The organism is Arsenicibacter sp. R0_47 (assembly GCF_057652235.1).
The window spans coordinates 1-57,671 of sequence record NZ_JBYFCJ010000012.1; the positions used below are offsets into that span (position 1 = coordinate 1).

Annotated in this window: 41 protein-coding genes and 1 pseudogene (1 of these 42 running past the window's edge); 20 read left to right on the forward strand and 22 right to left on the reverse strand. The window is 51.7% G+C overall.

Annotated features, from left to right (window positions below; all coding sequences use genetic code 11):
- From AC23NW_RS19345 to AC23NW_RS19360, 4 genes and pseudogenes are all read left to right on the forward strand, one after another.
- On the forward strand, window positions 1-687 hold a 687-nt coding region (locus AC23NW_RS19345), incomplete at its 5' end, for an ISAs1 family transposase (RefSeq protein ID WP_487451376.1).
- A 24-nt stretch (window positions 688-711) separates the two neighbouring features.
- Window positions 712-816: pseudogene (locus tag AC23NW_RS19350) on the forward strand (hypothetical protein); the annotation flags it as partial.
- 42 nt (window positions 817-858) lie between these two features.
- The gene (locus AC23NW_RS19355) at window positions 859-1,095 is read left to right on the forward strand and encodes a hypothetical protein (RefSeq protein WP_487451378.1); all 237 of its coding nucleotides are present in this window, start codon (window positions 859-861) and stop codon (window positions 1,093-1,095) included.
- The gene (locus tag AC23NW_RS19360) at window positions 1,088-1,882 is read left to right on the forward strand and encodes a DUF2290 domain-containing protein (RefSeq protein WP_487451380.1); all 795 of its coding nucleotides are present in this window, start codon (window positions 1,088-1,090) and stop codon (window positions 1,880-1,882) included. Before AC23NW_RS19355 ends, AC23NW_RS19360 begins: the two co-directional genes overlap by 8 nt.
- 220 nt (window positions 1,883-2,102) lie before the next feature.
- On the opposite strand, the gene AC23NW_RS19365 is transcribed toward AC23NW_RS19360, so the two are convergent.
- Window positions 2,103-2,288 (reverse strand): hypothetical protein, encoded by a 186-nt coding sequence (locus tag AC23NW_RS19365; RefSeq protein WP_487451381.1) that lies wholly within the window; start codon window positions 2,286-2,288, stop codon window positions 2,103-2,105.
- Window positions 2,289-2,329: 41 nt separating this feature from the next.
- Entirely contained in the window at window positions 2,330-2,830 is a 501-nt protein-coding gene (locus AC23NW_RS19370; protein WP_487451550.1) for an ATP-grasp domain-containing protein, read from the reverse strand.
- 459 nt (window positions 2,831-3,289) lie between these two features.
- Here AC23NW_RS19370 and AC23NW_RS19375 point away from each other — a divergent pair, with 459 nt between their 5' ends.
- Complete coding sequence (locus AC23NW_RS19375; RefSeq protein ID WP_487451383.1) at window positions 3,290-3,886, forward strand: hypothetical protein; 597 nt, start codon at window positions 3,290-3,292, stop codon at window positions 3,884-3,886.
- 170 nt (window positions 3,887-4,056) lie between these two features.
- Here the strand turns inward: AC23NW_RS19375 and AC23NW_RS19380 are convergent, their stop codons facing one another.
- A complete protein-coding gene (locus AC23NW_RS19380; RefSeq protein ID WP_487451384.1) occupies window positions 4,057-4,647 on the reverse strand; it encodes an HD domain-containing protein in 591 nt (196 codons plus the stop codon).
- Window positions 4,648-4,722: 75 nt separating this feature from the next.
- Window positions 4,723-5,292, reverse strand: a complete 570-nt coding sequence (locus AC23NW_RS19385; RefSeq protein ID WP_487451385.1) for a Crp/Fnr family transcriptional regulator — start codon at window positions 5,290-5,292, stop codon at window positions 4,723-4,725.
- 155 nt (window positions 5,293-5,447) lie between these two features.
- Here AC23NW_RS19385 and AC23NW_RS19390 point away from each other — a divergent pair, with 155 nt between their 5' ends.
- Complete coding sequence (locus tag AC23NW_RS19390) at window positions 5,448-7,796, forward strand: right-handed parallel beta-helix repeat-containing protein (RefSeq protein WP_487451387.1); 2,349 nt, start codon at window positions 5,448-5,450, stop codon at window positions 7,794-7,796.
- A gap of 39 nt (window positions 7,797-7,835) precedes the next feature.
- On the opposite strand, the gene AC23NW_RS19395 is transcribed toward AC23NW_RS19390, so the two are convergent.
- Complete coding sequence (locus tag AC23NW_RS19395) at window positions 7,836-8,456, reverse strand: hypothetical protein (RefSeq protein WP_487451388.1); 621 nt, start codon at window positions 8,454-8,456, stop codon at window positions 7,836-7,838.
- Between the two features lie 77 nt (window positions 8,457-8,533).
- Between AC23NW_RS19395 and AC23NW_RS19400 the strand changes: the two genes are divergently transcribed.
- Together AC23NW_RS19400 and AC23NW_RS19405 are read left to right on the forward strand one after the other, a co-directional pair.
- Window positions 8,534-9,100, forward strand: a complete 567-nt coding sequence (locus AC23NW_RS19400; RefSeq protein ID WP_487451389.1) for an RNA 2'-phosphotransferase — start codon at window positions 8,534-8,536, stop codon at window positions 9,098-9,100.
- 98 nt (window positions 9,101-9,198) lie between these two features.
- The gene (locus AC23NW_RS19405) at window positions 9,199-11,298 is read left to right on the forward strand and encodes a right-handed parallel beta-helix repeat-containing protein (protein WP_487451390.1); all 2,100 of its coding nucleotides are present in this window, start codon (window positions 9,199-9,201) and stop codon (window positions 11,296-11,298) included.
- A 209-nt stretch (window positions 11,299-11,507) separates the two neighbouring features.
- Here the strand turns inward: AC23NW_RS19405 and AC23NW_RS19410 are convergent, their stop codons facing one another.
- From AC23NW_RS19410 to AC23NW_RS19420, 3 genes are all read right to left on the reverse strand, one after another.
- On the reverse strand, window positions 11,508-11,879 hold the full coding sequence (locus AC23NW_RS19410) for a hypothetical protein (RefSeq protein ID WP_487451392.1): 372 nt from the start codon (window positions 11,877-11,879) through the stop codon (window positions 11,508-11,510).
- A gap of 178 nt (window positions 11,880-12,057) precedes the next feature.
- Window positions 12,058-13,170 carry an AAA family ATPase gene (locus AC23NW_RS19415; RefSeq protein WP_487451393.1) on the reverse strand — a complete coding sequence of 371 codons (1,113 nt, stop codon included), beginning with the start codon at window positions 13,168-13,170 and terminating at the stop codon, window positions 12,058-12,060.
- Complete coding sequence (locus tag AC23NW_RS19420; protein ID WP_487451395.1) at window positions 13,167-13,865, reverse strand: RNA ligase family protein; 699 nt, start codon at window positions 13,863-13,865, stop codon at window positions 13,167-13,169. Before AC23NW_RS19420 ends, AC23NW_RS19415 begins: the two co-directional genes overlap by 4 nt.
- A gap of 306 nt (window positions 13,866-14,171) precedes the next feature.
- Between AC23NW_RS19420 and AC23NW_RS19425 the strand changes: the two genes are divergently transcribed.
- On the forward strand, window positions 14,172-17,081 hold the full coding sequence (locus tag AC23NW_RS19425; protein WP_487451397.1) for a hybrid sensor histidine kinase/response regulator transcription factor: 2,910 nt from the start codon (window positions 14,172-14,174) through the stop codon (window positions 17,079-17,081).
- A gap of 81 nt (window positions 17,082-17,162) precedes the next feature.
- Here the strand turns inward: AC23NW_RS19425 and AC23NW_RS19430 are convergent, their stop codons facing one another.
- The 5 genes from AC23NW_RS19430 to AC23NW_RS19450 all read right to left on the reverse strand — a co-directional run bounded on the left by AC23NW_RS19430 (window position 17,163) and on the right by AC23NW_RS19450 (window position 25,195).
- Complete coding sequence (locus tag AC23NW_RS19430) at window positions 17,163-17,519, reverse strand: VOC family protein (protein WP_487451398.1); 357 nt, start codon at window positions 17,517-17,519, stop codon at window positions 17,163-17,165.
- A 165-nt stretch (window positions 17,520-17,684) separates the two neighbouring features.
- Entirely contained in the window at window positions 17,685-19,586 is a 1,902-nt protein-coding gene (locus AC23NW_RS19435; protein WP_487451399.1) for a RagB/SusD family nutrient uptake outer membrane protein, read from the reverse strand.
- A 20-nt stretch (window positions 19,587-19,606) separates the two neighbouring features.
- Window positions 19,607-23,113 carry a SusC/RagA family TonB-linked outer membrane protein gene (locus AC23NW_RS19440; RefSeq protein ID WP_487451400.1) on the reverse strand — a complete coding sequence of 1,169 codons (3,507 nt, stop codon included), beginning with the start codon at window positions 23,111-23,113 and terminating at the stop codon, window positions 19,607-19,609.
- Between the two features lie 257 nt (window positions 23,114-23,370).
- Window positions 23,371-24,489, reverse strand: coding sequence for a FecR family protein (locus AC23NW_RS19445; RefSeq protein ID WP_293834000.1), 1,119 nt, complete (start codon window positions 24,487-24,489; stop codon window positions 23,371-23,373).
- Window positions 24,490-24,583: 94 nt separating this feature from the next.
- Window positions 24,584-25,195: an RNA polymerase sigma factor gene (locus AC23NW_RS19450; RefSeq protein ID WP_487451402.1), complete on the reverse strand. Its 612-nt coding sequence runs from the start codon at window positions 25,193-25,195 to the stop codon at window positions 24,584-24,586.
- A gap of 729 nt (window positions 25,196-25,924) precedes the next feature.
- On the opposite strand from AC23NW_RS19450, the gene AC23NW_RS19455 reads away from it, so the two are divergent.
- On the forward strand, window positions 25,925-28,882 hold the full coding sequence (locus AC23NW_RS19455) for a protein O-mannosyl-transferase family (protein WP_487451404.1): 2,958 nt from the start codon (window positions 25,925-25,927) through the stop codon (window positions 28,880-28,882).
- Between the two features lie 61 nt (window positions 28,883-28,943).
- On the opposite strand, the gene AC23NW_RS19460 is transcribed toward AC23NW_RS19455, so the two are convergent.
- The 8 genes from AC23NW_RS19460 to AC23NW_RS19495 all read right to left on the reverse strand — a co-directional run bounded on the left by AC23NW_RS19460 (window position 28,944) and on the right by AC23NW_RS19495 (window position 40,207).
- Window positions 28,944-30,266, reverse strand: a complete 1,323-nt coding sequence (locus AC23NW_RS19460; RefSeq protein WP_487451406.1) for a DEAD/DEAH box helicase — start codon at window positions 30,264-30,266, stop codon at window positions 28,944-28,946.
- Between the two features lie 97 nt (window positions 30,267-30,363).
- Complete coding sequence (locus AC23NW_RS19465; RefSeq protein WP_293833996.1) at window positions 30,364-31,437, reverse strand: glycoside hydrolase family 43 protein; 1,074 nt, start codon at window positions 31,435-31,437, stop codon at window positions 30,364-30,366.
- 144 nt (window positions 31,438-31,581) lie between these two features.
- Window positions 31,582-31,851: a gamma-glutamyltransferase gene (locus tag AC23NW_RS19470; protein ID WP_487451407.1), complete on the reverse strand. Its 270-nt coding sequence runs from the start codon at window positions 31,849-31,851 to the stop codon at window positions 31,582-31,584.
- Window positions 31,852-31,878: 27 nt separating this feature from the next.
- Window positions 31,879-32,385, reverse strand: coding sequence for a hypothetical protein (locus AC23NW_RS19475; RefSeq protein WP_487451408.1), 507 nt, complete (start codon window positions 32,383-32,385; stop codon window positions 31,879-31,881).
- 144 nt (window positions 32,386-32,529) lie between these two features.
- Window positions 32,530-34,578, reverse strand: coding sequence for a PAS domain-containing sensor histidine kinase (locus AC23NW_RS19480; protein WP_487451410.1), 2,049 nt, complete (start codon window positions 34,576-34,578; stop codon window positions 32,530-32,532).
- A 234-nt stretch (window positions 34,579-34,812) separates the two neighbouring features.
- Window positions 34,813-37,269 carry a TonB-dependent receptor gene (locus AC23NW_RS19485; protein WP_487451412.1) on the reverse strand — a complete coding sequence of 819 codons (2,457 nt, stop codon included), beginning with the start codon at window positions 37,267-37,269 and terminating at the stop codon, window positions 34,813-34,815.
- A gap of 160 nt (window positions 37,270-37,429) precedes the next feature.
- On the reverse strand, window positions 37,430-39,880 hold the full coding sequence (locus AC23NW_RS19490; RefSeq protein ID WP_487451414.1) for a TonB-dependent receptor domain-containing protein: 2,451 nt from the start codon (window positions 39,878-39,880) through the stop codon (window positions 37,430-37,432).
- A gap of 174 nt (window positions 39,881-40,054) precedes the next feature.
- On the reverse strand, window positions 40,055-40,207 hold the full coding sequence (locus AC23NW_RS19495) for a hypothetical protein (RefSeq protein ID WP_293833991.1): 153 nt from the start codon (window positions 40,205-40,207) through the stop codon (window positions 40,055-40,057).
- 407 nt (window positions 40,208-40,614) lie between these two features.
- On the opposite strand from AC23NW_RS19495, the gene namA reads away from it, so the two are divergent.
- The 8 genes from namA (at window position 40,615) to AC23NW_RS19535 (ending at window position 53,829) form a co-directional block, all read left to right on the forward strand.
- Window positions 40,615-41,685, forward strand: coding sequence for an NADPH dehydrogenase NamA (gene namA, locus AC23NW_RS19500; protein WP_487451415.1), 1,071 nt, complete (start codon window positions 40,615-40,617; stop codon window positions 41,683-41,685).
- A 163-nt stretch (window positions 41,686-41,848) separates the two neighbouring features.
- Complete coding sequence (locus AC23NW_RS19505) at window positions 41,849-42,532, forward strand: RNA polymerase sigma-70 factor (protein ID WP_487451417.1); 684 nt, start codon at window positions 41,849-41,851, stop codon at window positions 42,530-42,532.
- A 47-nt stretch (window positions 42,533-42,579) separates the two neighbouring features.
- Window positions 42,580-43,581, forward strand: a complete 1,002-nt coding sequence (locus tag AC23NW_RS19510) for a FecR family protein (protein WP_487451418.1) — start codon at window positions 42,580-42,582, stop codon at window positions 43,579-43,581.
- Window positions 43,582-43,872: 291 nt separating this feature from the next.
- The gene (locus AC23NW_RS19515) at window positions 43,873-47,361 is read left to right on the forward strand and encodes a SusC/RagA family TonB-linked outer membrane protein (RefSeq protein ID WP_487451420.1); all 3,489 of its coding nucleotides are present in this window, start codon (window positions 43,873-43,875) and stop codon (window positions 47,359-47,361) included.
- Between the two features lie 22 nt (window positions 47,362-47,383).
- Entirely contained in the window at window positions 47,384-48,982 is a 1,599-nt protein-coding gene (locus tag AC23NW_RS19520) for a RagB/SusD family nutrient uptake outer membrane protein (protein WP_487451421.1), read from the forward strand.
- 123 nt (window positions 48,983-49,105) lie between these two features.
- Complete coding sequence (locus AC23NW_RS19525) at window positions 49,106-50,626, forward strand: arylsulfatase (RefSeq protein WP_487451422.1); 1,521 nt, start codon at window positions 49,106-49,108, stop codon at window positions 50,624-50,626.
- A gap of 79 nt (window positions 50,627-50,705) precedes the next feature.
- Window positions 50,706-52,163 carry a sulfatase family protein gene (locus tag AC23NW_RS19530; protein WP_487451424.1) on the forward strand — a complete coding sequence of 486 codons (1,458 nt, stop codon included), beginning with the start codon at window positions 50,706-50,708 and terminating at the stop codon, window positions 52,161-52,163.
- Window positions 52,164-52,425: 262 nt separating this feature from the next.
- Window positions 52,426-53,829 carry a tetratricopeptide repeat protein gene (locus tag AC23NW_RS19535; protein WP_487451425.1) on the forward strand — a complete coding sequence of 468 codons (1,404 nt, stop codon included), beginning with the start codon at window positions 52,426-52,428 and terminating at the stop codon, window positions 53,827-53,829.
- Between the two features lie 197 nt (window positions 53,830-54,026).
- Here AC23NW_RS19535 and AC23NW_RS19540 read toward each other — a convergent pair whose 3' ends face one another.
- Window positions 54,027-55,793, reverse strand: a complete 1,767-nt coding sequence (locus tag AC23NW_RS19540) for a DUF2610 domain-containing protein (RefSeq protein ID WP_487451427.1) — start codon at window positions 55,791-55,793, stop codon at window positions 54,027-54,029.
- Window positions 55,794-56,047: 254 nt separating this feature from the next.
- Between AC23NW_RS19540 and AC23NW_RS19545 the strand changes: the two genes are divergently transcribed.
- A complete protein-coding gene (locus AC23NW_RS19545; protein ID WP_487451429.1) occupies window positions 56,048-56,419 on the forward strand; it encodes a BlaI/MecI/CopY family transcriptional regulator in 372 nt (123 codons plus the stop codon).
- 29 nt (window positions 56,420-56,448) lie between these two features.
- A protein-coding gene (locus AC23NW_RS19550; protein WP_487451431.1) for a M56 family metallopeptidase crosses the window boundary here: on the forward strand, window positions 56,449-57,671 show its 5' portion. The gene runs 127 nt beyond the window's last position; the window shows 1,223 of its 1,350 coding nt (coding positions 1-1,223); its start codon is at window positions 56,449-56,451; the stop codon falls past the right edge of the window.

The following is a 57,671-nucleotide window of genomic DNA, read 5'->3' on the forward strand; positions in this document are numbered from 1 at the left end:
TCAAAAGATAGCGAGCAGCCGGCAGTGCGGCAGTTGCTAACCCAAACCGGGCTGGCGGGGCAAAAAGTAACCCTTGATGCACTTCATTGTAGCCCGGCTGCCTTAACGACGATTCACCAACAGGGAGGTACCTTTTTAGTGGGGTTGAAATCGAATCAGCCGGTGTTGTACCGGTATGCGATTTGTCATACGCTGCTGCAAGAGCCGGTTTACAGCCGGCAAGATGCCGCTCAACGAGGCCATGGGCGGCAAGAGGAACGTACTTATGCATGTTTCAGGGTGAATAGAAGCCATTTAGCCCTTCGCTGGCAAACCTGTGGTCTTTGTATGTTGATTAGCGTTAAGCGGGTACGGCGAAAACTGGATGGCAGTCAGCCCGCCGAAGAAATCAGCTATTTTCTGAGCAACTATGGGGTACAAAGTCAGCAGCAGGCCGATGAGTTATTTGATGCCATAAGAGGGCACTGGCGGGTTGAAGCGATGCATTATCAGCGGGATGTCACCTTGCAGGAGGATAGCTTACGCAGCTCAAACAACACATTGAGCCGGATAATGAGCGGCCTTAGAAGCTTGGCATACAATCTATTAAAAAGAACAATGGCGAAGAATATGGCCGCCAAAATCGATCAGTTTGCGGATGATTTTAACTCACTAATCGAATTTATGACCATGCATAGGGTTTTATGAGAAAGCCCTGTTAGGGCAAAAGGCAATGAATCCAACATAGTGTTTGTTATAGGCACAAACAAAATAGATTCTGATTACTCATTTAGAGTAAGAAATGCCTTCTTCGTAGCAGTTACTAGGTCTAGAGGCTGGTGCTACATCACTTCCAGCTCCTATTATCCTAGTAATGTAGTGAATGAGTTAAATTCAATCTTGCAATACTATCCAAGATTTGAATTTTATTATCCAGATATACAGGAGTACAATAATTTAACAAAAATAATAATGACTTCAGATGACAAACTAAATGAGTATGAAAAGTCGTTTGAAAATATTCTAAGTGATGAGGTTCAAAAGGCAGTGCTTTTAGACCTTATTAAGAATAATCCACAGTTAGCACAAGAAGTTAAAAGAAAATTAGATGAATAATGTAGATGCAGTATTGAATCGGCTCAAAGTAATTGAATCATTATTCTCTAGGCAAATTTTAGATTCTAATCTTTGGTCTAATGAGGTCAGTATTTCTTGGCCAAAATATGAGGCTATAAACAAGAAATTTATATACGCAAGGGAATATGAACTTATCTTAAGGAAGCGTCAATATTCATTTCTGTTTTCAGATAATAGCTTAATTCAATGTTATTACCTTTTTGACAAGCCAGGTAAAACCGCAAATATTAAACAAATAAAACTATGCTATTATCCTTTCCCTGTTCATTTAAAAGAGAAAATGGAAGATTATGAATATTACTTTGAAGAAGCAGAAGATGATATAATCAAACAGTATTATTTTGACACTTATTTATGCATGTCAGAGGAGTTTGGATTTAATATAGACAGCCAAATAAGTTCTGCTAAGGCTCACTTTAAGAATAAATATGGCTATTCGTGGGAAGGTAATACATTCAGAGGTATAATGTTTGATGAAGTTTATGAGCAAACAAATTTTTCTCACTTCAGAATGGATTACGATGCTGACGTTAAAACACACCATAAATGCGAACTTCAGTTCGGAGCAATAAAAAACATAAGATTCCCTTTAGACAGGATACTAGATCCATTGCTTTTTTTTGATATAATATTCCGAAGCTTCTTTAAGGATATATATTCTAGTCTAATAACTAAAAATTATGAAAGAGAATTTAGCTTTGGCAAAAGTAAGTCCACATTAATTCCAGGGTTCATGGAGAATAATATTTATAAAACACTAAAATAAATTTCATAACCCCAGAAAAGCATAAACCAATATATCTATATTGGTTTATCACAGCTATAGTACCCAATACTAATATTTTACAATTATTTTGCTTTATTACTTATACTCTTATTTACGTAAACTTTAGTAAAAACATTTGAGAGTGGCACTTTTGCATATAGCAAAACTTTATTCACATAAACAGAAATATGCTGGGGTTCTCTAAGTCATCGCCGTTTTCTCATATCTTTTTATCGTCTTGCCGGTCTGAGTAAGGCAAACCAATTAACCATGCATAATCTTTACTCTTTTGCCGATTATAATTATAAAAGCGTTGTTCTTCTTCCGTTAGCGCTTCCTTGCGCTTTTTCTTTCCCATAAGCTTTTTCATCAAGCTCATGCCTTCTAACTCTCTTTCTGTTGACATTTCCTTTAGCTGTCTAAAATATTGGTATGATATCGGGCTGGTTATCTCCACCACTCTACGCGAGCATGAAGCCAAGCTAAACGAGCATGTTCTTGAAAGTTTAAACCAGATTGGGCTTCCTTAGCTTTTAGCCGTTTGTATTCAGCTAACCGGCCCATGTCATTACTTTCAGCGTTGGTCGTTGATTGCTTACTTTCCTCCTTGGGCTTAGATTGTGTTGATGACCGTTTACCCGTTTTCTGCTCAATGTGTTTAACCAGGTCGATAAAGTAGTTATGGCCCGTAATGTCGATAATGCCCGTTCCCGGATTACCATTTACTTCCGTCGCATACGTTTTACCCTTCTTTTCCCGGATCAGATCGACGCCGGCAAATTCCAGCTTTACTACTTTGGCCGCATCAATACACATTTGGGTTTCGTCGTTGGTCAACTCGATTTGACGGCCGCTACCACCTTTTGAGAGGTTCGCCCTGAAATCACCATTATTGGCGGTACGTTCCATGGCCACTACTACTTTCTCCCCTACCACAATGGCCCTTATATCGGTTGCCTGTCAGTTAAAGATTGCGTCCCATCACACATAATCCTGAATATAGACAGCTGCCCTGCTCCGAAGTTCAGCAGTCCGTTCGGGGTAAAACAGGACATAATAAATCACTGTTTAAGACAATGGAGGCTATACTTAATACATATATCCTAGTAGCAAACTTTTTTGTTGGTTACAATTAAAATCCGTTTTCTTAATTTTAACGAAAACCAATTCTTATCTACATTTATGATCTACAGAACTCTACTACTTTTTGCATTGTGCTTAACGGCCTGCACTACTGAAAATGCTTCAGCACAGTGCATTACAACGCTAAGCGGATCTATCAGCTCAACAGATTTATCTACGTCTGACCGGCCAACCCGAGGTGGCTCTAACCCTACATGTGCAGCTGCCAAAAGTTGTCCGGGAGCCAACGGAAGCTCGGGCACCCATTATTATGATACGCATACGTTGGCTAATAATACCTCCGCTCCCGTCTGTGTCACTATGACATTGAGTACATCTTGTGGTGACAATGCCGTTTATCTCTCTGTTTACCTGAACAGTTTTAACCCTGCTGATTTTTGTACTAATTACCTTGCCTCTCCCAGCGGAAGCGGTACTTTCCACGTGACTTCGTTTATCATACCGGCAAATACGCAGTTCGTTGTTGTTGCCTACGGTGTTGATAATGGTCAAACCTGTGGCGATTACACAATACAACTAAATGGATTATCGCCGCAGATCAGCCTAGGCACGGCTACGCTTGCCGTTCAGGGTCAGGCTAATTGCCAGAGTACGGCTACCATATCAGGTATGGGCACAGGCAGCAAATTTGAGATTACAGGCCCGGGGGGCTATGTCTTTACCAACGTTTTCCGGACTACAGGCGCTCATTCATTCATGGCCGGTAACATTACTACACCCGGACAATATAAACTGATGGTTTATGATGGAAATTGCGCCACAGGTCTGAATACCATAACTGTAGAAGGAACAAGTTGCACACAACTCAAGTCTGGCCATACGGTTATTGATTACGATACAAATAGTGGGAGGGAGTATTAAACTCCCTCTTTTAGTAACTCCATGTCAGGCATTCAATCTTGGTTTTCCGCTACTTCCGCTGGATAACGGCCAGCGTTTTTTCAATGTCCTCTGACTGCCACCCATATTTCTGCCGGTATGTGATCAGTAGTTCCCCGGGATAGCTGCTGCTTTTTAACACTTGTCCTCCCCTACCGCTCTAAAATCCCGGACTCGACGCTTTCGTTGATCAGTTGTTCGGCGTATTGCCAGATAGTGGCGGAGCCTTCCTGAATGACCTGCTTTTTGGCATAGACCTTTTCGTAAGTCACCCCGAATTCGGCCCAGGTCCCGCCGTTGTTGGAGGTGTTCTGTAGCAGCGGCTCAAGCCGGTCCATCGCGCGGGCAAACTTCGCCTCATTGGTCTGATGCGCTTCAAATTCCTCCCAGACCGCAATCAGCTCAGCCGCCTGCGCTTCGGGCAGGAGACCAAAAATCCGGTTGGCGGCCGCCCGCTCTTCGGCGGTGTTATCGTGGCTTTTCTGGGTGTCGTAAATAAAGGTGTCGCCGGCATCAATCTCGACAATATCATGGATCAGCAGCATCTTAACGACCTTGAGCACATCAACCGGCACGTTTGCATGACCGGCCAGAACAATCGCCATCAGGGCTAAATGCCAGCTGTGTTCGGCGTCGTTTTCGTTCCGGTCACTGTTGAACAGCTTTGTTTTGCGAACAATATACTTGAGTTTGTCTACTTCCTTAATAAACTCGATTTGTCTGAAAAGATCCGTTAGTTCCATCGGCTTGTGTTGGTTTATGCCACAAAATTCAGTCACCACCGGCGAACCGCAATTGCCAAATGACAAGAAATGCGGTCAGGGGATATTTTTCCGGATCCGGCTCAGCGATGAGGGAGTAATGCCCAGATAGGACGCCAGCATGTTGAGCGGTACCCGGTTGGCAAGGCCGGGGTAATGGGCCAGAAAGTTCAGGTATCGCTGCTGCGCGTCCTGCACCAGCATATTACCGGTAAATTTCAGTTTGTTTTCCAGTACGTAGGAGGTGATTTTCACGAAAATGTCATCCCAGCCGGGAATCTGCGCCGACAGCTGCATGAAATCGGCTTTCGAAAACACCAGCACGCGGCAGTCAGTAATCGCTTCGATGTACTCAGCCGACGGGGTTTCGTCGCGGAAGCTGTTCATATCGACCACAAACCGGTTCTCATAGACAAAGTAACGGGTAAAGCTATCGCCCGTTTTATCGTAGTAACAGACCCGGAATACGCCTTCGGTGACATACCCGATCTGCGTAGACACCTTACCGGCTTCGGCAAAATAGGCGCCCTTGCCAACGGTCTTCCAGCGGGCCTTTTCCTGAATCAAGGCGCGCTGCACGGTATCCAGATCACCGAACTGCAGCAAATACGTGATAAGCTCTTCCATACGGCAAAACTAGCAGTAAAGCACAAACAGCGGGCAAACCATCAGGAGTCTCAACAGCGCTGCCGATTCTTTTTTGCCCCCGACCTTATATTTTTACCTGAATCTGCTTTACCGGTAAGGCAGGTACAGGCAAATGCCGTCACTCCCCCTACGCTATGCAAAAGCTATTTCTCCTTGCGCTGATCGGTCTTGGTCTGATCCCCCGAAGTTACGGCCAAACAGTGCTCTATGTGGCTCCCGATGGAAACGACGCGGCTGCCGGAACCGTCGCCCGCCCGCTCAAAACGCTGGAAGCGGCGCTCCGGAAGGTGGCATCGGCTAAAACGCCGGCCGTCACCATCCGGCTGCGGGCGGGGCGGTATGCGCTTCTGCAACCCGTCAGCATCACACCCGACCTCCTGAATGGCCACCGGCTGGAGATTGCCGCCGCCGCCGGTGAACCGGTGGTACTGAGTGGTGCAGTCCCCCTTCGGCCCGACTGGCAACCCTACAAAGGGAATATCCTGCAAACGTCCCTCGACAAGGGCTTGTCTATCGATCAGCTCTATGCCAACGGGTTGCCGCTGTCGATGGCCCGCTACCCGAATGCCACGCCTGAGGCGCGGGTGTTCAACGGGACGGCGGCCGACGCCATCAGCCCCCAACGGGTGCGGACGTGGGCGAATCCGTTGGGGGGTTATGTACATGCTTTGCATCAGGGCGAATGGGGTGATTTTCATTACCGGATTACCGGCAAAACCGGTGACAGCCTGCATCTGGAAGGGGGATGGCAGAACAACCGGCCTGCACCCATGCACCGGGAACACCGGTTTGTGGAAAACATTTTCGAAGAACTCGACGCGCCGGGAGAGTGGTTTTACAATCCGGTCACCGGCACGCTTTACCTGTATCCGCCAGCGGGTATGGACCTAAAAAAAGCCAGCTTCGAACGCTCAGTCAGTGACGGGCTTATCCGTATCACCGGTACACAAAACGCACCGGCCGAACACGTTACGCTGACGGGCCTGACGTTTACCGGTACCAACCGCACGTTTATGCTCACCCGCGAACCGCTTCTCCGCAGCGACTGGACCATTTACCGGGGTGGCGCCGTGCTGACAGAAGGAGCGCAGCACTGTGTTATCCGCAACTGTACATTCCGGTATCTGGGTGGTCATGCGGTATTTGTCAGCCGGTTCAATCGGGGCATTACGGTCGAACACAACCACATTCACCACAATGGCGGCAATGCCATCGCGTTTGTCGGTGACCCCGATGCGGTGCGGTCGCCGGCGTTCCGGTATGAAGACAAGGTGCCGGTTGCCGGCATGGACAAAACACCAGGCCCGAAGAGCGACAATTATCCGGCCCAATGCACAGCGCATGACAACCTGATTCATCACATCGGCACCATTGAAAAACAGGTGGCGGGGGTTGAAATCAGTATGGCAATGGCCATTACAGTGAGCCACAATACGATTTATCAGGTGCCGCGCGCGGGCATCAACATCGGCGACGGCTGCTGGGGTGGCCACGACATTGCGTTCAACGATGTGTTCGATACGGTTCTCGAAACCGGTGATCACGGGGCCTTTAACTCGTGGGGACGGGACCGGTTCTGGCTTCCGGGCATCAGTGATGTGAACGCGCTCGTGGCGCAGTACCCGACCCTGCCCCTGGCCGATGTCATCAAACCGATTACGCTCCGCAACAACCGCTTTCACTGTGAACACGGCTGGGACATCGACCTCGACGACGGCAGCAGCAATTACCAGATCAGCAACAACCTGTGCCTGAACGGCGGGCTGAAACTACGCGAGGGGTTCAACCGGACGGTGACGAATAATATTTTGGTCAACAATACCTTTCATCCGCATGTCTGGTATGCGAAAAGTAACGATATCTTCGAGCACAACATTGTCACGACCGACTATGCGCCAATCCGTGTGCCGGTCTGGGGGCAGCGGGTCGACCATAATTTTTTCATTGCGCCGGGCGCTCTTGAACAGGCACAGGCCCGCCTTACCGACCGCAACAGCCTGCATGGTAATCCGCAGTTTATGCATGATGCGGCAGGCGATTTCAGGGTAAAAACCGGGTCAAAAGCGTTGGCGGTGGGTTTCAGAAATTTTCCGATGGATGCGTTCGGCGTGGTCAGTCCGACCCTCCGGAAGCTGGCGGCCCGTCCGGCCATTACCGGCATCCGGCTGCTGGCGACCGGTAAAGCCGGTGCCACGACGGCGTGGCTCGGAGCCACCATCAAAAATCTGGAAACCCTGGGCGAGCAGTCGGCCTCGGGGGCACCGGACAAGCAGGGTGTGTTACTGGTCAGTGTCAGCCCCAACAGCCTTGCCGCCCGAAGCGGGCTGGAGCCGGGCGATGTCATCCGGCAGATCAACGGCAAAGCAATTTCCGGCGTGGCGGAGATGCTGAGCCTGCTGCAAACGGTCATGTGGCAGGGGCACGTAAAGGCCACGATGCTGCACAATCAGCAGACGAAGGAGGTGGAGATCCGGCTCAAATAACAGGTGAATACATAGCGGGGCTGTGGCAGCAGACGGATCTTATTTTATGACAATCCAGTCGATTTTAGCATCAGGCCGTTTGTTTTTTGTCGAAGGCATGTCAGTATCTTCGTCATAAGTTCCGATTTGATTTTCGGGCGTTGTTGCAAACACAAAACTTAATTCATTCCGAGGATCTTCACAACTTTCCCATTCCATCATTTGGTTGTAATAGAGCTTTATACCCGGATAAATCCGCATCAAGGTACTGATTGTAGAATGCGGCCCGAGGCCATTTTTCATTTTCAATTGCGAATCGAGTACAACGATTGCTAAAATCGTATCTGTATCTGCCCATGGAATCAGGGCAAACACATCCTGATCACCATTGTGATACAGGTAGGCCTCACCGCCGCCATCGTATCCATACAGCCACGCTTCAACGGTTTTTTTTTGAAGCTGTTTACAATGGGCATCCGCCTCATTTATCCGCATTCCGATTTTAATTGGCCCTAACCGCTTACGTTCTATTGTGAACGCAAGCGGAACAACACCTGGCTTATTAGTTGGTCTAAGACTGCGAAAACGCTTAGTCTCAAGAACACTCCCGCGCTTCGTTTCACAGCAAACGATCAGGAATAAAATTAGTACGAAGACAACATAAGCACCTATAGTTTTCAAAATCACTGATGTTAAGTTTAACGTACAGCACTTTACACATTTTCCTGTAATTATGCACTAACAAATGTAGAACCAACATGCTTACCGCATCAGAATCTATTAAAATCAGCAAACTCCTGAGCCTTGTTCTCAGGCACAAGCCTCAGGCCATCGGCATTACCCTCGATGAAAACGGGTGGACCGATGTTCAGACTCTACTGACCCGGCTTGCTGCTAACGGCCACCAGCTTACTCCGGACCAGCTTTATGATCTGGTGGATACTAATCCTAAAAAACGGTTTGCGCTGACGGACGATCGTACACGTATCCGTGCCAATCAGGGCCATTCGGTTGAGATTGACCTGGGCTACCGACAATCAACTCCGCCCGAATGGCTTTTTCACGGTACAGCTACACGGTTTATAGACAGCATCATGGACCAGGGCCTGAAAAAAATGGGCCGGCATCATGTACACCTGAGTGACAACGAAGCAACGGCCCGGCAAGTCGGAAGCCGGCATGGTAAACCTGTTGTCCTGGTGGTACAGGCAGAAGCAATGGCCAGGGCAGGTTTTGTTTTTTTTCAGTCTGAAAACGGGGTTTGGCTAACCAATCATATCCCGGCCGCTTATTTATCCAGTAACGGTAATTTTCAGGCCGAATAGTAGTAATTGGTCCGTGTCCGGTACTTTTCATGATAACGGTTAAGCCGGAGGCAGGTGGCAAGTGCTGCCGCAGCCGGCTTCCTGAACAACCTTGACGTATGAATTACCTGATCCGCTGCGGCCTGCTGCTGGCACTGTTTATCCTTCCCGGCGCGCTGTCGGCTCTCAATATTTATGTCGCGCCAAACGGAAACGACAACAACACCGGAACCCAAAAACAGCCGCTGTATTCGCTGACCGCTGCCCGCGACAAAATACGGGCCCTCAAAAAGCAAGGCAAGCTAACTGAACCGGTCTTCGTCCTGATTCAGGGCGGCGAGTATTACATGCCGGAACCGCTGGAACTGACCGACGAAGACAGCGGCTCGCCTGAAGCCCCGATTACTTACAAAGCCGCGACCAGCACAATACCTGTCTTTTACGGCGGCCGGCGCATTACCGGTTTCCGGCCCGTAAACAAGTCGCTGTGGGTGGCTCAGCTACCCCAAACCGGTAAACCATGGCGCTTTGAGCAATTGTTTGTCAACGGCACATGGGCAAGCCGGGCCAAAAGTCCGGACGAGGGCTTTTACAAGGTCAACGGTAACCAGGAAACAATTATCGACAAGGGCACGGCACCGGCCGCCATCCGCGCCACCCAGAAAACCCGTCTCAATCTGGCCAATATCAGTGACCCGCTGCCCGCCGGAAGCGACAGCAGCGCCATTATTGTCATGCACCACAAGTGGGATTTCACCCGCCGCCACCTGCTCAACGCCACGCTGACCCGCGACACCACCGCTTTTGTAGAAACTATCGGCCGGGGTTATTATCCGTGGAATAAACTGGACGCCCAGACACTCGCCTACTTCGAAAACTACCGAACGGCGCTTAACAGCCCCGGCGAGTGGTTCCTGGAGAAAAACGGGACGCTGTACTACATGCCGAAAGCCGGTGAAACCATCGCCAACACCCGGATTATCGCCCCGACGCTGGAACAGCTGGTCGTGGTGAAAGGATCGGGCATGGGCAGCAAACAGGCTCACGACCTGTCGTTCCGGAACATTACGTTTGCCGTTTCCGGCTATACGATGCCCGATGGCGGAAACGAGCCCCAGCAGGCAGCAGCGACCATTCCGGCGGCCGTTATGGTCGATTTTGCCGACCGGATCACGTTTACCGGCTGCGAAATACGGAGTACAGCCCTGTATGCCATGTGGCTGAAACGCGGCGCAACCAACTGCCGGATTGAGCAGTGTTACCTGCACGATCTCGGCGGGGGCGGCATCAAAATCGGCGAAAAAGAAGTACAGAAAGACACAACCGAGCTGACGCGCCGCATCACCGTCGATAACTCAATTATTACCCGTGGCGGCTTGCTGTTCCCGACGGCCGTTGGTGTGTTGATTTTTCACTCGCCGGATAATGTGATTACCCACAACGAGATTTCGGACCTGAAATACACCGGCATTTCGGTGGGCTGGATCTGGGGCTACGCCAACAGCACGGCCAAACGAAACACGATCAGCTTCAACCACATTCACCACCTCGGCTGGGGCGAACTGAGTGACATGGGCGGTATTTATACCCTCGGTTCATCGGAGGGGACAGTCATCAGCCATAATCTTGTGCACGACATCTGGGCATATACCTACGGCGGCTGGGGTCTCTATACCGATGAGGGCTCTACCGGCGTGGTGATGGAAAAGAACCTGGTCTATGCCTGCAAAAGCAATGGTTTTCACCAGCATTACGGCAAGGAGAACATCATCCGTAACAACATTTTCGCCCTGAATCATAACAGCCAGCTGGCGGCAACCCGCGTAGAACCGCATCTGTCGTTCCGGTTTACCAACAATATTGTTTACTTCAACTCCGCTACGCTGACCAACCCCAACTGGGTTAAAATCAACCTGCAGGCCAGTAACAACTGCTACTGGAATCCAACCGGCCAAAACATCACGTTCAACAAATTATCCCTCGCCGAGTGGGAGCAGCAAGGCAAAGAAACGAACTCAATCAGTGAAGACCCGCTGTTTGTCAATCCGCTGGCGTACGACTTCCGCTTCAAATCGCCGGCAACGGCAAAAAAGATCGGGTTTACGCCCTTTGACTACATGCAGGCAGGTGTGTACGGCAGTGCGGCATGGAAAAAGCAGGCAACCCTACAGCCGGAGCGCATCCGCCGGTATGAAGAGGCAACGAAGCATACGTTGTAGGGTTAAGTTATTGAGCGAATTAGTGAATGTGCGATTGAGCGAATAAGTCATTGAAATACAACCCTTTACTCTCTGGCTAAATCTAATCTGATTCTGCACAATTACTTATGAAATTTAGCCTCCAGGAACAGGGCCGCCTGGCGGTAAGTGAATTAACTTCCAGGAACAGGGCCGCCTGGCGGTTTAGAACTTCCTGGAAGTTAATTTACTTACCGCCGCGTATACAGCGTCTGCACCGTTTTGGCGGCATCCATAAACTGGTTATAGGTAACGCCAAGCGGCTTCAGCGCCTGCTGCCCCGAACAGGTAAAAATCTCACTGGCCGGACTCGACGAGAACGCGCTGCCGGCAATAAAATACTCACTGCCTTTATACTCCACGACCGCAACCGTGTAATTACCCACCCTTACGGTACTGAATGTATCGACCTTCGCTTTGAGCCACGTCAGTTCGTTCAGCGGGTCCCCGACGCCGCAGTAGGCTTTTTTGGCTTTATAGAACGTGATGCCCGGCTCAGGTTCCTTGTCTTTACACGCGATGCCGGTACACAGCAAACTCAGCAAAAGTAAATAGTTGCGCATGATGTCTGGAGAGGTTTAGATGGTTACCCTATCTCCCGCCCTGCCCTGAGGGCAGCGGAAGCTATTAGTCCCTCACCTGAAACCAGGGGAGGGGTTGGGGTGGGGTATTATAGGGTAATGACCCCACCCGACCGCCATGCGTTGGAAGGAAAAGACAATTTTTTCACAAAAAAGCGCACTACTCCCTGATTGCATAGATGACCTCATGCGCCTCCCAGAGCGCCGGAACGTCCAGTCGTTCGAGCATCCGGCTTACGGCCGGCTCCGGCACCGGATAACGGCGGTTGGCATTCTGCTCCATGCGTTTTGCCTGCGGCACTTCCACGTACACAATCCGGACCCGCGCCCGATAGGTTACGAACAACTCAATCACCTGTTCGCGCAGGTGGCGGGTAATGGACGTGGCGTTCCAGACAAACGGTTCTTTCCAGCGCAGGTATTGACGCGCCTGTTCCTTGGCCATCTGCACCACACGGCCTGTTCCCTTCCGGTCGGTCGGGTCGATGTTGTATTGCCGCCGGAACGCATCGAGGCTGACCATCGGCCAGTCACGGTAATGGGTCAGAATGTGAACGTCTTTGCCGGCACCCGGCAGTCCGCACATCAGTACGACTTCGTTTACGGTTTCATCGTACAGCGGAAAGTCAGGAGCCACATCCTCGCGCCGGAAATACTGAAACCGCGTCAGACCCGACGCAAACGGGTAAGGCTTGCCGTAACAGCCCTGTTCCTGACAGAAGGCTTCGAACAAGTCGATGCGGTAGAGCATCTCCGCCTGGTCGGCGCATATCCGCCCCAGCACATCGGCCCGCGCCAGCAGCGCCAGCCAGGCCGTGTTCACTTCCAGACTAACCCGCAGCAACGTCTTTACCGGATCGGTTTTCTCAAACAGCCACAGCGGCAGGCCGTGATACCGCACCAGTTTAGCGACTGCCTCCCGCGTAGCAAACGGCGTCGGGATCTCGTCGTATAACAGCACCCGTGTAGTATACTCGCCCTTCCGCGCATGGCCCGCCGACGTAATCCGGCCCTGATCATCCGGCATGGTTGTCGAGCGTTTTTCAACATCATGCAACAGCGCCGCTGCCCTTAGCACTGCCTGATCACCAGCCGGCAATGCCTGGTACCCCGGCAGCGTCGTCAGCGCATCCAGTACCATCATTGTATGTGTAAACACATCGCCTTCCGCATGGTGTACCGGATCCTGCGGAACACCGGCCATCGCCCGAATCCAGTCAAACTCCCGTGCCAGTTCATCGGGACGGGTGTGTTTTGTCAGTTGCCAGCTCATACCATCCTCCTTTCGTGTACTAATGTTGCCCGTTGCCAATGCCTCGTCCAGTGCGCATCGGTCTGCACATGGCCTTTCCGCACATATTTGAACACCCGCCGGCTAAAATCCGTAACAGTAAACTCACCGGCATCCCGTGACACAAGGCCTTCGCACGTACAGGGCAGCCCCGTGTTTGCCGCCACCGAGCCAAAGACGCCGGGCTGTTGCGCCAGTGTCTTTACGGCCGTTTCTACCTCAGCCGCTGTAAACGGTGCTTCCTGACGCGCCAGTACCGGTACGGTTGGCAACCCGAGCAGAGCGGCATAAAAAATTACCTCTTCCCACGACAGCCACCGGTCCTGATCCCGAATCGCAAAGACATAAAAATGTTCTGTCAGGCGGGAATATAGAATTGAGTGGACAGCAAACAGGTTTTCGCCGAACACCTCCAGTGTACCAAGATCATGGCGGATAGATTGCCAGCGTTCTCGCAACGCCGCTGTCCACGGCGAAACCGTCGGGGCAGCATGTGAGCGCGCAAAGACGCCGTGACGGGACAGGCAGTTATTCTCGCCGTCCAGTTTTTCTGTATGGATCAGTGTTTGAATCCGGCCAAGATCGGCCGCAAAGTGGTGATTGATCCGGTCATCGCTTGTTGTGCCGGGCGAAAACGGATAGTGATACGTCCGCCCGTATTTTTCAGATAAAGCCATTTTCTTTTTTTATAGATAATACCATAGCCATAAGACCTTCGGATGAAGGCTCCGGTGTTAATTCCGATGTCGGATACGTATTACATGGCTTGTCAAGCGGTCAGGCACAGGGAGAGATTGTGCCCCGCAAAGGTAACAAAACGGCTGCTTTCTTCTACATCACTGACCGTTTGCTAAGGCATCAATTTATTTCGTTCGAAAGTGACGCTATACTTTTTTTACGTTTCACGGCAATCATTTACATTAGACTCCACAACCTACCCATCGTAAAGAAATAAGTTACGTTTCTCAGGAAGCATAGTGGTAATGATCTATTATCGATTCGTATTCGTACTGCTGCTTTTTATCTCTTTCCGGAACAGCCAGGCACAGGCTACCGCAGAACGTGCCCGCGTGAAGGCCCTTGTACAAACGTTTCGTCAGGAAGCAGCGCGGATTCCTTCCCTGCTTCTCCCCTGCCCGATGGCATCATACCGGCCGCCTGCCGGCACCCCGCAACTGACCGCATGGCTGGAAACCGCCGCCCTGCTTCAACGACAGGGGCAAACCACCTGCGCCTTCCAGCTACTCGGTGCATTAAAACCGGTAGCGCAACAACAGCCGGAAACCTTCGCGGCGTGGCAGCTGACCCGCATTAAACTCCTGCGCCGTACCAGAAACGATACGCTCACACTTCAGGTGATTGACAGTCTGCTACCGGTAAGCAGGCACAATAAGAACCTCGCCGGCCGGTTATGGCTCCAGAAAGCATTTACCCTGAACCATGCCATTAAGTACCCGGAAGCCCTGCAGGCGGCTAATGAAGCTTTGCTCATTGCCAGAGCCAGCCGCGATCGGACACTCGAAATTGATGCCCTCGACATCATTGGAAACACGTCCCGCGATATTTACCGGCAGGTTCCGGAAAAGTACCTGCCTTCCGTGCAGCAGGCCGAAAAACTGGCCATCGCGCTGCATGACACCACACGCATACTGGATGCCTGCCGCAGCCTGATCTACGCACACATGTATGACCAGACCTCGGACCTGCCGGTTATCCTGGACTACATGGACAAAAGCCTGCCTTACCTCCGGCAGTCGCGGGATGGGATCATGTGGTATAATTTTGTCTGGGCATTGGCCGATGCGCTCACTTATTGGCCGGACTATGCTACGCACTCCATCGACCTCTACCGCTCCCTGCTGCCGGTTGCCCGCCAAATGGGTATACCTGAAGACATACGGCGGCTGAATTTATCGCTGGGTGATCTCTCGGTTGACCAAAAACAGTATGCACAGGCAGCAGCCTATCTGGCCGAAGCCGGCAAACTCGACAGTCCGGACTGGGAAAAAGATTATTTCTACCAGAATCAGGCGGAGGTGCAGCAGGCCCTCGGCAATGCGGCACTGGCCAACGAATTCTACCAGAAGGCCCTGGCCGAGAAAGAGCGGATTTACCTGCGCCGCAACAACCAGAGCATGACGCAGTGGGAAACCCGCTTCCGGACGCGGGAGAAAGAACTTCAGATTGATGAACAACAGCGCCGGCAATGGTGGCTGACCGGCTTGGCGATTCTGCTGCTGCTGCTCGTCGGCATTGCTACCTTTGCCTTCTTCCGGAACCGTTCGCAACTCCGGCTGCTGGCCGCTCAGAAAGCGATTATTGAGCAACAAAGCGCTGAACTACAACGGCTCGACCAGGCCAAAACGCGGTTCTTCGCCAATATCACGCATGAATTCCGGACGCCGCTGACGCTGATTCTGAGTCCACTCGAACGACTGATTGACGAATTACCGCAACATCAACGCCTGAAAACCATTCAGACGAATGCGTACCGGCTACTCGACTTTATTAATCAGCTGCTCGACCTCTCCAAACTCGATGCCGGTATGCTGAAACCCGATATCCGGTCGGGTGACCTGTCTATTTTTTTCCGGCAGCACGAGGACTCCTTCCGGTTGCTGGCCGAACGAAAGCAGATCCGGCTGGACGTATCGGTCGACCTGCCGGCAGCGGAATGGCTCTTTGATGCCGATAAACTGGGTAAAATCCTGACCAACCTGATGGGAAACGCCATGAAGTTTACGCCGGCGGGTGGTGAGGTGCAGCTCATGGCCGGCATCAGCCAGTCTGCTGCTGCTCCTGCCCTGTTACAGATATGCATCGCCGATTCAGGCATCGGCATTCCGGCCGGGCAGATTCCGCATATTTTTGACCGGTTTTATCAGGTCGATGACAACCGGACGCGCGCTGCGGGGGGCTCAGGCATCGGTCTGTCGCTGGTCAGCGAACTGGTTCATGTTCTGGACGGGGCGATTACCGTTGACAGTCAGGCAGATGCAGGCACCTGCTTCCGGATAGCGATTCCGGTAGAGCCGTTACCCGTCCGTTCGTTCGTGCCGGCATTAGCAGCGGTTGCCGGGCAACAAACCGTTGCCGCAGAAGCAGGTAGTCCCGACAACAATCCGCCTGACCGCGGCGTGTTATTACTCGTGGAAGACCACGACGATTTACGGCAGTATCTGTGTGAGTTGTTTGCCGGTTCGTATGATGTCGTTCCGGCCGTGAACGGGCTTGACGGCCTGTCTAAAGCGCAAACCCTCATTCCCGATCTGGTCATTACGGACTGGATGATGCCCGACATGGACGGCATCAGTCTGTGTCAGCAGTTGAAAGCGGATGCCCGGACCAGTCACATTCCGCTCCTGATGCTGACGGCCAAAACGGCCACCGAAAACCGGCTCATCAGCCTCAACAGCGGAGCCGACGATCACCTGACAAAGCCCTTTAATGAGCAGGAACTCAAGCTGAAAGTCCGGAACTGGCTGGACCGGCAGCAGCGGCTACGGGAGCACTATCAACGGATGCTGGAGCAGCCCTCTGAAACCCCGCCGCTACCGGAGCAGGGCAGCGATTTTATGGAACGTCTTTTCGCCCTGATCGACGCCAACCTGGCCGATGCGGCATTCGGGGTGGAGGAACTGGCCCATAGCCTCGGCCTGAACCGGCGTACCCTGCACCGCCGCCTGATCAGTCAGACCGGTCTGCCCCCTACCGAAGTCATCCGCAACCACCGGCTGCGCCGCTCAATTCCCTACCTGAAGCTGGGTCAGCCTATCGCCGACGTGGCTTTTCTGGTGGGTTTCGAAAATCCCTCCTACTTCACCAAATGCTTCCGCGAAACCTTCGGCCACACGCCAAAGGATGTAAAGAGCAGGGTTTCATTTAGTGATTGAGCGATTGGCGATTGAGTGAGCGTGATGGTAATGAGCACCCATTTCAGGCTATGTGCCCCGCTCAATCACTCATTCACTCAATCACTCAATGTATTCGATAAGCTCAAAGCGGTTGCCGAAGGGGTCGCGGAAAAAGACACGATCGCGGCCTTCGATGTCGGAAGAATAGGTCAGGCCAATGCCGCGGGCGGTCAGAAACTGTTTGGCATCCGTGAGGCTGACTACCTCAAATGCAGGGTGACGGCTCGATAACGGTCCTTCGGTTTCTTCGCGGATATGCAGTTGTATGTCGCCCATCTGAAACCAGATTGCGTTGTGCGGGTGGCCACCCGGAATGGCCTGAAGTGACAGAATCTCACCGTAAAATAGCCGTGCCAGCTCCGTTGTTCCCGGCGGAATGGTAATCAGAATATGGTCAAATCGCTTAAACTGAATCATAAAAAAAGGGATATGGCACAGGCCATACCCCAAAGGTAACGGAATTATAGAGCGGCCGCCGCGCGGTGAATGAGTGAATGAGTGAAAAAACGGCTAAACAACCGGAAAGCGTAGAGTTAGCCGGCGAGGCCTCTTCACTCTATCACTCATTCACTCATTGTATATTTACCATCCCGGATTCTGGATCAGGCTTGGCGTCCGTTGCAGTTCGCTTTGCATGATCGGGAACAGGTAGTGGCGCGGAGCAACGAAAACGCGGCTCTCGACGAAATAACGCTTCATTTTGTATTTCTTCGTGCCAATTACAATTTTCCCGTTCGGGTCCTCAACAGGCTTCATGCCGTTGATCATACGCTGTGTTTTCGCATAGGGCCACGCATTCTGCGAACGCTCATCGTTCGTTGTGCCGGCTGCCTGCCAGGCGGCCTCCTTGTTCAGCTCCGTAGTTGCGTTTGGCTCCAGATACAGGCGGGTTGTCCAGATCCGGTTGTTTTCATAGAACAATTCCACCCGGCGTTCCCGCTTGATGTACTCGTCCATGAGGGCCTTGTTGCTTTGCGCTTCCGGCGGAATCGGCGCCATAAACGACCGGCGGCGAACCTGGTTCAGCAGTTCATAAATCTCAGCGTTCGGCCCCGTCGTTTCGTTGACGGCTTCGCTGTAGATGTAAATAAACTCCGGCAGACGCCATACCGGCGGGCCGTTGATGGAGAAGCTCTTATCGCGGTTCCATGATTCGCGCAACAGTTTACGCAGGAAATAACCGGTCGTTGTGGAGTTTGACGCACCCAGGCGGTCGGCACCTTCCGCCGTATTGATTACTTTGCCTTTGAACGTTGAACCGTGATAGACAATATCGCGGTAGAAACGCGGGTCACGCTTCACACTTTCATACGGGTTTTCGTCGTCGTACCCGTCGGCTTTTGCCCGTGTGCTATAAACCGGATAGCCATAACCATTTCCCGCAATGTATTCATACTCATCAACCTGCTCCTGCACCGGCATCTGCCGTGAGCTGCCACCCCAGGTCGGCATGTAAATATCACCCTGCCAGTTGTTATCCTTGTCTCTTGTTACAAAGAAAACAGCCTCTTTCAGGTACGCATCCATGCTGTAGTACATATCCCACAACCGGCCATACACCTTTGAGTTGTTGTTATTTACGCCGGCGTCGTCCTTGAAATCAGTCTGATCGTGACCAACATACAGGCTGTAGCGCGGTGCACCTTCGACTTTATAGTCCAGCACGGCCTTTGCCGCATCACGGGCAGCCGCCCAGCGGTTCTGGTTGTAGCTGTAATCACCCTTGAATTGCCGGTTATCATTGGGCAATGTCCCCCCGTTCCACAGCGGGGTAGCTGCCGTCCAGCGTACAATTGCCTTCAGACCCAGACACGCCCCTTTGTCAATCCGCCCGAAGTCAGCACCGCCCCATGTAGCCGGTACCCGGGCAAACGCTGAGTCACAATCCTGTGCGATTTTGGAAACAATGGTGTGGAACGACTCTTTCTTAAAGTCCATACTCTCGGTCGGCAGGATGGTCCGGTCTACATAGACAATCTCGCCATACATCCGTGCGGCCAGATAATGCAGGTAAGCCCGCATGAAATAGACCTCACCGATCCGCTTACCTAAGTCGCCTTCCTGCAACGGGTTATCCGGCGTCCCATATTTTTTCACCCCTTCCAGGAATACGTTTGCCTGGCGGATTTTTGAGTACAGATCCCACCAGTACTGCCCGGTGCTGCTCCGGTCCGGAAAACCCGCAGGGCTCCAATCACCGGCGTTGAATTTATTGGTCAGACTGCCTTCTGCGGTTGAGCCTTCTGCTTCATCCGTGACGGCTGCCGACGAGAAGTGGTTAAAAAATACCAGTGGCCGGTTTGCTGTCTTAATCTGGGCATACAGATCGGTTACGAGCTGATTGGCCTTGTTATACCGGGTAAAGGTCTGTCGTTCATCGACCTGATCATCCGGACGGCGGTCCAGAAACTTATCGTCGCAGGCACTCAGACTAACGCCTGCAACCACCACAAGCAGGTAAGTATATATTCGGTTAAAACGCATGATTTTGAGCGGTTAGGGGATTAGAATGTCACGTCGATACCAAAGTTGAACACCTTCTGTACGGGGTACCAGTCACCTGATCCCTCACGGATTTCAGGATCTACATCCGCATCTTTCAGCTTATCCCACGTCAGCAGGTTCAGGCCCTGCGCATAAATCCGGAAGGTTTGCAGACCGGCAAACCGGATGGCTGATTTCGGCAGGTTGTAGCCGATTTCGACCGTTTTCATCCGGATATATTTTGCGTTATACAGGAAAAGGCTGCTGTTCGGGTTCTTGTTGTTGGTATAGTCGCCGAAGTGCAGGGCCGGATAGGTAGCCGTTGCCGCAGTGGCCGGTGTCCACCGGTTGAGGTGCATTGGCTTAACCTTACCATACTTATCGTTCGAGAACAGCGGGAAGTCCCATACGGCCGCGCCGCTCAGCTGCACTGACGTCAGAGCTGCTCCCTGGAACAGTACGCTGAAGTCAAAACCTTTGTACCGGGCACCCACCGGAACACCGAACATCAGTTCCGGGTTACGCGGATTACCCGCCACAACGCGGTCGCCCAGGTCATTGATCACGCCGTCGCCGTTGATGTCTTTATAGACCACGTCACCCGGTGTCAGACGTCCCCATGGCTGATAGCCGCCGCCGTTGTTACGGGCATTGAGCTCAGCCGCTTCGGCTGCATCACGTACAAAGTGGTCAAACACATAATCGAAGTGATCGCCGATCCGGTTGCCGGTCTGTGCACGACCCGGTGCCGCATACGGAATCTCGTTCATGAACACAATTTTGTTGCGGGCAAACGTCAGGTTCGGACGGACAAAGTACGTCAGGCCGCTGCGGGTTGTACCCGACCAGCCGACTTCAAAGTCAATCCCCCGGTTATCGACAATACCCGAGTTCAGATATGGCGCGCTTTTCCCTACGATCGTCGGGAAGCCCAGTTTATCACCGCCGCTCATGTCGGTAATAATATCGTAGCGGTGCTCGTGGAAGAGGTCAACGGCAAACGTCAGTTTACGGAACAGCGTGGCATCGATACCGATGTTGATCTTCCGTGCCTTTTCCCAGCTCAGGTTCGGGTTGGCAAGGTTACCTTCTCGCAGACCGCCACCGGCACCCGAACCAAAGTTGTCGGTACCGAAGCTGTAATCACTGCCACCGCCGAAGTATTGCAGGTAGATAAACCGCTGATCGTTCGGAATCCGGTCGCTACCAACCAGACCGTATGAACCACGGATTTTCAGGTTGTTCACCCACGGCGCATTGGCCATGAATTTCTCGCGGGAAATCACCCAGCCGGCCGAGGCCGCCGGGAAGAAACCATACCGTTTGCCCTGTGCAAAGTTTTCTGATCCGTTATAGGCAGCGTTGAATTCAAGCAGGTACTTATCGTCGTAGCTATACGTAAACCGGCTCGTAATACCCTGATAGCCAAACGGCACCTGATTGTCTACTACACGGCGTGAACGGTTTACCAGTACCATACCCGTTACACCGTGAATACCGAAGTTGCGCAGGTAATCAAGCTTGATCTGCGTATACGACCGGCCGTCGCTCGGGTTGCGGCTCGTACTGTTACCAATTGTCTGGTCAACGTCGTATTTATTACCGCGTTTGTAAAGACCGGTATAGTTTCCCGGCGTACGGTAAACGTCACTACCGGCATCCGGCATCAGCGTAGCATAGCCCGGATACACCCGGTAGCCTTCTGAGTAGGTGTTTACGACGCGGTTAACCCAGATTCCTTCTGACGCATCATAACCGAACAGCCCTTCGATTTTCAGGCCGCGCGTGATGAAATCCAGCTGGTGTCCCAGTACAAATGACCCGTTGAGGTACGTATTTTTCTCGTTCAAAAAGCCGGTACGGCTCAGCTCACCCAGAATGTTGAAGCGGTAGATCTGATCCCCGTACAGCATCCCCAGCGGGTTGTTGGCTATTGTTTTTCTGTTACCAGGGTTATCATTTGGTTCCAGCACGATCGGCAGGTACGAAGGCTGCGTGTTCGCCATCTCAACGATCCGGGCGGCAGTTGTACCCGGCGCATTCCGGTCAGTAATCCGGGCACCGATGTCCAGACGGGCATAGAAATCTTTCGTGATATCGATGTCGATGTTCGACCGGAAGTTGTAGCGCTTAAATACCGCCTGCGTGTTGTAGGCCGTCAGGTCGGTGTGTTTGTAGTTACCGTCCTGCTGGAAATAGTTGGCCAGTACGAAATACCGCGCCTTTGCCGAACCACCCGAGATATTGAGGCTGTAATCCTGCTGCACACCCGGCTTAAACGCATAGTCGAAATAATTCCAGTTGTAGCCCAGTCCGTCGGAGTTGTCGCCTTTCGCGTTACGGAAGTCGGCAATGGCCTTATCGGTAAAGAGGTTCAGTGTCGACGGATTTACGCCCGGGTTGTTGTTGATGATCGATTCGTTATACAGCATCGCATAGTCGGCCGACCCCAGATAAGTCGGGAATTTAACCGGCTGGTTGATCCCCGTCGATGCCTTGAAGTTCACCGATGCCTTATCCTGGACTTTACCGCGTTTGGTGGTAATCAGAATAACACCGTTGGCGCCACGTACCCCGTAAGGAGCTGTAGATGAGGCATCTTTCAGGATCGAAAACGTTTCGATTTCGGAAGGTGCCAGGTAATCCATACTCCGTTCCAGACCGTCGATGATCACAATCGGCGCCGTGTTGCCGTAGGTACCCATCCCGCGGATCAGGATGTTACTGCGGTCAACACCCGGCTCACCACCGCTGAACTGGTTAGCCATCAGACCCGGCAAACGACCGGCAAGGGCATTAGTCAGGTTGGCCGTCGGGCTTTGTTTCAGGTCTTCCGTTGTAATGGTTGCCAGTGAGCCGGTTACAGTAGCCTTGCGCTGCGTACCGAAACCCACAACGACCACCTCATTCAGCGTCTGATCGTCGGGAGCCAATACTACATCGAGTGACTTCTGAGCACCCACCACCACTTCTTTTTTCTTATAGCCGACAAAGCTATAGACCAGTGTTGTACCGGCTGTTGTCGGTACTTCGAGGCGGTACTTGCCGTCAGCGTCGGTAGTCGTACCTTTAATGGTGCCTTTGATGACGACACTCACACCAGGCAGTCCGGCTCCTTTTTCGTCCTGCACACGGCCCGCAACTACGATGTCCGCGATAACGGCTTCTTCAGCAATTTCGTCGGCTTCGGCGGTACCGGCCTGGGCTTCATCGCGAAAAAAGATGATCTGCCGGCCCGTAGCTTCAAACTGAATATGTCTGGGTGTCAACAATCGGGTTAACACATCCTTTAAACGCTCATTGCTGGCCGAAAATGTAATTTGTTCGCCGGCGCGGAGCACCTTCGAATTAAAGACAAATTTCACATCAGCAGCCTGACTCAGCTGGGCAAGTGCACGCTTCAGCGTAGCTTGCTGAATAGTAAGGTTTACCCTTCTATCAAGCACTTCCTGCGCCGAAGCATCAGTGGCATTTGCGGCCGCAGTGAATACTACAGCCAGAAAAATCTGATATGCGGTAAGTTTCACTATCCTGATTAGTAAAGAGTTTTTCATTAGATTTAAGCGGTTTTATGGAAAATAAAACAAAAGGGTCCCCTTCATCCGTCCTTGACGGATGCTCTCGCAGGGGTTTGGGGACATAGTAGCCGGTAGTGCCTGGCCGCACTATCGGCTACATTTTTTCAGGGAGGAATTTCACGGGTCAAAGAGATGTGTCATACAGATGATAGATTAGATTACAGAGCAGGGTTTATTAAACAAGGGATATGAACAGTCTTTTTTGATTACCGGCAACCGTTTGAGCGAATCACAATCTTACCGTCAATGATCTCGGAGGTGGCTTCAATACCACGACACACAATCCGTAACTTATCGTCCAGCGTTTCCTGACTCAGCGAGGCAGACAGCGCACAATCACGCAGTACATCCGAATCGTAGATAATTTCGATGCCATAGGCTTTTTCGATACGCCGGAATACCTCAACAACCGGTGTTTCGTCGAACTCGAATTCGGCAGGTCGTATTTCTTTATCGATCACAATCGGGCGGGCAACGAGCGTCTTACGGAACTCGGCCCGAATCCGTGAAAATTCAGCCTGTTGGTTGGGCGTCAGCGAAATCACCCGCCGGTCAACAGCCTTACCGGTAAGATCTGTAGCTGCCTGCCGGGCGTAGACGGCTACCTTTCCGGTACGCACCGCAACCACAATATCCTTCTGATCGGGGTAGGCTTTCACCCGGAAACTGGTTCCTAATACTTTGGTTACGACATCGTCAGCAAATACCAGAAATGGTTTTGCCGGATTTCTCATCACATTGAAGAAGGCTTCGCCCGTTAAGGTGACCTGCCGTTTATCGGTATCAAACTGTCTGGGGTAACTGATTGCCGAAGCGGGCGACAGCTCAACGGTACTGCCATCCGGCAACGTACAGATTTTCAACGCCTTCGTGGCGTTCCGCTCTGTTACCATACCATCTTTTTCGTCAGCTACTACAGAATCGGTAACGGCATATTGCTGCTGAACCGGTGTAGCAACCTGGCGGTAATAAACCCATCCCAGCCCGATGGCCAGCACGACGGCGGCGGCCGCTGCCCACCGGCCCCATGCCGGCGATGACCGTGTTACAGTCGTAAATGCAGGGCGTACCGGCTGCTGATAGCGGATCCGGTGCAGCATTTTCTGCACATCGTGTTTAATCTGCTCCGGACTGACGGCCACCTCGCCTACCTCCATGCTCAGCACCAGTTGCCGGGCCTGCTGGATGTCGGCCATACGATCAGGATGCGCCTCCTGCCACTGCTGCCAGAAGTCTTCATTACTCGCATTGGGTTGTTTTACCCAGCGTTGAAATTCCGGGTCAAACACGAAGTCCTCGATGGTATAGGCAGCGTAATCAGGCATAATGAAACGGGTTCATCTGCTGATAGGGAAAAGAAGAAGGGAGATACTGTAATTTTTTTGTGTTTTTTTTAACTTTTTCTCTGATCATTAAAAATCAGAGCATTAGGTGTGCCAGCAGAAAGAGCCACAGTTGTTTTGACTGTACATGGCGGCGTAATAAGCGGAAGGTTTCCTGAAACAGGTTAGACACAGACTGCTCGGAAATGCCCATCACCTGCGCAATGGCGGCGCGGTCGAGATTGTCGTAAAAACGGAGATAAATGGCTTCTTTGGAACGGCGGGGCAATTGATTGAGCAGTTGCCGGATGCGGTCAGCGGTGTGCTGCGACTGTTCGGTTTCGATCAGCATGTCTTCCGGCGAAAACGTCACATCGAACACCAGACCATTTTCCTGTTCAGATACGGGTTCAAACTCATAGCGTTGCCGCTCAAGGAACTGCTGGTGCAGCAGCCGGCGCAACATCGTCATCAGGTATGGGCGGACGCGCTCACTGGTCAGTAGACTAACTGTTTCGCGGCGATTCCACAGCTCGACAAAAATGTCCTGCATGCAGTCGCGCACAAAATCAGTATCGCGGGTAAACCTCGTGCCGTAGCGGATCAGGGCGGTATAATGATCGGTCATCAGCTGACCCAGCGCTTCCGAATCACCTTCCTTAAACCGCTGCCACAACCAGGCATCATTGTCCGGACTTTCCAGGCGCATTGCTTTTCCAGATTATAACGTCGTGAATTATCAGTATTTGGAGGGGGGAGTAACTACCCTTTTGGTATGCACCGGCAAGTTATATGGATAATCGGAAAAAATGTAGAATCCCCTCTGCCATTTACGTATTTTTTCCTCTTTCTACACAAAAGCGTAAACCATCCGGTATCTACTGATAATAAAAAAAAGCTATCCGCAAACCGGGACAGCTTTTCTAACTATAACGTTTATATTTCTTCAATGCATTGCTACATTAATACATTTAACGCAGCAACAACCATGCACTATTTTATCAGTACCTAAATTATTGTTAATATTATACGTATTATTACTAAAATAATACCAATAAAGAGCCAATTGGATACGATAGACAGGCTGTTGAAACTCTTATGCTAACGGGCAGACAACCGGTTGGTGAGACATACGGGTATACTATTCCCTGTTTAGTTCAGAAACGTGATCTGTTCATCACCGCTGAAAGCAGTTTTTACGGGTCAGCCATAACCCCGGTCTGCGCAGTAATTGACATGGAATGACCGGCATCAGTCAGGCAGGAAAGCACCCGGGTTATTTTTCGGGAATCGCGCCCGGCGTTAAGAACTTTTAACAACCCATACCCGCCCATAGGGTTTTATTTTGCTATTTTTGGCGATTCATTGTTTGATTGGGGTCAAATCTGCCACTGTTTTCACAGACTTGCTCCACAAAAGTCAGTTAACCGATATCTCTATGCAATCTTTCCGACGCCTTAACACCATCACCGGTTGGGCTACGTTTGTTGTCGCGCTGTTCACCTATGCCATGACAGTCGAACGTACGGCCAGCTTCTGGGACTGTGGCGAATTCATTGCGTGTTCATTTAAACTACAGGTTCCTCACCCGCCTGGTGCTCCATTCTTCCTGCTGACAGGCCGTCTGTTTTCTCTCTTTGCCCTCGGCGACTTAACCACCGTCGCCTATTGGGTAAACATGGTGTCGGTACTATCCAGTGCGTTCTCGATTCTGTTCCTGTGCTGGACCATTTCGATGATGGCGCAAAAACTCATCAATAAACCGGAGAGCGATTATACATTCGGTGATACGCTGGTCATTCTGGGCTCGGCTGCCGTCGGAGCACTGGCCTATACGTTCTCAGATACATTCTGGTTCTCTGCCGTTGAGGCCGAGGTATACGGTATGTCGTCGTTCTTTACGGCCATTGTGGTATGGGCTGCCTTCCGCTGGGAGCGGATCGAAGACGAAGCCGCTGCCAACCGCTGGATTCTGCTCATCGCCTATCTGACCGGCCTCTCAATCGGTGTTCACTTGCTGAACCTCGTTACCCTGCCGGCGCTGGCGCTGATCTATTACTTTAAGAAAACGGCTAAGCCAAACCTGAAAGGCGGCATTATTGCCTTTGGGGCGGGTATGGTCATTCTGGGCATTATCAACTCAGGAATCATTCCGGGGCTGCCGAGTGCGGCATTCGTGCTGGAGCGCTTTTTCGTCAATACGCTGGGGCTGCCGTTTGCCTCGGGTATGACTGCCTTCTTTGTCATCTTTATTGCCGCCCTGACGTATGCCATCATCTGGTCGGCCCGTCAGAAACGGGTGGTACTCAACACCGCCCTGCTGTCGCTGGCCTTCGTACTGATCGGCTACATGTCGTATATGCAGGTCATGGTGCGTTCGGGCTACAACCCGCCGATCAACGAAAACAACCCGAGCGATGCGCTGAACTTTATCTCGTACCTGAAGCGTGAGCAATATGGCAGTCGCTCGCTGTTGTATGGTCCGGTCTTCACATCCCGCCCTGTTGATCAGAAGCAAGGTGCGGCGATGTACAAAAAAGACGGTAAGAAGTACGTTGTATTTGATCACCAGCCGGAATACGTATATGAAGCAGGGGACGAAATGCTGTTCCCGCGGGTATACAGTAACCAGATGAATCACCCGCAACTATACCGGCAAATGCTGAACATTCCGGAAGGCCAGAAACCAACCATGGGTGATAACCTGGAATTCTTCTTCAATTACCAGCTGGGCCATATGTACTGGCGGTACCTGATGTGGAACTTTGCCGGCCGTGAGAGTGATCAGGAAGGCGCGGGTTACCTGCTGCCGTGGTCATCGGGCAGCAACCTGCCGGAGTTACTGCAAGCCAACAAGGCCCGCGACAACTTCTACATGCTGCCGTTTATTCTCGGTCTGTTCGGGTTGCTGTTCCAGTATTTCCGCAACCGGAAAGATTTTCTGGTGGTGCTGCTGCTCTTCTTCTTTACCGGTATTGCGCTTCAGATCTTCCTGAACTCGCCGCCGTCTGAGCCGCGCGAACGGGATTATATCTACGTCGGTTCGTTTTATTTCTTTGCCATCTGGCTCGGTCTGGGTGTCATGGCGCTGGCCGAAGGGTTGCGCGAATACATGAAGGCAGACACCATGCGCAGCGGGCTGGTAGCGGGTCTGGCACTGCTGGTACCGGTCATGATGGGCGCCAAGAGCTGGGATAACCACGACCGCTCGGACCGCTTCCACTCCGTTGACTTTGCGAAAAACCTGCTCAACAGCTGTGCGCCGAATGCGATTCTGTTTACCGGCGGCGATAACGATACGTTCCCGTTATGGTATGCTCAGGAAGTGGAAGGCTTCCGAACCGATGTCCGGGTATGTAACCTGAGTCTGTTGGGTACGGAGTGGTATATCGAGCAAATGAAGCGGCGTACTTACGAGTCGGACGCCCTGCCAATCTCGCTGGAGTTTGATAACTTCAACAAGGGCAAAAACGACATTCTGCCGTTCTATGAGGTGGCAGCGGTGAAAAACGGCATTGACCTGAAGCAGTATATCAACCTGATCAAGTCGAACAACCCGGCCGTGCAGGTGCCGCTGACAACCGGTGATATGACCAGCATTCTGCCGTCGTCGGTGCTGTTCCTGCCCATTGATAAGGCCGCCGTGGCGAAAGCAAACTTTGTGCCGGCTGATCTGCAGCCAATGGTACAGGACACATTGCAGTGGACGATCGGCAAGAGCGACCTCTACAAGCCTGACCTGATCATGCTGGATATCATTGCGACCAACAACTGGCAGCGCCCGATTTATTTCTCAAGCACGCTGGCGTCGTCGAATTACCTGAATCTGAAGGAAAACATGCAGCTGGAAGGCTACGCATACCGCCTGATGCCGGTTAAAATGGAGGGTGCACAGGACGGATACGTCAATACCAGCCTGATGGACAAGAACATGACGACCAAAATGTTCTGGCGTGAGATGAACAATCCGAAGGTATACTACGACGAGACCTACAAAGGCTCGCCGGTATTATCAGCACGGATTGCGTTCTTCCGCCTTGCCGATCAGCTGCTCCGCGATGGCAACAAGGCCCGTGCCCAGCAGGTACTGGATTACTCGCTGAGCGTGATTCCGGACAATACGATTCCGTATGATCAGGTTTGCTCAAACTACGTACGGTTCTACTTCGAAGCCGGCAATACGAAGAAAGCGCTGGAAATTGCCGAAACCATCGCCCGCCGTGCCGACCAGAACCTGACCTATTCGCAGCAGTCGGGCCGCACATTCGGGGATACCAACTCGGATCTGTACAGCCTGCAGGTAATTGTGGATGCGTGTAAGTCGGCGAAACAAACGGCTGCCGCGCAGAAATTCGAAGCGATCTTCAATAAGCACCTGGGTGCTTATCAGGGATAAACCTCCCTTCCTATACAATGAAAAAGGCCGGTTCTGAGAACCGGCCTTTTTCATTCCGGGCTTATCGCGCCACGGCGATCTTGTATTTTTTGCCTTTCATCTTCTCATCCCGGACGCGGTGCAGCAGGTCGGGAACCTTGCTTTTGCGGACGGCGGCAAACGTCATAAAGTCCTTCACGTCGATCAGGCCGAGGTCTGCCTTTTCGAGGCCCCCTTTCTGCGAGAAAAACCCGACAATGTCGATTTTGCTGAGCTTGTTTTTCCGGCCCCCGCTGATGTAAACCGTCGTAAATTCGGGAGCGGGCGGCAAGGCTATGTGTTCGGGCAGTACGGCCTCCTCGATATCGTCGGTCAGGTAAAGCGGTCGTTCGGCAGCTTCGGGCAGCAGCACGTAGGCTGTTCCGGTAGCCTGCATACGGGCGGTGCGGCCATTCCGGTGCACAAATTCATGCTTATGCAGCGGTAAATCAACATGTACCACGTGCTTCATTTCGGGAATGTCCAGGCCACGGGCCGCCAGATCAGTCGTAACCAGTACCCTGACACTGCCATTCCGGAACCGGATCAGCGCCCGTTCGCGGTCTTCCTGCTCCATACCGCCGTGATAAAATGTAGCACTCAACCCTTCGTCATTGAGGTAGTTGCTGACCTGTTCCGTCGTATCCCGCAGGTTGCAGAAGATAATTGACATGTCGGTGCCAAACGTGCACAACAGCCGGACCAGTACCGGCATCCGCTCATCACTGGCGACGGTAATCTGTTTCAGGGTCAGTGCGGGGGCGAGTTCTTCGGCCGTAAACTTCAGGCGTTTCGGGTTGTTCAGCTCCACAAAACCGGGGATCTTGACACCGGCCGTTGCGGACACCAGCACCTGTTTCCGCTGAGCAGGCAGGTGGTCCAGAATAAAGGTCATCTGATCGTGAAAGCCCAGCTCCAGCGATTTGTCGAACTCGTCGAGTACCAGCGTATGCACCGCCGAGAGGTCGACGGATTGCCGGTCGAGATGGTCGGCGATCCGGCCGGGCGTACCGATCAGCAGGGCCGGCGGCTCGCTCAGGTTCTGAATTTCGGTCTGAATCGGGTGGCCGCCATAACAAACATTGATCTTAAAGCCGGTGCTCATTTTGCGCCACACCTGCTCGATCTGAAGCGCCAGTTCGCGCGAAGGCACCAGCACCAGGCACTGAACGCTGGTTTGACCGGGTTGCAGCAGGTTAAGAAGCGGTAATAAAAAGGCCAGGGTTTTGCCTGAGCCCGTAGGAGAAATCAGAAAGGTATCCTGCGGACTGCTGATCGCGTCAAAGGCAGCTTCCTGCATAGGGTTCAACTGCTCAATCCCCAGATTAGCGAGTATGTCCGTATAGTGTTGATGGCTTGGTTCCATCCTGTAAAAGTACAATAAAAAAGTGGTGGTGGCGGTGCATAAAAAAAGTGGTGGCACGACTACAAGTCGTGCCACCACTAACCGCACGCTAAACGCCTTAATTCACATACGGCTCAATCGTCTGAATCGATCCGTCGGCGTTGCGTTTGAGTTCGGTCACCTTAACGTTACGCAGGTGCGTTTTACCCGACAACTCCACGTCGTGGTAGAAAATGTACCATTTGCCTTTAAATTCAACAATCGAGTGGTGCGTTGTCCAGCCTTTTACCGGATTCATGATAACGCCCTGATACGTAAACGGTCCGTACGGCGAATCGCCGGTGGCATAGGCCAGGTAATGGGTGTCGCCGGTTGAATACGAGAAGTAATATTTGCCTTTGTATTTGTGCATCCAGCCTCCCTCAAAAAAGCGGCGGTTATTGTCTTTGTTCAGCAGCGGTTTACCGGCTTTATCCAGAATCTTAATTTCTTTGAGCGGCTCGGCAAACTCCAGCATGTTGTCGGTCAGGCGGGCTATTTTAGGGCCTAATGCCGGCTGATCAGGAGCAACCTCCTTACCGTTCGGATCGTATTTACCGGTTTTCCAGCGTTGCAGTTGTCCGCCCCAGATACCACCGATGTACATGTAGGTTTTCCCATCGGCATCTGTGAAAACAGCCGGATCAATACTGAGGCTGTTTTTCATCGGCTGAGCCTGGGGCTTAAACGGTCCGGACGGCGATTTGCTGGTTGCCACCCCAATCCGGAACACATCCTGTTTATCCTTTACCGGAAAATACAGGTAATACGTCCCGTTTTTATAGGCCGCATCCGGCGCCCAGAGCTGCCGCCCTGCCCACGGAATGTCTTTCAGGTCAAGCGCGACCCCATGGTCGGTGACTTTACCGTTAATCGCATCCATTGACAGGATATGGTAATCCTTCATGGCGAAGTGGCTACCCAGATCATCCTCCTTTACGCCCGCTTCGTAGTCATGCGACGGATAGATATAAATCTTACCGTTGAAGACGTGCGCCGACGGATCGGCTGTGAAAATATGACTTACCAAAGGCTTTGAAATCGGTTTCGTGCCTTTTACGGTTTGCGCCTCGCTTCCAAGAGCGATACCCAGCAACGCCCCCGTCAGCGCCAGCGCTTTCACCGGCCGTACTACGTTTAAACGAAAAACCATAGTTAGTATAGAAGAGGTTAAATACGACAGCAATATACACAGGTTTATGCAATCGGTTGCATGATTTAACACAGATTAATCTTGCAATAAATACAAAGAGTGAGAGAGTGAAAGAGCGGGTGACGCTACTAACTGCTTTATAGTCTATGGCTCTGTGCCGAGGGCCATAAACGGTTTGCCGCCTTTGGTCAGCAAGACCGGCGAGATGTGCGACGAAGCCCGCTCGCCCCCTTTCATACTGGCCAGATAGCTACCGCTAAGTGTCTGGGCGTACATAAAACCAAGGCCCTGCGTAGCGACTCCGGACCCCATCAACGTCCCGATCGCCTGGGTCAGCGCCACCATCATGCCGGTTTTGTCGGCCGTTGACAGGTGGGTTGTATACCCTATCGAAACCGTATCGCCGGTAGTCACCTGCGAACGCGCCGCCTGACCGGTAATCTACATCTGACCGGCCGGCGTCCGCGCATACTCCTTCGACACCAGAATGTTCTTATCGGTCTGTAACAGCGGCGCAATACCTTTAACAATCGGGAACGTCTCCGGAAAACCATACAGCACCGGACTATCCGGCTTCCGCGCCCGCAGCTGACTCACAAGGTATGCCGCCATCAACGGATCGCGCTTACCCGCCGGAATCACATAGGCCCGCGGTGCCTCCCCGGTTCCCTTACGGATACTGTTCAGCCCTTTCTGGTAGAAGTTTTTCAGCAGCAGCCGTGAATTAAGGGTCGTAATGTCATGATGGGCCATAATCTGCCTGAAGTACTTATGCGGCGACGGGATCGTCTGATAGCCGGTCAGGTTCAGGACCGACGGCGGCAGGAAACGGGGATCAGTCGTATACTCCCGTATTTTCTGGTTATAGGAATCATCTACCTGCTGAGCCATTACAGCCCCGGACAACACCAGTGTACCCACCGGCAGTGCCAGCGATTGACGAAGCAAAGGGAAGCCATATTAAATTGGTTAACAAGGACTTATAGCCCAACTTAACTATGATTAATTAGCCACCTCAGTACAAACTTCTCGCCACTTTTATACAAAAAACCAAATGATAATTGGCTCATTGCCATTCATACAAATCCCTGATCAGATAACCGGCAGACAAACATGAAATACAGAGCCTTTGCCAGGGCTGCTTTCGGCCCAGATATGGCCCTTGTGGTTTTCAGCAATTTTTTTGCACAACGCCAGCCCAATACCGGTTCCTTCATACGACCGGCTGGCACCAAGCCGCTGAAAGATAGAAAATACGCGGTCGGCATACTTCTGATCAAACCCTATACCATTGTCTGCCAGCTGGATATGTACATACCGGGTTGCCGGTTCAAGCCCTGCTATGCCGGCAACATGATCCGGATGCAACCGGCCAGCCTTGATCTGGATTACCGGCGCCCTTTCACAAAATTTCAGGGCATTCCCGATCAGGTTTGAAAACAACTGATTCATTTGTATCTCATCGCCAATAATGACAGGCATCGGATCCATCGTGACAGAAGCATTTTTCTCCCCGATCAGCACCTCATAATCGGACAAGGCCTGTCGGATAACCGTGTTCAGATCAACTTTCGTGAGGGCTTCGGTACCGTTCGACAACCGTGAATAGTTCAACACCGCCTTAATCAGCGACGACATACGTTGCGCCGACGAGACAATTTTTTCGAGGTATACGGGTGGTACCCCTTCCTGCAGAACCTCTTCTTTTAACAAATCGGCAAAGCTCTGAATTTTCCGGAGAGGCTCCTGCAAATCGTGACTGGCGATGTAGGCAAACTGCTCCAGTTCATGGTTTTTGCGCGTCAGGGTCTGATTCGCCATACTCAGCTCCTGGGTCCGCGACTGCACCAGAAACTCTAGTTTATCGGCCACTTTCCGGCGATCATCAATATCAGTACAAGTACCAAACCATTTGATAATACGACCCGATTCATCCCGCATCGGCAAAGCACGGCCTAAAAACCAGCGATACTCCCCGTCATGACGCCGGAAACGGTATTCTACCTCATAGGGCGCCCCCGTTTCCAGGGAGTGTTGCCATACTTTTGTGGTCGCAGCCACATCGTCGGGGTGTAATACTAAACTCCAACCCTCCGCTTTGGACTCTTCGTAAGTCAGCCCCGTATAATTGTACCAGCGTTGGTTATAAAAATCATGATAGCCATCGGGCTCGGTCGACCAGACCAGTTGCGGCATAAAGTCGGTCACAAACGTAAACTCCTGAATGAGCCGTTGCAGCTTTTCATTCTTCTGGCTTAATCGTTGCCGGATTTCAATCTCAGGACGCAAATCACGCAATACCGTTGCGCGGCTAACCAGGCTCCCCGACTCAGGATCATAGATATTGACAAAATGAACATGACAGGGAATGGACTCTCCCGTCACAAAATGCCGGAAAGGTATTTCACCTGACCAGCGCCCAGCCTCATCCAAAGTAGGAATTACTTTTGCAATGATATTGTCCAGTTCTTCCTCAGGATAAAAATCGCGGCCAATTAGTGTGGTTATATCCTGATCCAGACCAAGGCCCAACAACTCGCGACCGGCTTTATTGATATGCATCATCCGGTGATTCGCCGTTGAGATAGCCATCGAATCATGGCTATGCTCGAAGAGAGCAAGAAACTTCTGCTGTTCATTACGAAACCGGACATTTCTGGTTGTCTCGACACACGTCACCAGTACACCGCCAACCTTACCGGTTTCGTCAAAAACACGGCTGTGGCTAAATGTCCAGTATACATCTTCGATGCGGCCGTTTCGGTAAATCGGGACCAACTGATCCTCTTGCCAGCTGGCTTCTCCGCCAGCCATGACCGTACTTATCAGTAACCCGATCGCCGGCCAGGCCTCCGCCCAGATAAGCTCGCCCGGTTCCCCAAGCGCATCCGGATGCTTGCCGTTCACACCTAAACTAGGTCGATAGGCATCATTGTAAAAGCAATTCAAGTCAGCACCCCAGAACAAAAACATCGGGAACCGGGAGTGTAACAATATACTCAGCGTAGTACGGAGGCTCTGCGGCCATGTTTCCATAGCCCCTAGCCTGGTTCTGCTCCAGTCCTTTTCAGCAATTAATTTTCCCATCTCTCCGCCGCTCTGCAGGAAATAAGGAATATCATTCGGCTCTATCTGTTTCATACAGGCATTACAATGCTGATTGGTGGATACAATCAGTTTATCAATAGGTATACGGTGATCTGCCTTGCAAGCTACAAAACTTTACTACTTTTCCTTACACGAATACAATCGAATTATTAACAGGGGTAACAGTATATAACTGTTTTCTAACGCTTCAAAACACTTATAAAGAAAAAGTAGCTTACAGTATCGCTAGTGGATACCGTAAGCTACTTCCTGATTTGTCAAACCCTGCTATCCCTTTTTAGTACCCTGTTTCTTGTCGTCATTTACTATCTTTTTATTCCTTCTCCCCTCTTTTACGCTAACGTGACCAAATTTATAGCTAAACGAAAGGTTATATGCCTGGTACATGGAAGATGAAGTCGCATTGGAGTAATACGTATCAGCCTTTGATCCGCCTGAGAGTTTAGTGTATTTAGTAAAAGGACTGTCTAACGTGAGTGAAAGTGTTGCCTTTTTATTCAGAAATTCTTTTTTTCCTGTCAACGATAAATACGTATACCCCTTGTACCGGCTCTGAATAAAAAGCCAGCCTGTAGTGTACGCATAAGAGCCTCCTAAAAACCAATCCTTCGGAAGTTTGTAGGATAAAACAAGACCACCAACACTAATCCAGCCGCTATTTCGCTGATTCAAAGACGGACTAATTAATAAATTATAGCTTAGATCGTTATTTACTGTAACCGTGAATTCTTTTATGGGCGAGAATGAAACATACCCGCTTATGCCAAAGCTGGCATTCCGTCCGATATTCTTTGGCGTTGTTAAGGCAACACCGTCGGTACCCACTTCTTTCCACCAAGCTATACTATTATTCGTTTGCCGCCAATAGAAGTTAGTATTTAACGAAGTACCCTTATCTGTATACATACTATATGTCAGTCCAATAGTATGAGCCAGCTCCGCTTTTAAATCCGGATTACCCACGGATACGTTTTTTGAATCGCTGTAATTTTTGAACGGATTCAGGTCGTCTATCTGCGGGCGCGCTATCCGCTGCGTATAACTGGCTTCTATCGTATGTTTTTCTTTTATTGTTTTTGACAGATTGATGGTTGGTATCAGGTTATGATAATTCCCTTTAAACTGCGACTGATCGGATACATTATCGCTGCTGATCTGCGTATGCTCGTAACGTCCTCCAAGCGTTAATGCCCATTCATTATCGGTTTCCACTCGTAATGACAAATAACCAGCCAAAATGCGCTGTCCATACAATAACTCAGCTGACCGGGCCGGAGCGACCTGATAATCCGTTTCCTTTCCCGTCTCCGATTGCTCCACAGTACTCATTGTTCCGGTTTTGCGATTAATCGCTTTGAAGCCAGTTTCAATCATGATACTCAAAGTATCGTGCTTCATTGGCAACGTAAACGGATCCGTATAATCTGTCTGCAATGTGTACTCATTGTGCATGCTGCTACTCTGGCTTCGTTCCAGATATTCCGGCAAATCTGACGTTAACGGTGTTTGTATAACCGAATAACCTGAATTGCCCGGCATGCGGTTATACTGGGTCAGGACAGAAAACTCACGTCCGGACTTTTGATAATTTCGGGTCCAGCTAAGGTTGTATTCTGTATTAGCGGTCGGGCTTACGGACTGAATATCCCGTCTGTATTCCTGCTCGGCAGTACCATCTATATTCATCAGCCGACTGAATATATGGCTGTTATTTTTAGCTTTTCCACCGCTGAATGTTGCAGAAAGATTAATACGGTTCAGGGAATCAGGATCGTAGTCCAGACTCAGTGTCCCATACTCACCGAAATTGGTGTCTTTATGTGAATTAGTCTGGCTTAACAGATTGACAGGCTGATCGTTTAACAACGTAGTACGCTTACCGTCAAATGCTTCAAAACTTTGTTTTTGGTTGCCATTTATTGCAATGTTCATACCAAATTTGCCATCTTGCATACTCAGATTGGCTCCTAGTGAACGATTCAGATTACCACCTGCCAGCGTCACCATCCCGCTTTCTCCGACGAGCGCTTTTTTTGTAATGATATTAATTACACCCGCAAGACCTTCTGCATCGTATTTAGCACCGGGGTTAGTGATCACCTCAACTGACTTTATCATGCTGGCAGGCATCTGTTTGATAGCCTCAGCCAGATTACTGGCCATTATCGCTGATGGTTTGCCGTTCACTAATACTTTAATGCTGCTACTACCCCGCATTTTCAGGCTACCATTCGGCTCAACCGTTAGCATAGGTGTTTTCCGCAGTACATCAGCCGCAGTGCCGCCAACGGTAGTCTGATCGTTTTCGGCGTTGTAAATAAGATGTCCGTTCCTGCGCTCAATCAAAGGTTTCTGCCCGACAACCTTAACTTCACTGAGCAGCTTCGTTTCGGAACTCAGTTGAATATGACCAATATTTAATTCCGAACGTTCGGCTGATAACGTCAGTGCAACCAGTTTTTTTGAACGGTAGCCTACCAACGTTAATACTAACTGGTACGTCCCGAATGTCACTTTGTCAATTGCAAATATTCCATCCTCTCCGGCAACAGTGCCGGTAACGACTTTTCCGTCAGATGTATTCAGCGAGATTGTTACAAACGGAAGAGGTTTCGACGTAAGCGAGTCAATGATCGAGCCAGTAATACGTCCTTGACTCGTTGATGAGTAGGCGGCATAGTGAAATGTGCCTGTGATAATAAAAAAAATAAACAAAAATCTCATTACGGTATCGTTAAAGCCAAACTCTTTGCACTTACCAAGGCAAAAGGGTCTGTTTTAAGACGCAGTAATGTTCGAGTTGATACACGACATACATAAATACGCCGTTTCTTGACCTGAACAGGTCAAGAAACGGCGTAACACCTTCTATAAAGCAATCGTTTTACCGGCTTCCTTTACTGTCGTCGTTCGAGATTTTCTTGCTTTGCTTACTGTTGCCGCCGGCATTCATGCTGCCGAACTTATAGCTGAACGTCAGGCGGACAGACCGGTTTACGTAATTTGAGTATCCCTGCGACACAAACGTCGGGGCAAATTGTTCAGAGCTTGTCCGCACCGTCCGGTTAAAGGGGTTGTTGAGGTTCAGCGTCAGGGTTGCTTTTTTATCCCAGAATTCCTTCTTGGCCGAAACAGCGTAATAATACCATCCGGAATAACGGCCCTGCAAGGATACTCCGCCCGATCCGTAATAACCCGACGCCTGCAACATCAGGTCTTTCGGAAACTTGTACGAAAAGTTAGGACTTGCTCCCCAGATCCAGGCCTGGTTGCGCTGGTTCAGTGCAGGGCTATACAACGAGTTATACGTCAGATCAGCATTGAGACTAACCTGCGTCTTCTTATTTGGCTGAAGGCTGACATTGAAGTTACCGCCAAAGCCTGCACTCCGGCCGATATTCTGCGGTGTGGTCAGCGCCACGCCCTGTGCATCGACCGTCGACAGCCATTCGATTGAGTTGTTGGTCTGCCGCCAGAACAAAGCCGCATTGAACGAAGACCCTTCTTTGCCGTAGGTGCTGTAAGCCAGCTCGGTTGCGTGGGTCAGCTCCGGACTAAGGTATGGATTGCCGGTCTGCACGTTTTTCGGATCGCTGTAATTTTTAAACGGATTCAGGTACCAGATCAGCGGACGGGAAATCCGCTGGGTATAACTTGCCTTGATCGTATGCTTCTCCTTCAGTGTTTTCGACAGGTTCAGGCTCGGTATCAGGTTATTGTAATTGCTTTTAAACTGCGTTTTTGTCGATACAAAATCCCCGTTGATATACGTCTGCTCAAAGCGCAGCCCAGCGCTCAGGCCCCACTTTTTCTTTGTATCCATCCGGAATGATGAATATCCCGACAAAACCCGCTGCGTATACGAAAACTCGTTTGACCGGTTGGGATCAAGTACGTAATCGGCTTCCTTTCCGGTTGTAGCCTGATCAATGGTAAACGCACTGCTGATGTCCCGGCTGATGGCCTTGGCCCCTATTTCCCATTTTAAATTCAGTGTATCGCGTTTTGTGTACGACGTAAACGGATGGATGTAATCCGTCTGAAACGTGTATTCGTTGTTACTGCTTTTGTTTGCGCTCCGCTCCAGATACGATGCTACTTCCGACAGCCGTGGCGTTTGCACGATGGTATAATAGTAATTGTCGGGCATACGGCTATACTGCGACAGAATCGAAAACTCGCGGCCGGGCTTTTTATAAGTGCGGGTCCAGCCGAGGTTGAATTCGGTATTGCCGTAGGGGTTCCGGAACCGGATATCCCGTTTGAAATCCTGCACAATGGTACCGTCGATCAGCCGGAGCTGGCTGAACAGGCTGCTGTTCATCGGAAAATTACCGCCCCAGGCATTGGCTGACAGGCTGATCCGGTTGAGTGAATCGGGATCATAATCAAGGCTCATTTCGCCGTAACCGCCGGTGCCGGTGTTGTCCCGCGCCGACGACTGTTCCAGAATATTGGTTGGTTTACCATCGACCAGGGTCGTACGGCTGCTGAAGTTATCGCCGATGTTGCGGTACTGATAGGCATTCATCGACATGGCTAAGCCCAGTTTTTTGCCCCGGACATTGATATTGCCGCCCAGTGAGCGGTTCATATTGCCACCGGTCAGATTAACCGTCCCGTTCGTACCTTGCAGTGCCTTTTTGGTAATGATATTAATCACACCGGCCGCGCCTTCCGCATCGTATTTTGCGCCCGGGCTCGTAATGACCTCCACCGACTTAATTATGTTGGCCGGCATCTGCTTGATGGCTTCGGCCGGATTCCGCGCCATAATCGACGAGGGCTTTCCGTTGACGAGGATCTTAAGGTTGCCGCTGCCCCGCATTTTCAGGTTGCCGTCCAGGTCTACCGTCAGCATCGGCACTTTCCGGAGCACGTCGGCCGCCGTACCGCCCGTTGTCGTGGCATCTTTTTCAGCGTTATACACCAGCCGGTCGCCCTTGTCTTCAACCAGTGCCTTCTGTCCTACGACATTAACTTCACTCAGACTTTTCGTATCGGCGACCAGCAACACAGTACCTGTCGTATAAACCGGTTTATCAGCAGTCAGGGTAATACCCGGCAGTTTTCTTGAACGATACCCTACAAACGTTAAGGTTAGCTGATACGTACCAAATGAGACTTTTTCAATAGCGAATCCGCCTTTTTCGTCCGTAGTAACGCCCGTTACAAGCTTACCATCAGGCGTTTGCAGGGCAACAGTAGCAAAAGGGACAGGTTTTGTCGATAGTGAATCAATCAGTGATCCTGTAATACGGCCGGTAGTTGTTGATGATTGCGCAAAGGCGAAAATTGTACTTAATACAATAAGGGTGGTAAAGATTAACTTCATTGTGGACGTTCATCTTGTTGTGTCACAACAAAGGTACATTACACATTCTGCAATTGTATCGACTTAAGAATAATTAACAGCTTGTTTTTTAGTTACTAACAGAAAACCGGTGTGTATGAAGGATCTATGCTTCATACACACCGGTCTGTCGGAGTAGTACATATGTAAAATAAATCAGTTGGGGTTTGAAAAAACGGTTGCCAGTACCGGTGCTTTAGGACGCATCTGCTGACGGATACTTTCCATTTCCTGCGAAATCATATCATGTAACGACTGGTCGCCCGACTGGCTCGCCAACAGCCGGCGGCGGGCCGCAGCAAGATACATGGTAACTAACTCTACACGATTTTCATCAGGCTTTAATAAACGGTTTCTCTTTGTTCTCGTTCTCATAATTACGTTTCATTTAATGGCCTCTTTCACTGTACGCCTGTTCAGCGAATAGTGTTGAGACGCATTGATTTGTTGTTTGGTACATTTCTTATATGAATCAGCATTTTTTCATTACCAATTCGATACATGCACTCCCATACAACAAAATACAAAGTCTAGTGGTTTAATATTTATTTATCTTTTTCAACTGTTACAGAATCATTTAGCCGCTACGACGCTTTTATGATTAACTATCCATCGCCAAAAGTGCCTTACTGACGCGTTGTATTGATTCCGAACAGTCTGAATCGGTTTCATTATCATATAATACAAAAACCAAATATAGTAGATATTTTACTTCCATGTCACTACTTTTTTCATCTTTATCGCTTAAGAGTCTGTTGCTTAAAAACCGGATCGTTGTCTCACCCATGTGTCAGTATTCGGCTGAAGACGGCTTCGCCAGTGACTGGCATCTGGTCCATCTGGGGAGCCGCGCAGTTGGCGGCGCCGGACTGATCTTTACAGAGGCAACAGCCGTTTCGCCGGAAGGCCGGATCTCCCCCGGCGATCTCGGTATCTGGAAAGATGAACACCTGGACGGTCTCCGGCGAATCACCCGCTTTATTGACGGACAGGGTGGGGTTGCCGGCATACAGCTGGCCCATGCAGGCCGGAAAGCCAGTCACCAGATCCCATGGGAAGGACAGAATCTGATTCCGGCTGACCAACCCGACGGCTGGGAGCGGGTAGCACCAAGTGCGGTTCCGTTTAAGGACGGGACAATTGCTCCTACCGAACTCGATGAAGCCGGTCTGGCGAAGGTCCGTGCCGATTTTAAAGCCGCTGCCCAACGCGCAGCCGAAGCCGGTTTCCGGGTGGCCGAAATCCACGCTGCCCATGGCTATCTGCTTCACGAATTTCTCTCTCCCCTGAGCAACCACCGGACCGATGCCTACGGCGGTAGTTTCGACAACCGCGTCCGGTTTGTGCTGGAGATTGTCGATGAGGTCAACGCTGTATGGCCGGCTAATCTGCCGCTGTTTGTCCGCATCTCCGCCACCGACTGGACCGAAGGCGGCTGGACCATTGATGATTCGGTGGCACTGGCCAGACTGCTGAAAGAAAAAGGCGTTGATGTAGTCGATTGCTCAACGGGCGGCAATGTACCGCAGGCCCCGATTCCGGTTGGTCCGGGCTATCAGGTTCCGTTTGCCGCACGCATCCGGGCGGAAGCCGGTATCGCTACCGGAGCCGTCGGGCTGATTACATCGCCTGAGCAGGCCGAGGCTATTCTGGCGGATGGTCAGGCCGATCTGATTTTACTCGCCCGCGAATTTTTACGGAACCCGTATTTTCCGATGCAGGCAGCGCAGGCCCTTGGCGCTGATCACGACTGGCCTGTGCAGTATGTACGGGCTAAACCCCGCTGAGCACCTCCCCTTCCCGACGGTTTCCGGCTTTCGGGAAGGGCAATACAGCATACTTTTGAATTTATTTAAGATTTTTTAAAAAATATATAAGGTGATTTTCTGAAAAAGTTGTCTGATAGTATAGAAGCCCGTTGCCGGACTTACGTAGTAGTCAACCCAGGATATGCAAGCTATCAGACCGATCCATTCTTCAGGACAACCCGATTCACTACCTGCTATCCAGCTGGAAAACAATATATTGCCGGATGCCCGGGAACCGTCGCCGGTTAACGATACGGAACTGTTTATCCGCAGAGCGTTTCAGGAAAGCCCGCAAAAAGGGTGTGAGCTGCTTTTCCGGCGGTATCATCAGGCCTTATGCAGCCATGCAGTCCGCTTTGTTTATTCTAAAGAAACAGCCGAAGATATTGTGAGTGAGGTCTTTTGTAAGTTCTGGAAGACCAGAGCCTATGAAAGCGTAACCAGCTCATACCGCTTTTACCTCTTCCGGAGCGTCCGGAACGAAGCCTATAATTACCTCCGCCTCGAATTTCAGGACCTCGATACCATCGACAACGCCGACGCCCGCGAAAGTGCCTTCGGTCAGCGGCCCGACCAGCTGTTACAGTTTGAAGAAGTCTTTCATAAGCTGGAAGACCTTGTCGAATCGCTCTCTCCCCAATGCCGGAAAGTATTTCTGCTCAGCCGCTTTGAAGGCAAAAAATACCAGGACATCGCCAGTGAACTGGGCATCTCCATAAAAACTGTCGAAGTACACATCGGAAAAGCCCTGGGCATTGTCCGGAAAGGGCTGAAAGAACACTGGCTTACCTTATTGCTGGTTGTCGCCCGCCTGCTGCCGTTTTAAGCGGCACACCTCTGAACGTATCCTGCACACTTACACGTCGAAACGAAATGGAATCAGAAATCAACAAAGAGCTAATTTTCAGCCACTTTGAACGAAATACATCCCCGTTACAACGGCAGCTTATTGCCCAGTGGCTGCAAACACCCGCCCATGAAGAACAATATTATGAGTGGCTCGAAGAATGGGAAATGTCACACCCGCAATACCTCGCGCAGACGGAACCGGCCTATCTGAAGTTTACCGGTTTTATGGCCAGTAACCAGCACAGCGACACGGCCGGCCCTGAAACGGATGTAGTACCGGTTATCCGGCAATGGCCCGCGCGGCAGTGGCTGGTAGCGGCCTCAGTACTGCTGTTGCTGGGATTGGGCGCCTGGCTGCTGCGCAACCCGATCATGTACCAGACCTACTCGACAGCCTATGGCGAGACCCGCCCGATCCGGCTACCTGACGGCAGTCAGGTGATACTGAGCCCTAATTCCTCGCTCCAGATACCCCGCCGGGGCTTCGGCACCAGTACCCGCGACGTTGAGCTGACCGGCGAAGCTACGTTTTCCATCGTCCATACACCCGACGACCAGCGGTTTACTGTCAGAACGGCCAACAACGTTACGGTTGTGGTGCTGGGAACCGAATTCTCCGTTTTTGCCCGCAAACGGGGTGCCCGCGTTCAGCTCCACAAAGGCAAAGTACAACTGGACTACCGGCAAGGCAAGGCCACCCGCCACCTGACGATGAAACCCGGCGACCTGGCCACGCTTGACCGGCAGAACCACATGCAGCTGCGCCGCGCCGATCATCCGCTGCCGCAACTGACCGGTACAGACAAGCGCTTTGTTTTCGACGAAACCTCACTGCAGGAGGTTGCCTGGCTGCTCGAAGATAACTACGGGCTTCAGGTAACCATCAACGACCAGGCACTGGCCGAACGGGTACTGATGGGATCCTTCCGCGCCGACAATGTTGATCAGCTCCTGCAATCCATCTCTGAATTGCTCGACATCACGGTTGTCCGGCAGGGAAACAAAGTCCGTATTTCCGATCAGTAACAGGGACTTTTCTAACCGGTTCTGTATCATAACGATGGCTTTTTGTTTTCAAAAAATCCGGAGAATAACCGTATTTCCCGATAGACTATTAACTAACTAATTGATTATCAAAATATTAAATTTCTCTTGCAAAAACCTGATCACGCACTAATCTTTGCCTATTGATTAACAATATTATGTAACCCGGAAGCTCGCATACAGCCTCCGGAACGGTGGTTCACAAAGCCATCCTGACTGGTACAATCACTCAACCCTGTTTCTCAACGATCACTTTTTTAATCGTTTGTTTTTATGACAAATCCTTTACCAAATGCCGTAACCAAATGCTTGCTGGCCACCTCGCTGCTGGTCGGTTTCCGGCCGGGCTGGTCGCAGTCAGTCGTGCTGGCCAATAACGTTCAGCGCAAACAGCTGACTACCCCGCATACGCAGGGGCGCCAGCTGAAAGATGTACTACAGGATCTGAAAACCCGGTATGGTGCGGAAATTCTGTTTGAACTCCGCACCGTTGACGGCGTTTCCGTTCCGGGCGAAAAACTCGACAGCAAGGCAACGCTCGAAAAAAACCTCGACAACCTGCTCCGGCCGCTCGGGCTGCGCTATAAAAAAGTAAACAGCAATTCGTACCTGATTCTGACCGGCAGCAACCGGCGGAAAGTTGCCTCGCTGGAAACACTTGTGCCAGAGTCATTACCGGTACAGGAAGCCCCTTCGGCCGATAATGCGGCAAAGCTGCTGAACAGTATAGGGTCTGTCAGCCTGAAAACCGAACTGGCCGCCAATCCGGTTACGGGTACGGTTAAAAGCGAAAACGGGGAAACACTACCGGGCATTAATGTGGTGATCAAAGGTACCAGCAAAGGCACCAGCACGGACGTAAACGGTAAGTATACGCTCGATGTGCCGGTTAACGCGGTACTGGTTTTTTCGGGCATTGGTTTTACAACACAGGAAATAAGCATCGGCGGCCGCAGCCGGCTGGATGTCACGCTCGTTTCTGATAATAAACTGCTCGAAGAGGTTGTTGTCGTGGGCTATGGTACCCAGAAGCGGGAAGCGCTGACCAACTCCGTTGCCCAGATCGGCAGCGATGAGATTGCCCGCCGGCCGGTTTCCAACGTACAGCAGTCTTTGCAGGGGCAGATGCCGGGCGTGACCGTGCTGGATCAGGGCGGCGCGCCGGGACGGTCAAATGCGGCCATCCGTGTACGGGGCGTTACCACCTTTAATATCAACGGAACCAGTTCGGCCGGCAGCAGCAACAGCACCGGCAGCTTTGACCTGGGCAAAAATGACGCCCTTGTTATCGTTGACGGGATTGAGCAACGTCTCACCGACATCAACCCCGAAGACATCGAAACCATTTCGATCCTGAAAGATGCCGCCTCAACTGCCATTTACGGGTCAAGGGCCACCAACGGGGTGGTGCTCGTAACGACCAAGCGCGCGAAAGGCGGTAAGGTACAGGTCGATTACAACGGCTATTACGCCATCCAGAAATCGATCAACGCCCCGCAGATGATGGGTCTCGAAGACTACATGCGTCTACAGGTCGTGGCGTATACCAACGCCGGTGCCGCCCTCCCTGCCCGCTTCACCGAATCGTCGATTCAGGCCTACATAAACGCGACCGACCGCGAAAAATATCCGTTGCCGAACACCTGGTTCCAGACCATGCTGCATGCGGCACCACAACAGAACCATACGCTGTCGATTGCCGGTGGCACCGAAGCCCTCCGCACACGGCTGAGCTTACGCTTCCAGGATCAGGCCGGTATCATTACGCATTATACCAGTAAAATCGGCGAAATCCGGATGAACACCGATTACACGGTCTCACGCCGGGTACGGCTCAGCGGTGACCTTAACTACCGGTATAACTACTCGCAGGTGCCGACCGTTGACCCGATCGACCGTTTTTTCCACGGCTCGCTGTGGGCAGTACCTAAATATGCAGACGGCACCTATGGCCTGAGTCCGCAGGGTAACAACCCGCTGATGAATGCTGAAATCGGCGGCGATTCGAAGCGTTTCTCTGATTTTCTGGCCGGTTACGTAAAAGGCGAATGGGAAATTATGGACGGGCTGACATTCTCGACGCAGCTGGCCGGCCGTGGTTATTTCACCCAGGAAAAGAACTACGCCAATGCGTTTACGAACCTTGACAAAAACACGAACATAACGAAAACGGTCGCCAATAACACACTGACCGAAGTACGGAATTCGTTGCGGGAGTACACCCTTATCAGCCTGTTAACCTACGAAAAAACGATTGGTAATCATGGTCTTAAAGGTTTGCTCGGCTATTCGCAGATCGGTAATACCCAGAACTTCCTGAGTGCCTACCGCGAACGGTTCTACAGCAACGACATTCAGTCGATCAGCCAGGGCGCTAACGACGGAACCAAGAGCAACTCCGGAAACGATGCCGTGTTTGGCCTGCGCTCTTACTTTGCCCGTGTCAACTACGACTACAACGGCAAATACCTCTTCGAAGCCAACGGCCGGTATGACGGATCGTCGAAATTCACCGGTGAGAAACAGTATAGCTTTTTCCCGTCGTTCTCGGCGGGCTGGCGGCTCTCGAAAGAAGCGTTCTGGCAGGGACTTCAATCTACGGTTAATGAGCTGAAACTCCGTGGCTCCTGGGGGATCACCGGTAACCAGTCGGTCGATCTTTATAGTTATTACGCTGCTCTCACCGCACGGGGTTATAACTTCAACGGCGCGGCCGTGCAGGGCTACCGGCAGAGCAGCCTGGCCAACACCAATCTGGGCTGGGAATCGACCACACAGCTTGACCTTGGGCTGGATGCGTCGTTCCTGCGCAACCGCCTGAACCTGACCGTCGATTATTATAAAAAACGGACCAACGATATCCTGCTGAATCTCGAAATTCCGGCTACGGTCGGGCTGTCGGCACCGCCGCAGAACGCCGGCTCGGTGGAGAACAAAGGGCTGGAAATCAGCCTGAACTATCGGGGTGCCAAAAGTTCATCGGGTTTTCAGTATAATCTCGGCGGTAATTTCAGCATCAACTCAAACAAAGTAGTTGACCTGAAAGGCACCGGCCCATACATCACCGGTTCGGACATTGACCCGCGCTACATCATCGCCGTTGGTCTGCCGATTAACACCCTGTGGGGCTACAAAACCGATGGCCTGTTCCAGACTCAGTCGGAGATTGACAGCTACAAAGCGACCTACGCCGCCAACACCAGACCCGGCGACGTAAAATACGTTGACCTCAACGGCGACGGTAAAATCGACGCCAACGACATGACAACTATCGGCAATTCGTTTCCGAAATACATTTTCGGGCTGAACGCAAACTTCTCTTACAAGAATTTTGAGCTGAGTCTGCTGTTCCAGGGGGCGGCCAAGGTCGATACCCGTCTGGCAGGCGCACTGGCCGAAATGGGTAACCAGGAAGGGTTTACGCACGAAATCTATACCAATAACTATTGGACCCCTGAAAACCCGACCGCCCGGTTCCCGCGCCCGAGGAAGTTTGATCTCCGGAATGTGGCCACCTCCGACCGGCTCGTGATTGATGCCTCGTATGTACGGCTCAAAAACGTACAGCTGGCCTATTCGCTGCCTGCGGCAATTGCCGGCAAGCTGAAAATGAGCCGCATCCGGGCCTACGTATCGGCCACTAACGTCTTTACGATCTCAAAACTGAACGAGTGGGATCTCGATCCGGAAGTGGGCTCAGGCCGTGGTGTGTATTACCCGCAGACGGCGTTGTACACCGTTGGCTTAAATCTGGGACTCTAACTCAACTCATCGTCTGAACATTATGAAATCAATACGTTACACGATCAAATATACCTTACTGGCCATTACGGCAGGGCTGGCACTGACCGCCTGCGACCGCCAGCTGCTGGATACGGTGCCGAATGACCGGCTGTCGGAAAGTGTGTTCTGGAAGACCGATAACGACGCCCGGCTGGCAACCAACTCCCTGTACAGTGACCTCGACAGTACGAACATTTTCAGCTGGGATGCCCTGACCGACATCGGCCACGTAAACCAGCCGTTTGAACTGCACGCGTACATCGAACTGGGCCAGTATGATGCCACCAGCTCACGGATATTCGGCGAGTGGTCAAAGGCCTATCGCGGCATCCGCGCCTGCAATTACCTGCTCGACAATATCGATAAAATCCAGACGACCAACACAGCCCTGATCAGTCAGTGCAAAGGCGAAGCGCGGGCGCTCCGGGCCTATCAGTACCTGAAACTGGCCAGCCTGTACGGCGATGTGCCGCTGGTAACCAAGGCCATTACGCTGGAAGAAAGCCGTGCCCTTACCCGGACACCGGTTGCTCAGGTGTGGGATTTTGTTGACAAGGAGCTATCCGAAGCAGCGGCTCTGCTGCCGGCTACGTACGCCGCTGCCGACAAAGGCCGGTTTACCAAAGGTGCTGCCATCGGCCTGCGGGCGCGGGCTAACCTCTATGCCGGCCGCTACCAGCAGGCCGCCGATGCTGCCGATCAGGTCATCAAATCGGGCACATACGGACTGTATGATTCGTACGAAAAACTGTTTACCTACGCGGCCGAAAACAACCGGGAGGTATTGCTGGACCGCCAGTTTATCAAGGATACCTATCCGGTAAACGTTTTCAGCTACATGGGACCTTACAGCCAGAAAAACGCCAACAGCACCTTTGTGCCGACCAAGGCGCTCGTCGATATGTACGAAACCACAGCCGGTAAACTGATTACGGACGCTACCAGCGGTTATGATCCGGCAGCACCGTATGTCAACCGTGACCCGCGGCTGAAGTTCTCGGTATACCTGACCGGCGATCTCCTGCCCAGCGGCATCGCCTTCCGGCCGGAACCCAACAGCGGCACCGCCGATGCGGTCGGCAATACCTACATTGCCTCCACGACCGGCTTCAACCTCAAGAAATACATCAATGCCGACGACTATGCCAATCCGGCCAACAACGGCATTAATATCATTCTGCTGCGGTATGCCGAAATTCTGCTGACGTATGCCGAAGCGAAAATTGAGCAAAACCAGATTGACGCCAGTGTCATCAGTGCCATCAATGCCGTACGTAACGGCCGGACCGACGTAAAACAACCGGCCATCAGTGCGACCGCTTCGCAGGCCGAATTGCGGGCGATTGTCCGACGCGAGCGCACGGTCGAACTGGCCTTTGAAGGGCAGCACCTGATTGATATCCGACGCTGGAAAACGGCCGAAACCGTATTGCCGGGGCCGGTTTATGGCATCACCTACAAAGGTACCGACGGCAAACTGGCGACGGTTCAGGTGGTGGGCATCAACCGGGTGTTCGACAAGACGCGGCATTATCTGTGGCCGGTTCCGCAGCGGGAGCGCAACCTGACGCCGTCGCTGTCGCAGAATCCGGGCTGGTAAGCTATTCCATTGTCCGTGGCTTCGATCAGCCACGGACAACAGCTATTGCGGATTTAAAATCCGCAATCACATAACTTCGGATTTTAAATCCGAAGCAGCCTGTACCTTATCCCCGTTAACCCAATGAAAATCAGCTTTCGTTTACTCAACGTTATTCTTTTCACCGGCCTGACCGTCCTTCTCGCCGCGTATACCCTGCCCGCGCCAACCGCCAGACAGCCGAACATTATTTACATCTACGCCGATGACCTGGGCTATGGCGATCTGGGCTGCTATGGCCAGCAAAAAATCCGGACGCCCCATCTGGACCAGATTGCCCGCGAAGGTATCCGGTTTACACAGCACTATTCCAGCATGCCCGTCTGCGCCCCCGCCCGCTGCATGCTCCTGACCGGCAAACACGCCGGCCATTCTTACATCCGGGGCAATTATGAGATGGGCGGTTTCGCCGATTCGCTGGAAGGCGGGCAGATGCCGCTTTACCCCGGTGCCTTTACAATTGGCCGGATGTTGCAGCAGAACGGCTATAAAACGGCCTGCATCGGCAAGTGGGGACTGGGTATGGCCAACACAACCGGCAACCCCAACGACCAGGGATTTGACTACTTTTACGGCTACCTCGACCAGAAACAGGCCCATAACCATTACCCGACCCACCTCTGGGAAAACGGCAGGCCGGTAGCGCTTAACAATCACTACATTGAGGTGCACCGCAGACTGGCACCGGAAAACGCTACGCCCGAAGGATTTGCCTATTACCGGGGCAATGACTACGCTACCGACAAGATGGCGGATAAGGCCGAAGCGTTTATCCGGCAACACAAAAACGGCCCGTTCTTCCTCTACCTGCCCTTTACCGCGCCCCACACCTCATTACAGGCGCCGGAAGCAGCCGTGAAGGAATACGCCGGTAAGTTTGACGACAAACCGTATCTGGGGCAGCAAGGCTATGCGTCAACCCCTTATCCGCGGGCAACCTATGCCGCCATGATTACCTACATGGACACTAAGGTCGGCCAGATTATGAAACTCCTCAAAGAGCTGAATCTTGACGAAAACACACTGGTCATGTTCTCCAGCGACAATGGGGCAACATTTACGACCGGCGGGGTCGATGCGGCGTATTTCCGGAGTGTCGGTAATCTGCGCGGCCTGAAAATGGACGTGTACGAAGGCGGTATCCGCGAACCGATGATTGCCCGCTGGCCGGGAAAAATCAGGGCCGGGCAGGAGACTGACCATGTGTCGGTGCAGTATGACCTGCTGGCCACCCTCGCCGAGCTGATCGGCCATAAACAGCCTTTCGCCACCGACGGGCTTTCGTTTCTGCCAACCTTGCTTGCCCAACCGGATAAACAGAAAAAACACCCGTTTCTGTACTGGGAATACCCCGAAAAAGGCGGACAGCTGGCCATCCGGATGGGTAACTGGAAAGCGGTCAAAACCAATCTGCGGACCAACCGGAAAGCCCCCTGGGAGCTCTATGATTTAGCGAAAGACGTAAGCGAAACCACCAATATAGCCGCGCAGCACCCTGACCTGATCCGGCAGTTCGATGCGATTCTGGCCCGCGAACATACCCCGACCCATATCAACGAATGGGAAATTATTTCGCCTAAACTTGCACCGGCTAGTGGTAAATAAGCCATTTTCTGAGATTTATACATGAGCCGCTTTGCTCAACAGTCTTTTACGTTGCTTTTTTAACCTTGTACAACCCGCTATGCGTATTATACCCCGGCGTTTTTCACATTTACTGCTAAGCTCATTTGCCCTCATCGGCATCGGTTTTTCGGTCAGTGCCTGGATCAGTAAACCGGCTGCCACACCGCCTAACGTTGTCCTGTTCTTTATGGACGATATGGGTTACGGCGACCTGTCGGTTACCGGCGCACTTGACTATACCACCCCCAACCTCGACCGCATGGCGGCCGAAGGGTCACGGTTTTCCAATTTCCTCGTTGCCCAGGCCGTGTGTAGCGCGTCACGGGCAGCCCTGATGACGGGTTGCTACCCGAACCGGCTCGGCGTTTCGGGTGCCTTCGGCCCCAACTCACCCGTCGGCCTTAACCCGAATGAAGAGACGCTGGCGGAACTGCTGAAAGAGCGCGGCTACACAACCGGCATATTCGGCAAATGGCACCTCGGTGACCAGCAACAGTTCCTGCCGCTCCAGCAGGGCTTCGACGAGTATTACGGCGTGCCGTATTCGCACGATATGTGGCCGCTCCATCCGTGGCAGGCACAGGCCAACTACCCGCCGCTGCACTGGATTGAGGGAAATGACAAAAAAGAGGAAATTAAAGACCTGAACGATGCCGGTAAGATCACGGCATCTATCACCGAACGGGCGCTGGGTTTTATCCGGAAGCATAAGACAAAACCGTTTTTCCTGTATGTACCCCACCCGCTGCCCCACGTCCCGCTGGCGGTTTCGCCAGGCTTTAAAGGCAAGACAGCCAAAGGCTTGTACGGCGATGTGATTACGGAACTCGACTGGTCGGTCGGCCAGATCATGGCTGAACTCAAAAAGCAGAATCTGGACAAAAACACGCTGGTTATCTTTATCAGCGACAACGGGCCGTGGTTCAACTACGGCGACCATGCCGGCTCAACGGGTGGTTTCCGTGAAGGTAAAGGCACCTCGTTTGAAGGCGGACATCGGGTGCCCTGTCTGGTGCGCTGGCCGGGTGTTGTACCGGCAGGCCGCGTCTGTAATAAACTGCTGACGACCATGGACATTCTGCCGACGGTAGCGAAAATCTGCGGGGCACGTCTGCCTAAAAACCGCATCGACGGTGTCGACTGGCTGGCGTTGCTTAAAGGCGATAATGCCATGACGCCGCGTACTAAGTTCTATTACTATTACCGCAAGAACAGCCTCGAGGCAGTTCGGGAAGGCGACTGGAAACTGGTGTTTGCGCATCCGGGACGGACCTACGAAGGGTTCCTGCCCGGACAGAACGGCAAGCCGGGTCAGACAAATGAAAACCACCCGTTTCCGACGGCTCTGTTTGATCTGCGCCGCGATCCGGGCGAACGCTATGATGTCCGCGAGCAACACCCTGAGATTGTAGCCCGCCTCGAAAAGGTAGCCGAAGAAGCCCGCGCCGATCTGGGTGATGACCTCCAGAAACGTACCGGCGCTAACGTCCGAGAACCGGGACGGGTAGCGAAGTAATGTTGTTGTAAACGACACAAAAAAGGAGCATTAAGACTGATCTTGATGCTCCTTTTTTTTATACATAACTGGCTGATATCACTTCGTGTATCTCTTTTCTTCCCTTCTTCGTGGTTTCTCCTGCGACTAATAAACCATTTTCAGCCACCCACCAACAAAAAAGACAAAGAATAACATTTTACTATATGTCTATTAAACAAAATCCTTATTACATTCCCGTCGAATTTAGTAAAACCCATCTCATATCTCTCAGTACTCACTCATGAAACATGTTTTTACCTTTCTTATCGGCCTCTGCTGTCTGGTTCAGCTTGCCTATGGCCAGAGTAATTCCACCTCACTGATGCAGTCGCTGCGTTACCTCAAAACGGGGAATAGTCTCCGCGAGGCACAACAGTACGACAAAGCAGACGAATACCTGACGAAGGCACTTACCGGTGTCAAAGCAGCAAAGCACAATTACTGGACCGCGGCCGTCTACGAAAACCTCGGCCTGCTCGCCCGCGACCGTAATGATATGGTACGTGCCGGCCAATACCTGAACCAGGCCATCGACCTGTATCAGGCAGGCGGGTATACCGTCAGTGAAAAAGTACTGCGGCAAATCCTCAGCGGCCTGAAAGAAACCGAAGAACTCTATGGCGGCATCGACATCGGGGCCAAGGGCGTCAAGCTGTCGGTAGTAGCCCTGAAGTTTTCGCCGGACGGCCATGCGCTCTTCCGGGTCGTGAAGTCGGAAACCCGCAACACGACCCCGATAGAATGTACACCGGCTGTTTTTGCCGAAACGGCTAAAGCCGTCCACATCTATCTGGACTCGCTGATGACCCGCCGCAAACTGACCAAAAATCGGATTTTTGTGGTCGGCAGCAGCGGCCTGCAAACGGCTCTGGTGAAAAACAACAAACAGGCTGATCTGGAAAAAGCCCTGCACGATGAGCTGGGCAGTGCCTGGCCAACCGCCATTCCGTTTATCGACGCCGCCGGTGAAGCCGAACTGACGGTGCGCGGTACGATCCCCCGCCGCGAATGGCTCACCACAAGCACTATCGACATTGGTAGCGGCAACACCAAAGGGGGTTATTTCACCGCCGATAATACGTTCGATTACATTGACTTCCCGGGTACCGTTTCAATGCTGAAAAAAATCCAGGAAGGCGGCAAACCGGTCGATCAGTCGGCGCAGCAGGTATATACCGATGAATTGCAGTCGGTGGTGAAACGCGAAATGGGTCGGAAAGCCGGTTTCCAGAACCGCCAGCGGGTATACATGATGGGCGGCATCGTCTATGCGCTTGTGACGTATCTGCATCCACGTGAGATTAATACCCAGCTGGTTAAGTTTACGTATAAAGATGCTGTGAAACTACAGGAAATGGCTATCCAGAACTACGATGCCCTGACCAACCCCGACCTGAGCGGACTGGATAACGAAGAAGCGATGCGGAAGGCCCAGGCCGACATTAAAACGGTACGGGAAAAGGTCTTTAAACGCGACGAAATCATTGCGGGCGCCACCATGCTGCGAGGCGTACTGGAAGAGTGCCGCCGCAGTCGCCCTGAAGCTAAAGAGTTTATCTTCCCGCGAGGCGGCGTAATCGGCTGGATTTCCGGCTACATCATCCAGTCCATCGAAAAAGAATACCGCGAACAGAAGGCGCAATAGGACTATGATTAACATGATTCAATGATTGAATGATTAGGTGATTGAGTCATTTAGCAAATGACTCAATCACTGCCTTCCGCTGCTCAATCATTTGACTATTCAAGCATCCAGCACTTCAATCCTTTAGTCATAGTAATCATTCAATCATTCAATCACACCAATCATAGTAATCATAGTAATCATAGTAATCATAGTAATCATAGTTTACATTGCTCCTTGAACGACTTGTGGTTGGTCTGGGCGAGGCGGTAGAGGTTAGCGTAATGCTGAACCGTTTTGGCAGGTACCGTTGCGTTGAAAATTTCCTGCAACCGTTCACACTCATCGGAAATCGGGTTGCTGGTATCCTGCGGGAAATCATGGATATACAGCATTACCGGCCGGTTACGACCGGCGATCTGTAGCGGCAACGCATCAATCTTAGCATTGTAATTCATCTGCAACCACTGCGACTGCGACGATGAAATCGTTTCGCGGGTGTAGTAAGTCAATAACCGGAAATAGGCCGGTGCGTAGCCTGTCTGGAAGGCATAGCGGTAAAAACGCTCAGCATTACCCCAACTTTTGCCACTCTGCTTGTGCTCGTACAAATAACCCAGGGCGTAATACAGTAAGCCGGATTGCCCGTTACCCACCCGCAGCGAATCGAGTAATCGCTTACTTTCCTGCTCAGGTTTTGCCAGGTCAACGTTCAGGTTTGTCAGTACTGCCTGCCGCATCCAGTTGTTCAGGCTATCCAGCTGATTTTTCTGAATAGCCGCTAACGCCATGTCTGAGTAATTAACGACAACTTTGGGTTTCTCCGCTGGTGCTGGTTTAGTCTCCACGACCGGTGGCGGTGTTGGCTTCGCTTCGGTAACGGCCGGTTTGGTCTCCACGACCGGCGGCGGCGTTGGTTTGGCTTCAGCAACGACTGGTTTTGTCTCCACGACTGGTGGTGGTGTTGGTTTGGCTTCGGCAACGGCCGGTTTAGTCTCCACAACCGGCGGAGGCGTTGGCTTTACTTCGGCAACGGCCGGTTTAGTCTCCATAACCGGCGGCGGTGTTGGTTTGGCTTCGGCAACGGCCGGTTTAGTCTCCACGACCGGCGGCGGCGTTGGTTTGGCTTCGGCAACGGCCGGTTTAGTCTCTACGACCGGTGGAGGCGTAGCGGCCACTGCTGGTTTAGGCTCCGTGACAACCGTTTTGCCGGCCGATCCCTGATTGGCAGATTTGTAAAAATTCAAAAATGAAACACCTCGCTGAGCCGCAAGGGTATACAACTGGTTAAAACTGACAATCACCTCCGGCGAAGGCGTTACGTTCCGCACCTCTTTTAGCCGCCGGATCTCATCGGCCAGTGGATTAGCGGGGTCAGCGGGCTGGTCTTCCGCAAAAATGTTTACCAGTACCTTCTGCCCGTCCGCCTGTTTGGCGTCGATCGAAAACCGTTTTCGGCCACCATTCAGGTTTTTACGCAACCGCTCTACCTCAGCCGCCGGATTGTCGATCCGTAAGCGGCCGGATTCATATAGTGAAATCAGTTTGTAGGTCGCCGCCGGGTCATTCAGCTGCGCGGCATAACTATACCACCGTTTAGCTTCCGAAAGCTTTGCCGGTCCGCCGTAGCCTTTCTCATTCAGATACCCAAGAGCATAGTAAAAAAAGGCATCGTCCGACTCACTGACCGTTACCTGAAACTGTTTACGAACCTCCTTGTACTGTTGTCTGCGCACCATCGGTATCTGCTCTACCTTCCGGTCTAATTTCAGAACCAGACTATCCGTCATCATACTCCCGTTTGCTGTCTGCCCCGGCAAGGTGTCTGCCTTCATCCGGTTCTCAGGGACCTGCCGGATGCGGGAGGTCAGCGGTGAATAAATCGTTTTCCGGACAATCAGTTCGCGCGGAAAATCCGGAGGCGGGTACGGTACCCCTGGTGGTGTAAACGTAAGAAAAAGCAGCGTAGAGACGGTATAGTACATGATGTTATGATGATTTGCAGAGATAGCCAAACTTAATAATGTTTAGCCTATTTGCGTAATTTCATGGCCACAACCATGTACTATTTTTACAACTACTGTACCATCTCCTTTCGTTAACGCAATCAATCAGCCTGTCAGGTTATTTATTGTCACTATCCGGCGACTCCCCGTCAAAATTTTCCCGAAAAATTGCTATCTGTTTTAGAGAACAGATTTTTATTCTACATTTGTAGAAACAATTCTATACTCGTAGAATGAAACTATCAGCGACCGAAGAAGTATTGATGAATCACCTGTGGGTCATGGAGAAAGCATTCATGAAGGATTTGCTGGATGCCTATGATCCGCCGAAGCCCGCCGCCACCACTCTGGCGACGTTGCTGAAACGCATGACCGACAAAGGCTTTGTCGCCTACCGCGAATACGGCAACTCGCGGGAGTACTACCCGGTCATTACCCGCGAGGCATATTTCGCCAGACACGTGAACGGACTCATCCGGAATTTCTTCAATAACTCAGCGGCTCAGTTCGCTTCGTTTTTCACCAAAGAAACGGATATGAGTGCGAAGGAGCTCGAAGAATTGCGCGCGCTGATTGACCAACAGATCGAAAAGAAAAAAGGATGATCCCGTACCTGATCACGTCCACGCTGTGCATGGCTGCACTCTGGATTTTCTACAAACTTTTGCTTGAGAAGGAAGACTTTCACCGGTTCAAACGGGTTTATCTGTTGGGTAGCCTGGCCGCCGGGTTTATCGTACCGTGCCTTGAGCTGCGTCTGCCGGCCGGGATGCCCGCAACCGATGCCCTGCCCATAGCCGGACTACCAACCCCCACGGAGATCGCGCCGTTTGTGCTCCGGTCAGCGGGGGCCGCGTCTCCTGCCACAGCCGCGCCGTTTGACTGGCAACCAATTTGGTGGAGCCTCTACGGGCTGGTGACCGCGCTGCTGCTCTTCCGTTTTGGCTATAACCTCTACCGGCTGATCCGCAGTACCCGTACGAATCCGACTGTTTCCACCCCTGACGCCACACTGGTGCTTGTACCGGGACTGCCCCTGCCCTACACGTTTCTGCGCTACATTTTTATCAGTCAGGAAGGCTATCGGGGCATGCAGATTGAGCGCGAGCTGCTGACCCACGAACTGGCTCACGTCCGGCAGTGGCACACCCTCGACCGGCTGCTGACTGAGCTGGTGATCTGTTTTGGCTGGTTCAATCCGGTCGTGTATTTCCTCCGCCGGTCCATTGAACTCAACCACGAGTTTCTGGCCGACGAACGGGTAAACCACACCTATCAGGATATTCCGCAGTATCAGCACCTGTTACTGAGCAAACTAACCGTTCAGCCTCCCCTTGCCCTGACGAGTCATTTCATAGTCCAAACCACAAAACAACGATTTATCATGATGCGTACACACACGGGTTCACTGAAGAAAACGGCCCTGATCGGCACCTCCTTGCTGGCTTTCGCCGGTACACTTTTTCTAGGCAGCAGCACCACCACGGCCCAGACACCGAAAGCCGGACAAAAATCGCCGCCAAAGGTCATAACCGCCACCAGCCCCGCTCCCGGCACAAAGCCACAGGAAGTGTTTCAGTTAAGCGAGCTTAATCTGGAAAAAGGGCGCTATTACTCAGCAAAGCGGTCTCCGATAACCGGTCCCCTGAGATACAACCAGTTAAGTCAAGAAGAGAAAGAGTATATTAAAGTTACCAGCCCGCAGCCCTATGAGTTACGGAAAACACCCACACCGGAACAGTTTGAAGACTGGAAGAACCCGAAGAAGTTCGGTATCTGGCTGGACGGCAAGCACATCAAAAACAGTGAGCTGAACAAGTATAAACCAGAAGACATCGTTGCGTTTTCGGGTAGTTA

Coding starts and splice junctions, on each gene's coding strand:
- AC23NW_RS19360 (WP_487451380.1), top strand. CDS start 1,088: ATGAATAATGTAGATGCAGTATTGAATCGGCTCAAAGTAATTGAATCA.
- AC23NW_RS19365 (WP_487451381.1), bottom strand. CDS start 2,288: ATGTCAACAGAAAGAGAGTTAGAAGGCATGAGCTTGATGAAAAAGCTT.
- AC23NW_RS19380 (WP_487451384.1), bottom strand. CDS start 4,647: ATGGAACTAACGGATCTTTTCAGACAAATCGAGTTTATTAAGGAAGTA.
- AC23NW_RS19385 (WP_487451385.1), bottom strand. CDS start 5,292: ATGGAAGAGCTTATCACGTATTTGCTGCAGTTCGGTGATCTGGATACC.
- AC23NW_RS19390 (WP_487451387.1), top strand. CDS start 5,448: ATGCAAAAGCTATTTCTCCTTGCGCTGATCGGTCTTGGTCTGATCCCC.
- AC23NW_RS19400 (WP_487451389.1), top strand. CDS start 8,534: ATGCTTACCGCATCAGAATCTATTAAAATCAGCAAACTCCTGAGCCTT.
- AC23NW_RS19405 (WP_487451390.1), top strand. CDS start 9,199: ATGAATTACCTGATCCGCTGCGGCCTGCTGCTGGCACTGTTTATCCTT.
- AC23NW_RS19410 (WP_487451392.1), bottom strand. CDS start 11,879: ATGCGCAACTATTTACTTTTGCTGAGTTTGCTGTGTACCGGCATCGCG.
- AC23NW_RS19415 (WP_487451393.1), bottom strand. CDS start 13,170: ATGAGCTGGCAACTGACAAAACACACCCGTCCCGATGAACTGGCACGG.
- AC23NW_RS19420 (WP_487451395.1), bottom strand. CDS start 13,865: ATGGCTTTATCTGAAAAATACGGGCGGACGTATCACTATCCGTTTTCG.
- AC23NW_RS19425 (WP_487451397.1), top strand. CDS start 14,172: ATGATCTATTATCGATTCGTATTCGTACTGCTGCTTTTTATCTCTTTC.
- AC23NW_RS19430 (WP_487451398.1), bottom strand. CDS start 17,519: ATGATTCAGTTTAAGCGATTTGACCATATTCTGATTACCATTCCGCCG.
- AC23NW_RS19435 (WP_487451399.1), bottom strand. CDS start 19,586: ATGCGTTTTAACCGAATATATACTTACCTGCTTGTGGTGGTTGCAGGC.
- AC23NW_RS19445 (WP_293834000.1), bottom strand. CDS start 24,489: ATGCCTGATTACGCTGCCTATACCATCGAGGACTTCGTGTTTGACCCG.
- AC23NW_RS19450 (WP_487451402.1), bottom strand. CDS start 25,195: ATGCGCCTGGAAAGTCCGGACAATGATGCCTGGTTGTGGCAGCGGTTT.
- AC23NW_RS19455 (WP_487451404.1), top strand. CDS start 25,925: ATGCAATCTTTCCGACGCCTTAACACCATCACCGGTTGGGCTACGTTT.
- AC23NW_RS19460 (WP_487451406.1), bottom strand. CDS start 30,266: ATGGAACCAAGCCATCAACACTATACGGACATACTCGCTAATCTGGGG.
- AC23NW_RS19465 (WP_293833996.1), bottom strand. CDS start 31,437: ATGGTTTTTCGTTTAAACGTAGTACGGCCGGTGAAAGCGCTGGCGCTG.
- AC23NW_RS19480 (WP_487451410.1), bottom strand. CDS start 34,578: ATGAAACAGATAGAGCCGAATGATATTCCTTATTTCCTGCAGAGCGGC.
- AC23NW_RS19485 (WP_487451412.1), bottom strand. CDS start 37,269: ATGAGATTTTTGTTTATTTTTTTTATTATCACAGGCACATTTCACTAT.
- AC23NW_RS19490 (WP_487451414.1), bottom strand. CDS start 39,880: ATGAAGTTAATCTTTACCACCCTTATTGTATTAAGTACAATTTTCGCC.
- AC23NW_RS19495 (WP_293833991.1), bottom strand. CDS start 40,207: ATGTATCTTGCTGCGGCCCGCCGCCGGCTGTTGGCGAGCCAGTCGGGC.
- namA (WP_487451415.1), top strand. CDS start 40,615: ATGTCACTACTTTTTTCATCTTTATCGCTTAAGAGTCTGTTGCTTAAA.
- AC23NW_RS19505 (WP_487451417.1), top strand. CDS start 41,849: ATGCAAGCTATCAGACCGATCCATTCTTCAGGACAACCCGATTCACTA.
- AC23NW_RS19510 (WP_487451418.1), top strand. CDS start 42,580: ATGGAATCAGAAATCAACAAAGAGCTAATTTTCAGCCACTTTGAACGA.
- AC23NW_RS19515 (WP_487451420.1), top strand. CDS start 43,873: ATGACAAATCCTTTACCAAATGCCGTAACCAAATGCTTGCTGGCCACC.
- AC23NW_RS19520 (WP_487451421.1), top strand. CDS start 47,384: ATGAAATCAATACGTTACACGATCAAATATACCTTACTGGCCATTACG.
- AC23NW_RS19525 (WP_487451422.1), top strand. CDS start 49,106: ATGAAAATCAGCTTTCGTTTACTCAACGTTATTCTTTTCACCGGCCTG.
- AC23NW_RS19530 (WP_487451424.1), top strand. CDS start 50,706: ATGCGTATTATACCCCGGCGTTTTTCACATTTACTGCTAAGCTCATTT.
- AC23NW_RS19535 (WP_487451425.1), top strand. CDS start 52,426: ATGAAACATGTTTTTACCTTTCTTATCGGCCTCTGCTGTCTGGTTCAG.
- AC23NW_RS19540 (WP_487451427.1), bottom strand. CDS start 55,793: ATGTACTATACCGTCTCTACGCTGCTTTTTCTTACGTTTACACCACCA.
- AC23NW_RS19545 (WP_487451429.1), top strand. CDS start 56,048: ATGAAACTATCAGCGACCGAAGAAGTATTGATGAATCACCTGTGGGTC.